53 protein-coding genes and 1 pseudogene (2 of these 54 only partly in view) are annotated in these 56,333 nt (G+C 65.0%); 26 read left to right on the top strand and 28 right to left on the bottom strand.

From position 1 onward, the window contains the following. From BJ6T_RS00820 to ftsZ, 4 genes are all read left to right on the top strand, one after another. A protein-coding gene (locus BJ6T_RS00820) for a DUF2326 domain-containing protein (protein WP_028170097.1) crosses the window boundary here: on the top strand, positions 1-242 show its end. The gene continues 1,411 nt to the left of window position 1, outside the view; 242 of the gene's 1,653 nt are visible here — the last part of the coding sequence; its start codon lies off the left edge, out of view; its stop codon occupies positions 240-242. Between the two features lie 63 nt (positions 243-305). Continuing rightward, positions 306-1,331 (top strand): hypothetical protein, encoded by a 1,026-nt coding sequence (locus BJ6T_RS00825; protein ID WP_014490382.1) that lies wholly within the window; start codon positions 306-308, stop codon positions 1,329-1,331. Positions 1,332-1,626: 295 nt separating this feature from the next. After that, complete coding sequence (locus tag BJ6T_RS00830) at positions 1,627-2,238, top strand: hypothetical protein (protein WP_014490383.1); 612 nt, start codon at positions 1,627-1,629, stop codon at positions 2,236-2,238. Positions 2,239-2,288: 50 nt separating this feature from the next. Continuing rightward, complete coding sequence (gene ftsZ / locus BJ6T_RS00835) at positions 2,289-3,548, top strand: cell division protein FtsZ (protein WP_014490384.1); 1,260 nt, start codon at positions 2,289-2,291, stop codon at positions 3,546-3,548. 260 nt (positions 3,549-3,808) lie between these two features. Here ftsZ and BJ6T_RS00840 read toward each other — a convergent pair whose 3' ends face one another. Next, the gene (locus tag BJ6T_RS00840) at positions 3,809-4,477 is read right to left on the bottom strand and encodes a hypothetical protein (protein WP_028170096.1); all 669 of its coding nucleotides are present in this window, start codon (positions 4,475-4,477) and stop codon (positions 3,809-3,811) included. A 165-nt stretch (positions 4,478-4,642) separates the two neighbouring features. On the opposite strand from BJ6T_RS00840, the gene BJ6T_RS00845 reads away from it, so the two are divergent. Next, complete coding sequence (locus BJ6T_RS00845) at positions 4,643-5,980, top strand: T6SS phospholipase effector Tle1-like catalytic domain-containing protein (RefSeq protein WP_014490386.1); 1,338 nt, start codon at positions 4,643-4,645, stop codon at positions 5,978-5,980. Between the two features lie 176 nt (positions 5,981-6,156). Next, the gene (locus BJ6T_RS00850) at positions 6,157-6,402 is read left to right on the top strand and encodes a PilZ domain-containing protein (protein ID WP_014490387.1); all 246 of its coding nucleotides are present in this window, start codon (positions 6,157-6,159) and stop codon (positions 6,400-6,402) included. A 48-nt stretch (positions 6,403-6,450) separates the two neighbouring features. On the opposite strand, the gene BJ6T_RS00855 is transcribed toward BJ6T_RS00850, so the two are convergent. The 8 genes from BJ6T_RS00855 to cobS all read right to left on the bottom strand — a co-directional run bounded on the left by BJ6T_RS00855 (position 6,451) and on the right by cobS (position 15,776). Further along, positions 6,451-6,858 carry a hypothetical protein gene (locus BJ6T_RS00855; RefSeq protein WP_014490388.1) on the bottom strand — a complete coding sequence of 136 codons (408 nt, stop codon included), beginning with the start codon at positions 6,856-6,858 and terminating at the stop codon, positions 6,451-6,453. 358 nt (positions 6,859-7,216) lie between these two features. Further along, positions 7,217-8,329 carry an NADH:flavin oxidoreductase/NADH oxidase gene (locus BJ6T_RS00860; RefSeq protein ID WP_014490389.1) on the bottom strand — a complete coding sequence of 371 codons (1,113 nt, stop codon included), beginning with the start codon at positions 8,327-8,329 and terminating at the stop codon, positions 7,217-7,219. A gap of 330 nt (positions 8,330-8,659) precedes the next feature. Beyond that, positions 8,660-9,406, bottom strand: a complete 747-nt coding sequence (locus tag BJ6T_RS00865) for a hypothetical protein (RefSeq protein WP_225894920.1) — start codon at positions 9,404-9,406, stop codon at positions 8,660-8,662. A 67-nt stretch (positions 9,407-9,473) separates the two neighbouring features. Next, on the bottom strand, positions 9,474-11,285 hold the full coding sequence (locus BJ6T_RS00870; RefSeq protein ID WP_014490391.1) for a hypothetical protein: 1,812 nt from the start codon (positions 11,283-11,285) through the stop codon (positions 9,474-9,476). A gap of 107 nt (positions 11,286-11,392) precedes the next feature. Beyond that, positions 11,393-12,463: an esterase-like activity of phytase family protein gene (locus BJ6T_RS00875; protein WP_014490392.1), complete on the bottom strand. Its 1,071-nt coding sequence runs from the start codon at positions 12,461-12,463 to the stop codon at positions 11,393-11,395. Further along, the gene (cobT, locus tag BJ6T_RS00880) at positions 12,460-14,367 is read right to left on the bottom strand and encodes a cobaltochelatase subunit CobT (RefSeq protein WP_014490393.1); all 1,908 of its coding nucleotides are present in this window, start codon (positions 14,365-14,367) and stop codon (positions 12,460-12,462) included. The genes BJ6T_RS00875 and cobT overlap by 4 nt, the downstream gene beginning before the upstream one ends. Continuing rightward, entirely contained in the window at positions 14,364-14,774 is a 411-nt protein-coding gene (locus BJ6T_RS00885; RefSeq protein WP_014490394.1) for a GNAT family N-acetyltransferase, read from the bottom strand. The genes cobT and BJ6T_RS00885 overlap by 4 nt, the downstream gene beginning before the upstream one ends. A gap of 3 nt (positions 14,775-14,777) precedes the next feature. After that, a complete protein-coding gene (gene cobS / locus BJ6T_RS00890) occupies positions 14,778-15,776 on the bottom strand; it encodes a cobaltochelatase subunit CobS (protein WP_014490395.1) in 999 nt (332 codons plus the stop codon). Between the two features lie 292 nt (positions 15,777-16,068). Here cobS and BJ6T_RS00895 point away from each other — a divergent pair, with 292 nt between their 5' ends. Further along, positions 16,069-16,728, top strand: a complete 660-nt coding sequence (locus BJ6T_RS00895) for a DedA family protein (protein WP_028170094.1) — start codon at positions 16,069-16,071, stop codon at positions 16,726-16,728. A 30-nt stretch (positions 16,729-16,758) separates the two neighbouring features. On the opposite strand, the gene BJ6T_RS00900 is transcribed toward BJ6T_RS00895, so the two are convergent. Further along, on the bottom strand, positions 16,759-17,970 hold the full coding sequence (locus BJ6T_RS00900; protein ID WP_014490397.1) for a citrate synthase family protein: 1,212 nt from the start codon (positions 17,968-17,970) through the stop codon (positions 16,759-16,761). Between the two features lie 79 nt (positions 17,971-18,049). Here BJ6T_RS00900 and BJ6T_RS00905 point away from each other — a divergent pair, with 79 nt between their 5' ends. Both BJ6T_RS00905 and BJ6T_RS00910 read left to right on the top strand, forming a co-directional pair. Further along, a complete protein-coding gene (locus BJ6T_RS00905; protein ID WP_014490398.1) occupies positions 18,050-19,153 on the top strand; it encodes a citrate synthase/methylcitrate synthase in 1,104 nt (367 codons plus the stop codon). A 185-nt stretch (positions 19,154-19,338) separates the two neighbouring features. Further along, positions 19,339-20,385 (top strand): sensor histidine kinase, encoded by a 1,047-nt coding sequence (locus BJ6T_RS00910; protein WP_014490399.1) that lies wholly within the window; start codon positions 19,339-19,341, stop codon positions 20,383-20,385. Here BJ6T_RS00910 and BJ6T_RS00915 read toward each other — a convergent pair. Then, entirely contained in the window at positions 20,382-21,014 is a 633-nt protein-coding gene (locus BJ6T_RS00915; protein ID WP_014490400.1) for a J domain-containing protein, read from the bottom strand. The two genes, BJ6T_RS00910 and BJ6T_RS00915, sit on opposite strands and share 4 nt — an antisense overlap. Before the next feature lie 158 nt (positions 21,015-21,172). Here BJ6T_RS00915 and BJ6T_RS00920 point away from each other — a divergent pair, with 158 nt between their 5' ends. After that, the gene (locus tag BJ6T_RS00920; RefSeq protein ID WP_028170093.1) at positions 21,173-21,442 is read left to right on the top strand and encodes a BolA family protein; all 270 of its coding nucleotides are present in this window, start codon (positions 21,173-21,175) and stop codon (positions 21,440-21,442) included. Positions 21,443-21,574: 132 nt separating this feature from the next. On the opposite strand, the gene BJ6T_RS00925 is transcribed toward BJ6T_RS00920, so the two are convergent. Genes BJ6T_RS00925 through BJ6T_RS00935 form a run of 3 tightly spaced genes read right to left on the bottom strand, consistent with a single transcriptional unit; the run spans position 21,575 to position 24,680 of the window. Beyond that, positions 21,575-22,879 carry an HlyC/CorC family transporter gene (locus BJ6T_RS00925; protein WP_014490402.1) on the bottom strand — a complete coding sequence of 435 codons (1,305 nt, stop codon included), beginning with the start codon at positions 22,877-22,879 and terminating at the stop codon, positions 21,575-21,577. Between the two features lie 29 nt (positions 22,880-22,908). Beyond that, on the bottom strand, positions 22,909-24,057 hold the full coding sequence (aroB, locus tag BJ6T_RS00930) for a 3-dehydroquinate synthase (protein WP_014490403.1): 1,149 nt from the start codon (positions 24,055-24,057) through the stop codon (positions 22,909-22,911). Then, complete coding sequence (locus BJ6T_RS00935) at positions 24,054-24,680, bottom strand: shikimate kinase (protein WP_014490404.1); 627 nt, start codon at positions 24,678-24,680, stop codon at positions 24,054-24,056. Before BJ6T_RS00935 ends, aroB begins: the two co-directional genes overlap by 4 nt. Before the next feature lie 170 nt (positions 24,681-24,850). On the opposite strand from BJ6T_RS00935, the gene BJ6T_RS00940 reads away from it, so the two are divergent. The 4 genes from BJ6T_RS00940 (at position 24,851) to BJ6T_RS00955 (ending at position 29,193) form a co-directional block, all read left to right on the top strand. After that, positions 24,851-24,997 carry a hypothetical protein gene (locus tag BJ6T_RS00940; RefSeq protein WP_014439243.1) on the top strand — a complete coding sequence of 49 codons (147 nt, stop codon included), beginning with the start codon at positions 24,851-24,853 and terminating at the stop codon, positions 24,995-24,997. A 17-nt stretch (positions 24,998-25,014) separates the two neighbouring features. After that, complete coding sequence (gene xerD / locus BJ6T_RS00945; RefSeq protein ID WP_014490405.1) at positions 25,015-25,971, top strand: site-specific tyrosine recombinase XerD; 957 nt, start codon at positions 25,015-25,017, stop codon at positions 25,969-25,971. Between the two features lie 260 nt (positions 25,972-26,231). Continuing rightward, on the top strand, positions 26,232-27,182 hold the full coding sequence (locus BJ6T_RS00950) for an acetyl-CoA carboxylase carboxyltransferase subunit alpha (RefSeq protein ID WP_014490406.1): 951 nt from the start codon (positions 26,232-26,234) through the stop codon (positions 27,180-27,182). A gap of 463 nt (positions 27,183-27,645) precedes the next feature. Continuing rightward, positions 27,646-29,193: a L,D-transpeptidase family protein gene (locus BJ6T_RS00955; protein ID WP_161170724.1), complete on the top strand. Its 1,548-nt coding sequence runs from the start codon at positions 27,646-27,648 to the stop codon at positions 29,191-29,193. A 101-nt stretch (positions 29,194-29,294) separates the two neighbouring features. Here the strand turns inward: BJ6T_RS00955 and BJ6T_RS00960 are convergent, their stop codons facing one another. The 7 genes from BJ6T_RS00960 to BJ6T_RS00990 all read right to left on the bottom strand — a co-directional run bounded on the left by BJ6T_RS00960 (position 29,295) and on the right by BJ6T_RS00990 (position 36,856). Continuing rightward, the gene (locus tag BJ6T_RS00960) at positions 29,295-29,990 is read right to left on the bottom strand and encodes a branched-chain amino acid ABC transporter ATP-binding protein (protein ID WP_014490408.1); all 696 of its coding nucleotides are present in this window, start codon (positions 29,988-29,990) and stop codon (positions 29,295-29,297) included. After that, positions 29,983-30,717 (bottom strand): ABC transporter ATP-binding protein, encoded by a 735-nt coding sequence (locus BJ6T_RS00965; protein ID WP_014490409.1) that lies wholly within the window; start codon positions 30,715-30,717, stop codon positions 29,983-29,985. Before BJ6T_RS00965 ends, BJ6T_RS00960 begins: the two co-directional genes overlap by 8 nt. After that, positions 30,704-31,825: a branched-chain amino acid ABC transporter permease gene (locus BJ6T_RS00970; RefSeq protein WP_014490410.1), complete on the bottom strand. Its 1,122-nt coding sequence runs from the start codon at positions 31,823-31,825 to the stop codon at positions 30,704-30,706. Before BJ6T_RS00970 ends, BJ6T_RS00965 begins: the two co-directional genes overlap by 14 nt. Before the next feature lie 6 nt (positions 31,826-31,831). Next, entirely contained in the window at positions 31,832-33,049 is a 1,218-nt protein-coding gene (locus tag BJ6T_RS00975; protein WP_014490411.1) for a substrate-binding protein, read from the bottom strand. Between the two features lie 2 nt (positions 33,050-33,051). Beyond that, positions 33,052-33,909: a branched-chain amino acid ABC transporter permease gene (locus BJ6T_RS00980; RefSeq protein ID WP_014490412.1), complete on the bottom strand. Its 858-nt coding sequence runs from the start codon at positions 33,907-33,909 to the stop codon at positions 33,052-33,054. A 96-nt stretch (positions 33,910-34,005) separates the two neighbouring features. After that, positions 34,006-35,520, bottom strand: coding sequence for an amidase (locus BJ6T_RS00985; protein ID WP_014490413.1), 1,515 nt, complete (start codon positions 35,518-35,520; stop codon positions 34,006-34,008). 151 nt (positions 35,521-35,671) lie between these two features. After that, positions 35,672-36,856, bottom strand: a complete 1,185-nt coding sequence (locus tag BJ6T_RS00990) for a substrate-binding domain-containing protein (protein WP_014490414.1) — start codon at positions 36,854-36,856, stop codon at positions 35,672-35,674. Between the two features lie 179 nt (positions 36,857-37,035). Between BJ6T_RS00990 and BJ6T_RS00995 the strand changes: the two genes are divergently transcribed. Beyond that, a complete protein-coding gene (locus BJ6T_RS00995; RefSeq protein WP_014490415.1) occupies positions 37,036-37,470 on the top strand; it encodes a MarR family winged helix-turn-helix transcriptional regulator in 435 nt (144 codons plus the stop codon). 222 nt (positions 37,471-37,692) lie between these two features. Here the strand turns inward: BJ6T_RS00995 and secA are convergent, their stop codons facing one another. Beyond that, positions 37,693-40,533 (bottom strand): preprotein translocase subunit SecA, encoded by a 2,841-nt coding sequence (gene secA, locus BJ6T_RS01000; RefSeq protein WP_014490416.1) that lies wholly within the window; start codon positions 40,531-40,533, stop codon positions 37,693-37,695. A gap of 353 nt (positions 40,534-40,886) precedes the next feature. Here secA and BJ6T_RS01005 point away from each other — a divergent pair, with 353 nt between their 5' ends. From BJ6T_RS01005 to BJ6T_RS01015, 3 genes are all read left to right on the top strand, one after another. Further along, positions 40,887-41,807 (top strand): peptidylprolyl isomerase, encoded by a 921-nt coding sequence (locus BJ6T_RS01005; RefSeq protein ID WP_014490417.1) that lies wholly within the window; start codon positions 40,887-40,889, stop codon positions 41,805-41,807. 100 nt (positions 41,808-41,907) lie between these two features. Beyond that, positions 41,908-43,149, top strand: a complete 1,242-nt coding sequence (argJ, locus tag BJ6T_RS01010; RefSeq protein ID WP_014490418.1) for a bifunctional glutamate N-acetyltransferase/amino-acid acetyltransferase ArgJ — start codon at positions 41,908-41,910, stop codon at positions 43,147-43,149. Between the two features lie 11 nt (positions 43,150-43,160). After that, entirely contained in the window at positions 43,161-43,571 is a 411-nt protein-coding gene (locus tag BJ6T_RS01015; protein ID WP_014490419.1) for a (deoxy)nucleoside triphosphate pyrophosphohydrolase, read from the top strand. Positions 43,572-43,703: 132 nt separating this feature from the next. On the opposite strand, the gene BJ6T_RS01020 is transcribed toward BJ6T_RS01015, so the two are convergent. Then, positions 43,704-44,540: a methyltransferase domain-containing protein gene (locus BJ6T_RS01020; protein WP_014490420.1), complete on the bottom strand. Its 837-nt coding sequence runs from the start codon at positions 44,538-44,540 to the stop codon at positions 43,704-43,706. A 151-nt stretch (positions 44,541-44,691) separates the two neighbouring features. Between BJ6T_RS01020 and BJ6T_RS01025 the strand changes: the two genes are divergently transcribed. The 4 genes from BJ6T_RS01025 to BJ6T_RS01040 are packed head-to-tail and all read left to right on the top strand — an operon-like array spanning position 44,692 to position 47,166. After that, on the top strand, positions 44,692-45,501 hold the full coding sequence (locus tag BJ6T_RS01025) for a ComF family protein (RefSeq protein ID WP_014490421.1): 810 nt from the start codon (positions 44,692-44,694) through the stop codon (positions 45,499-45,501). A gap of 35 nt (positions 45,502-45,536) precedes the next feature. Beyond that, a complete protein-coding gene (gene grxC, locus BJ6T_RS01030) occupies positions 45,537-45,812 on the top strand; it encodes a glutaredoxin 3 (RefSeq protein WP_014490422.1) in 276 nt (91 codons plus the stop codon). Next, positions 45,809-46,687: a carbon-nitrogen hydrolase family protein gene (locus BJ6T_RS01035; RefSeq protein ID WP_014490423.1), complete on the top strand. Its 879-nt coding sequence runs from the start codon at positions 45,809-45,811 to the stop codon at positions 46,685-46,687. Before grxC ends, BJ6T_RS01035 begins: the two co-directional genes overlap by 4 nt. Next, the gene (locus BJ6T_RS01040; protein WP_014490424.1) at positions 46,684-47,166 is read left to right on the top strand and encodes a DUF1178 family protein; all 483 of its coding nucleotides are present in this window, start codon (positions 46,684-46,686) and stop codon (positions 47,164-47,166) included. Before BJ6T_RS01035 ends, BJ6T_RS01040 begins: the two co-directional genes overlap by 4 nt. On the opposite strand, the gene BJ6T_RS01045 is transcribed toward BJ6T_RS01040, so the two are convergent. From BJ6T_RS01045 to BJ6T_RS01055, 3 genes are all read right to left on the bottom strand, one after another. After that, a complete protein-coding gene (locus BJ6T_RS01045) occupies positions 47,163-48,062 on the bottom strand; it encodes an EamA family transporter (protein ID WP_014490425.1) in 900 nt (299 codons plus the stop codon). The two genes, BJ6T_RS01040 and BJ6T_RS01045, sit on opposite strands and share 4 nt — an antisense overlap. Positions 48,063-48,170: 108 nt before the next feature. Next, on the bottom strand, positions 48,171-48,944 hold the full coding sequence (gene ubiG, locus BJ6T_RS01050; RefSeq protein WP_014490426.1) for a bifunctional 2-polyprenyl-6-hydroxyphenol methylase/3-demethylubiquinol 3-O-methyltransferase UbiG: 774 nt from the start codon (positions 48,942-48,944) through the stop codon (positions 48,171-48,173). A gap of 14 nt (positions 48,945-48,958) precedes the next feature. After that, positions 48,959-49,426: a PH domain-containing protein gene (locus tag BJ6T_RS01055; protein WP_014490427.1), complete on the bottom strand. Its 468-nt coding sequence runs from the start codon at positions 49,424-49,426 to the stop codon at positions 48,959-48,961. Between the two features lie 173 nt (positions 49,427-49,599). On the opposite strand from BJ6T_RS01055, the gene BJ6T_RS01060 reads away from it, so the two are divergent. From BJ6T_RS01060 to prfA, 3 genes are all read left to right on the top strand, one after another. Continuing rightward, a complete protein-coding gene (locus BJ6T_RS01060; RefSeq protein ID WP_014490428.1) occupies positions 49,600-50,856 on the top strand; it encodes an aspartate kinase in 1,257 nt (418 codons plus the stop codon). Positions 50,857-51,144: 288 nt separating this feature from the next. Then, positions 51,145-53,412, top strand: coding sequence for a phosphoenolpyruvate--protein phosphotransferase (gene ptsP, locus BJ6T_RS01065; RefSeq protein WP_014490429.1), 2,268 nt, complete (start codon positions 51,145-51,147; stop codon positions 53,410-53,412). A gap of 57 nt (positions 53,413-53,469) precedes the next feature. After that, positions 53,470-54,555, top strand: a complete 1,086-nt coding sequence (gene prfA, locus BJ6T_RS01070; protein WP_014490430.1) for a peptide chain release factor 1 — start codon at positions 53,470-53,472, stop codon at positions 54,553-54,555. Positions 54,556-54,563: 8 nt separating this feature from the next. Here the strand turns inward: prfA and BJ6T_RS01075 are convergent, their stop codons facing one another. Then, the gene (locus BJ6T_RS01075) at positions 54,564-55,034 is read right to left on the bottom strand and encodes a MarR family winged helix-turn-helix transcriptional regulator (protein WP_014490431.1); all 471 of its coding nucleotides are present in this window, start codon (positions 55,032-55,034) and stop codon (positions 54,564-54,566) included. A 111-nt stretch (positions 55,035-55,145) separates the two neighbouring features. Further along, positions 55,146-55,763, bottom strand: a complete 618-nt coding sequence (locus BJ6T_RS01080; RefSeq protein WP_014490432.1) for a hypothetical protein — start codon at positions 55,761-55,763, stop codon at positions 55,146-55,148. A 249-nt stretch (positions 55,764-56,012) separates the two neighbouring features. On the opposite strand from BJ6T_RS01080, the pseudogene BJ6T_RS01085 reads away from it, so the two are divergent. Then, positions 56,013-56,333: pseudogene (locus tag BJ6T_RS01085) on the top strand (substrate-binding protein) (it continues 1,015 nt past the right edge of the window).

The raw sequence follows: 56,333 nt of genomic DNA on the forward strand, positions 1-56,333 counted from the left end.
ATTTCGTGTATCACGACGGGATATTCGAGGGGCTAGACAACAGAGTTAAACTACGCCTGCTTGACTTGATTCATGAGGTCGTCTCCGAAGGGCGGATCCAGTATGTTTTCTCCATCATAGATGCCGATCTCCCGCGCAATCCTGAAACACAGGAGCAAATCCGGTTCCCGCCCGAAGAAGTTGTGCTCACTCTCAATGACCAAGGGGACAGTGGCAGACTGTTCAAGATGCCGCCGTTCTAATCTACTCTCTCTGTACTGTACCAACCGCTAGCCACACTTTCGATTGGACGCTCACGCGCGATCATGAAACCTGTCAGACGATCACTCGCACTGAACAAGATCTCAGAGCTCGCGAACCGCCGAACGGGGGCAAGCTATCACGATGCCGCAGCAGCAGCGATCGATAGGCTATTGGCGCTCACGCAAGAATACGAGACCACGCCTCCATCGTACCGAGGATATTTAGCCGTCGGAATATGCAGCTGCCTTGAAAGCCATATCAAGTATCTTTATGCCGCCGCGGCCGAGGGCTATGACGACCATCCAGAAGCACTAAGAGAACTATTCAAGGACCTACAAGTCGACATAGACACACTCATATCAACGACTACCCGGACCTTTGGTCTGGCGGACGTTGTTGCCGCCAATATCAAGGTGTCAACTTTTTCTGCTTATCGAGAACGGGCTGGCCATCTACTCAGTAGCTTTAGCGGCAAGCCGCACGACTTCCCATGGGACTTCGTGAAAGTGTTTGTTACCGGCGGCTCGCCGGAACTCGATAAGGAGTACGCGCAAAGACTCGAACGGCTTGAGCGTGTTTTCGAAGCACGCAATCGATTTGTGCATGAAACCGACGTATTGCCGCAAAAGGACACTGACCTCTCCGGCAGCGATTTGCTTAAATGCGCAGAAGACGCGATCTCGTTAATGGAGCAGCTAGAGAGGCAATATGGGGAGATCGGGATGAGTCCTCGTTTTGCTGTCATAAAAGAAGACGAAAATCTTGCTGCTGCAGCGACGAGAATTGAAGAAGAGATAGATCAATTGTTCGCTTGGATAAAGTCCCTTTGCGACGAACGCCAACACGTGAGTCTAGAGAGGTTCAGAGCGGCTTTCTCCGAGTACATTTGGGCAAGATGTGACTTTCAGACGTCGGTATTCATCACAGAGCGGAGCGAATGGACTATTGGTCAATTTTTGGATTTGGCTCCTGAATATCAGAGGCTGCTTCGAGAAATAGGATCAAAACAGAAATATATGCTCTCGCAGCATCCAATATCTGAACAGATCGCCGAAATCCTAGGGGAGACGGCGCGGCCCAATGCCTAGGTGACTACAGATCCCATCGACGACCAGCGTTCCGCAAGCCTACCTTATGAAGCTGGCGGCGGAAGGCAACCTTAGCCGCCATCCCTCCTTTCTAACTTGCCACTATACTCGCCCCTCACCGGGAGCGGCATACCGTCGAGCCCGAGCCCTAAAACCTCGTCATCTGCCGCGACGGCACCCGTAAACACCCCCTCGCGCGTTAACCGTCCGTTAACCAACGCAGCCTAGCCTGCGGTAATCGTCCAGCCATCATTAGCTCGAAATGCCTTCCCGGTTCGCTCCAGGAGAAGTGCCGATGTGCGTTGCGTTGTTGACGTATGCCGATCTCAGTACCCGCCTTGGTATCTCGCGCGAGGCCGCTCGTGCGCTGGCGCGACGCCGCCGGTTGCCGCGCTCGCGGTCCGATGACGGCAAAGCCCTGGTGAGCGTCGATCTCACCGAACTCCGCTACACGCCCCGCCCGCGGCGGGCCCGCCGGGCGGACCACATCGATGCCTCCCTGGCAAAGGTCGAGGCATCAGAGCCATTTCCGCTCCGGCGGAATCGGAACGGGACCCTGGATTCCTATTTTGAAGCGTTTTCCTTGCCCGAACCGGTATCCACTTCGCCCGAAAGCGCTCTGGAGATCGAAACATTGAAGGCCGAGGTCGCGCGGCTCGAAGCCGTCGCGGCCGCCTACAGGGCGGTGTTCGATCGCGAGCATGAGCGCGCCGATCGCCTGGCCGTCGAGCTGACGCAGGCGGCCGCCGAGGCGACGGCGGCCAATGCGTGGGCGGCACGACTGGAAGACGAAGTGGCTGACTTACGGGCCGGTCGCCGGGATGACGGCGCGGTCGCGGGAGCCGCGCGTCGATTAGGGCATCTGGCCGCCTCGATCGTGCAAGCAGACCGCGCGGCCCGCAGGTAGCACGCGATGCTCATCCCACCCCCAGCCGCCGAAACAACCGCGAGGACAGAATGACTGGCATGACCGATATTCGCGAGATGAAGGCGCGCATCGTCGTATTCGGGGTCGGCGGCGCCGGCGGCAACGCCGTCAACAACATGATCACCGCCGGGCTGCAGGGGGTCGACTTCGTCGTCGCCAATACCGACGCGCAGGCGCTGGCCATGTCGAAGGCGCCGCGCCTGATCCAGCTGGGCACGCAGGTGACCGCAGGCCTCGGCGCCGGCTCGCAGCCGGAACTCGGACGCGCCGCGGCCGAGGAGGTCATCGATACGATCCGCGATCACCTGACCGGCGCCCACATGGTGTTCGTGACGGCCGGCATGGGCGGCGGCACCGGCACCGGGGCCGCCCCCATCATCGCCAGGACCGCGCGCGAGCTCGGCATCCTCACGATCGGCGTGGTCACCAAGCCGTTCTATTTCGAGGGCCAGCGCCGCATGCGCTTTGCCGAAGCCGGCATCGAGGAGCTGCTGAAGACGGTCGACACCCTCCTGATCATCCCGAACCAGAACCTGTTCCGGGTGGCCAGCGCGAAGACCACGTTCGCCGATGCCTTTGCCCTTGCCGACCAGGTGCTTTATTCGGGCGTGGCCTGCATCAGCGACCTCATCGTCAAGGAAGGCCTGATCAATCTCGATTTCGCCGACGTCCTCTCCGTGATGCGCGAGAAGGGCAAGGCCATGATGGGACGGGGCGAGGCTTCCGGCGAGAAACGCGTGCTCGCCGCCGCCGTGGCGGCCATTTCCAATCCGTTGATCGAGAACCCCTCGATCAAGCGCGCCAGCGGCCTCATCATCTCCATCACCGGCGGCAAGGATCTCATGCTGTACGAGGTCGACGAAGCCGCGACCCGGATTCGCGACGAGGCCGACCCGGACGCCAACATCATCGTCGGCGCCTCGTTCGACGAAAGCCTCGAAGGCATCGTCCGCGTCTCCGTGGTGGCGACCGGGATCGACAATGTCGACCCGGCGCTCCTGGCGCGACCGGCGGAAACCCCACTCACGCAGCTCGCCGGCCGCTTGCGCGACGACAGCCGCCGCATCGCCGATCGCATCGAGCGCAGTGCGCCGCTTCCGCAGGTGGAGAGCCCGCCGCTCCGCCCGCAGCCGCACAACCCCGTGCGGCCACCGGCAAGGCCGCATCAGGACTATGCGCGCCAGGCGGCGTCTCAGCCGCTCGATCCTTACGGCCGCACCTCTCCGCGCAATATCGCCGACGAAGACCTTCTCGACATCCCGGCCTTCCTGCGCCGCTCCGCCAATTGAGCGGTCGCAACAATAGGTTGTCATCCCGGGGCGCGACGAAGTCGCGAACTATGATGCGCAATTGCGCATCTGAGGATCCATTTAGCCGCAGTGACTGTTGAGCGATGGATTCTCAGGTGCGCAATTGCGCACCGTAGCTCGCGCCAAGAGGCGCGCCCCGGAATGACGGAGCCGTCTCGCCGCAAAACGCGACCTCATCCTGAGGGCCCGCCGTAGGCGGGCGTCTCGAAGGATGGCCGCAAGGAAGCCAACCGCCGCGTTCACGCTGCCGTGCTGCGCGGGGTCTCCGCTGGTTCCTTTTTCTCCGGCTCCTTGTCGCGAGACAGCCATGCCGGGAAGCGAAGCAGGCGATCGATGCTGTCTTTTGATGGCTCGATGGGCGGCACGATGGGCGCTTCACTGGCCGGACGCGGGAGGTCCAGCACGGCCTGTCCTGCCCGCACCGCATCGGCGCGCTGATCCAGTTCGCGCAACAGGGGATCGAGCACGCTGTCGATTTCGGTCGCCACCGACACGACAAAACTATTGAGCTCGCGCGCCTCCGGCACGACGGCCGAGGCCGACTCGATCGCCCTGGAGAGACCATCGACGACGGGTGCGAACGCGCCGGCAGCCTGTTTGATTCGCGTTCTGATCGCTTCGATCTCGGCCAGGACGCGTTCACGCTCCCGCCTGGTCTTCTCTTCCGAAAGGCGGGCTTCGATTTCGGCGATCTGAGCCGTGAGAGTCGTGGCTTCGGATGCGAGTGCATCGCGTCGCAGGCGCGCACGATCGAGATCGCGGCTGAGATTGTCCACTAGATCGTCCTTCCCGAACATGGCTTTGCTCCGTAGGACAGCCGTGACGCGAACCGCCAGCCGGTCAAGCGAACCAAAGGCTGGATCGGCCGAAAAAGGCATCAATTTCGGTCGCGTCATATGGGCCGACATGGTGACCCCCACCGTCCTCATTAGGCGACGACATGGTTAACAGGTGGTTAATGTCAACAGACGATGGGGCAATGAGGCACCATGCCGCCGACGCCGACTTCGTCTCCTCGCTGCCATCCATTTTCGCTATACTCGCCCCGGTAGCATCACCGGGAGGGGCATACCGTGGGGCACGACGACCAGCACAAACCCAAAACCGAGCCGAAAAACCTCGTCATCTGCTGTGACGGGACCGGCAACGAGATCTCGGAGAACATCTCCAACGTCCTGAAGCTCTATCGCTGCCTGCGCAAGACCGACAAGACGCAGCCGCGGCAGATGGTGTTTTACGATCCCGGCGTCGGCACGGTGACGGAGCCTTCGACGTGGCACCGGCTCAAGGCCAACGTCAATCTGGTGCTGGGGCTCGCCACCGGCTACGGGCTCGATGACAACGTGCTCTCGGCCTATTGCTTCCTGGTCGAGCATTATGCGCCGGGCGACCGCATCTACCTGTTCGGCTTCTCGCGCGGCGCCTATACCGTGCGGGTGCTGGCGGGGCTGATCCACAAGATCGGCCTGATCTCGCCGGAGCAGGCGAACCTCGCGGGCTCGGGCCTCGTCGCCTACAAGCAATATTCCGGCACCGGGCGCGGCAACGACATCGAGGACCTCAGGGACGTCGAATTCGACGAGAGCGGGCCGCTGCCGAAGGACGAATTCGACCTCGCCGCCCAGTTCGCGCGCATCACCTCGACGCGCTGGCCGACCATCCACTTCATCGGCGTCTGGGACACGGTGGCGAGCGTGATCGTGCCGCGACGCGACAATTTCTTCTTCGTGTTCAGCCTGGAGGAGCTCGCCTTCACGCTGCGCAATCCGAGCGTAAAAATCTTCCGGCAGGCGATCGCGATCGACGAGCGGCGCTGCATGTTCCGCCTGAAGGAGTATGAGGAGCCGCAGGACTATTGGCGCAACCGCTATGTGCCCGACGAGAAGAAGGAGCCGCAGGACATTCTGCAGGTGTGGTTCGCCGGCGTGCATTGCGACGTCGGCGGCGGCTATCCGGAGGCCGAGAGCGGCGAATCCAAATATCCGCTGATCTGGATGATCGAGGAGGCCGCCAAGGCCGGGCTGAACTTCAACCCGCGCACCGTGAACCAGCTCGCCTGGGGCATCCAGCGCAAGAACTCGCCGTTCAGGTATGTCGAGCCTGCCTATACCGGCGAGGTGGGCGAGCTGCACGATTCGATGACCGCGCTCTGGCGCGTGCTGGAATATCTGCCGAAGAGCGCGAAGTACCGGGAATGGCCGGAGCGGAAGGTTTTTCTGGGCTTCTACATCCCCGATTGCGAGCCGCGCGTGATCCCCGAAGGCGCCCATGTGCACGAGAGCGTGCTGAAGCGCATGGCGGTGGAGTCGGGCTACCGGCCGGTGAACTTGCCGAAGGACTATGTGACGGTGCCGATGCCGGTGCGACCGCATGCGGAGGCAGCGGAGACGACGGAGGCAGAGCCAGCGTGAGGGCACTTACCCTCCCCCTCCAGGGGAGGGTGGGCATCCCGCTACCGGCGTTTTCTCCGTTCGCTGCTACTTTTCATTAAAATTCTCGGGCCGCCCTTAGTCGGATCGCATCAACTCTTTTCCATCATGCCGCTCAAGACCACCCGCGCCGTCCGCGGAATTGGAGGAGAGTGCCAATGCATCCGCGCCGACATGCCCGCGTGAAGCCTTCCGGGCTGGTGTCCCGCCAGGCCAAGATCATCACCGACCCGCGCGCGCCGGTGATCCCCTGCACGCTGATCGACTATTCGCCCGGCGGCGCCTGCGTCGATCTCGGCGGGCAGGTGAATATCCCCGACAGGTTCGAGCTGCTCCACGTCAACACCAAGAAGCGCTGCCGCATCGCCTGGAAGCGCGGCTCGCGGGTCGGCGTGGTGTTTTAGGCAGACGGCTTGCTGACCCTCCCCTCCAGGGGAGGGTAAGAAAGAAAGCTACGCCCGCATCCTGGCTTTCGTGCCCGCGACGATCTGCATGGCGACGCCGGCGATCCAGCCGAACAAAGCGAGCCAGGTCCATGCCAGGTGCGGCTCGAGGCGGAGCACGATGACGGCGACGGAGGCGAGCGCGGTGAGCGTGGCGCAGAGCGTGCCGGCGGCGCTGAGGAATTCCGCGGCGTCGATCGTGCTGTGCGCGTCGTCGAAGGGCAGTTGCGGCGTGTCGATGCCGAGATAGAAGCCGACGATGCCGAGCATCATCATCAGCAGCAGGAAGCCCTGCGTGGTGAGCGGGGCGATCGCAGATCCCACATAGGCGCCGACGAACAGCCCGCACGCCGCACCTGCCATCGCGAGACCCACGCGCTCGAACACGTGGGCAGTCTTGCGAACACGAAACCGCATGGCGGGCCTCCCTGAGGAGTTGGGTGCGCGCGAGGGTAGGCCAGTTTTGCGGTACGTGGAAGGTGAGGAGAGTTACGGATGCGTGAGGGCGCGGGATAGTGAGGGGACGATGGCCCGCGCGGCACCCACCATCGTCGTCCCGGACAAGCGAAGCGCAGATCCGGGACCCCCGCGCGAGCGCTTGCGCTCGTCGCGAAACCACAGGGAGAAATCTGGCGAAGACTCGAAGTCCAAGTTGTGCAGCGGCAACTCATACCGCGCGCGATCGTGAGATCTCGCGGTATGGGTCCCTGCGTCCCGTGCGCAATTGCGCACCAGGCAGGGACGACAGTTGTGAGCGCAGCGCCTCCGTCGCGCCCTACCTTGCCCCGAACGTGGTCTTGCCGAACAGCGCCTTTTGCGTCGACGGCTGCGAGCGCCAGTATTGCGGCGGGGCCTCGACCTCGCCGCCGATCTCGGCCGCGGCGTGCCAGCCCCAACGGGGGTCGTAGAGCAGGCCGCGGGCGAGCGCGACCATGTCGGCCTTGCCGGATGCCACGATCTCCTCGGCGTGCCTGGCTTCGGTGATCAGGCCGACGGCCATGGTGGGCAAGCCGGTCTCGCGCTTGATGGCGTCGGCAAACTGCACCTGATAGCCGGGGCCGAGCGGAATCTTCTGCAGCGGCGAGACCCCGCCGGAGGAGGCATCGATCCAGTCGACGCCGCGCGCCTTCAGCGCGTTTGCGAATTGGATGGTCTGCGCCAGATCCCAGCCGCCCTCGACCCAGTCGGTCGACGACACCCGCATGCCGACCGGCTTGTCGTGCGGGAAGACGGCGCGCACCGCGTCGTAGATTTCGAGCGGAAAGCGCATGCGGTTCTCGAGCGAGCCGCCATACTCGTCGGTGCGCCTGTTGGAGATCGGCGACAGGAACTGATGCATGAGATAGCCGTGCGCGCCGTGCAGCTCGATCGCGTCGATGCCGAGCCGGGCAGCGCGCTTCGCGCTGTCGACGAAGGCGTCGCGGATGCGCTTCAGGCCCGCGGCATCGAGCGCCAGCGGCGCGGCCTCGCCTTCCTTGTGCGGCAACGCCGACGGCGCCACCGTCTGCCAGCCGCCTTCACTCTGCGGAATGAGCTGGCCGCCGTCCCAGGGCCGCGCGCTGGAGGCCTTGCGGCCGGCATGGGCGAGCTGCATCGCGATGGCGGTGGAGGAATGCTTGCGCACGGAAGAGAGGATCGGCTTCAGCGCGGCTTCGCAGGCGTCGCTGTAGAGCCCGAGACAGCCCGGCGTGATGCGCCCGATCGCCTCCACATGGGTCGCCTCGATGCAGAACATCGACGCGCCCGACAGCGCGAGGTTGTTGATGTGGGTGAAGTGCCAGTCGGTGGCGACGCCGTTGTCGGCCGAATACTGGCACATCGGCGACACGACGACGCGGTTCTTCAGCGTCAGGCCGCGCAGCTTGATCGGGGAAAACAGGGCGCTCATGCGGGGAGTTCCGGGGGATGGAGGAATGGAAGCGATTGCATGAAGTTTAGTGGCCCTACGGCGAATTGCCAGCTGCGCGGCGGACATGCCCGCCCGCGGCGCCATGCATTGCGCGCGTCATATGATCACAAGGCCGAGACGCCCCTCGGCCGCTTGCCAGGAACTCCGCTGTCATCCCGGGGCACGCGAAGCGTGAGCCCGGGATCCATAACCACGGGATTGGGTTTTGCGAAGATCAACAACCACGAGTCTTCGCCAAACGTCTCCCTGTGGCTATGGGTCTCGGGCTCGCGCGTTGCGCGCCCCGGGACGACGATCGAATTTGAGGCCCTACTCCAGCTCCTCGAACCTGCCCGGCACGGGCTTGCCCATGCGGATGCGGCCGTCGGGCAGCAGCTCGCCGTCGGCTTCGGCCGAGAACTGGATCGTGTTGCCGCCGCCGTCGCGCTTGCTGGCCTTGCCGAGCGGGCCGAGCTTGTCGGCGAGCGCGGTGTCGTCGAGCACGAACACGCGGTACTCGGTGAGGTGAAAGCGGCGCGGCGCCTGCCATGTCAGCGCGGGCACGGATGTGCGCATGTCGCCGTCGGTCTTGATGTCGACGCTGCGGCCGGTCACGTCGCGGAACAGGTCGGGACCATCGAGCAGCTTCGCCTGGGTACCGTCGACGGCGTAGATGTTGAGCGTGACGATATGGCGCTCGCTGCGGAACGAGACCGCGACGGTGCGCGAGTCCTGCGACCAGGCGGCGTGGAAGGCATCCGGCGCCGAGTCCAGAATGTTGTCGTCGTTGACATTGTTGAGCGTCGTCAGGCGGCGATGGCCGGGCTCAGCCATCAGGTAGATGCGAAAGCCTTCGCTCCCGGACTCGCCGCCGCCATGGGCTGCGACGGACAGCTTCCCGTTCGGCGCGCGGCCGCCCTGGATGATGGCGTATTCGTTCTTTCCATACCGATGCTCGGCCGTGGCGAAGGCCGGCGAGGATGCAGCGAGCGTAAGGGCAAGGGCGAGGATGGCGCGACGGCGGGGCATGATGCTGTGTCGCGGCAAGCCGGACGCATGTTCAACCCGCGGGCTCATCGGTCGCTCCATCAGCATGGATTGCAGCAGCGCTGGCGGCGGGAAGCACAGCTTCCACGGCACCTTCTCAGAACGTCGTCAAAAGGCCGAGCAGCACAACCACAAAGCCCAGCAACCCGAGCCAGCCGGCGAGGTGGAGGAATATTGCGCCTATCACTACGATTCCAACAAGGCCTCCTCCCCAGATCAGCCAGCTCAGATTCGAGGCGCGCTCCAGGCCCCTCGGCTCCGGCCTGTCCTGGGGACGCCAGCGCGCGACAAAATCAATCGCGGGATTCTGGCTGACATAGGTTGCGATGGGATCAACCATCGCCGGCTCGAAGGCAGCGCCATGATCGCCGGAAATGTATTTCAGATTTCTCAGTATCCCGGCGGTCGCGACGTTCTCGCGAAAACCGCGAAAGCCGGCCGAGCCGATGTCCAGCAGCCCCGGCCGGGATTTCTCGATCCCCAGCCAGTCAGAAATTTGCTGGAAGAACTGCGGGAAGATCGCCACGACCCAGTCGAAGTCGGCACAGACGTTCCAGATACGACCCGTCACCTGCTTGTCCGCGATCCGCCCGGCCCAGTCGTAATGCACCGGAACGACGCTGCCGGCGAAGAAGATATTGCGCACCTTCAGCACGGGATAGCGCTGCAGCGCGCTGGCAAGGATGTAGGTGCCGTTGCTGTGGCCGATGAAGTCCACGTGCTCCAGCTTCGGATACATCGCCCTCGCCTGGGTATACTGGTCCATGAACCAGCGCACATTGTGCTGGCGATCCCAGTAGAGCAGGAACGGCAGCATGGCAAAGCGCCGGTACAACGGCGGGATGATCTTGACGTGCGCCGCGGCATCACCGATCTGGGCTTCGATCGATCGCTTCACCTCGGCCGGCCACGTGCCCTCGTCGCGAATGCCGTGCATGATGAAGATGAGCTGCGTGATCTGGTCGTCGGTCTGGAGCGCGCCGACCCGGTCGGCCCAGTAAGCCGGAAACGCTCCGGGCTGCGTTACGAGGGCCATACGAATGGCTTCGCCGGTGGGGTTCAGCGCGGAGGCGTTGTCCCGGTAGAGGTTCTCCGATATCTCCGCGTGCGTGAGCCTCTCCAGCGTCTTGATCATGACGTTGGCGCCTGTCCCCGCCTCGAGGTCAATGCTGTCGTCGCGGTCGACCAGCTCATCCTTGTCGCCGACGAGGTGGATGATCAGCGGCTTGCGGTCGCCGAGCGCGGCCGCGCCGTCGCGAAACAGATCGATCCACTGCACCCGCATGTTGGAGACGAAGGGCGAGCCTTGCACCAGACTCTCGATGAACCTGCCCGTCCCGGTCAGGCGGCCGAAACGCTGGAGTACATAGGCGATCACGTAGCGGAAAATGTCGAGATGCTCCGGCTTGTCGCTCGGCCAGCCGCGGTTCGGCGCAGATAGCGACACCAGGCGGTCAAGCCGCTCGACCCAGGGATGCCGCTCGTGCCGGACGCTGCGGTCGTCATCAAGCCCGTGCCCCCAAAGATAGGCCTTGCGCAACAACAGGCCGCCGGTCGAGTAGCCGAACAGCACGATCTTCTCGTATTGGTGTGCACCGCCGATCTTGTTCCGATCGTCGGCTTCCCGGATCGCGGTCTCAATCTGGCTCGTGAGCTCGAACGCATCGACGTTCGACATCCAGCGATGCCAGTAAGTCGGGACGAGAATGTCGGCGTCGGGATAGGCCTCGCGCACCAATTTTTCGAGACCGGGCCGCGACGTCCTGCCGCCGAGCGGCGGGCCGTACACGACGAGCGTCTTGCGGCCCGGCGTCTCGGGCATGCCCTCGACGCCGCCGATGGCGCCAAACTTCAGATATCTCAAGACAAACAGCAGAACGAAAACAACGATCAAGAGAACCAGCACCATCTGCCGCCCCGTCAATCACCGCGCTAACAATCGATCAAATACACGCCGATCATGTCTTGATCGAATTGCCGGGGTCAAGCCGAAACGTCGTCGCGTGCGGGACGAGCCTACTCCACCAGCGTGAACTGCAGCAGCAGCGTGCGCTGGAGCATCGAGAAATTGTCGTCCGACACCAGCGTCAGCACGGTCTCGCCCTCGGGCGTGACGTGGGCGTCGATGCCTTCCATGTTGTCGACCTCGTGGCCGAGATCGGCGGCGAACAGCGCAGGCCCGTCGACCAGCGCATTGGGAGCGATCGATTTCAGGGGGATCGACCGGATGCGGATGTTGATGCCGGTGAACCAGGAGAATTTGCGTTCGAGGATGAGAAGCTCGCCGGACGGCAGCAGCACGGCATCGCTAATGTCGAATTTTTCGGTGCGGCGGACGCTGAACTGGCCGGGCGACGGACCGCCGATCAGGAACGCGACCAGATTGCCGTCGGCGTCGAGCCCGCGCTCGGAGAAGGCGATCAGGGTGCCTGCCAGGGGCTGGCCTTTCGGCACGACGACCATCGCTTCGAGCCCCTTGTTGGAGGGCAGCTTGCGCACGGCGGGCGGCGTCGGCAACACCTCGCCGCGGGCGCGCGTGCCGCCTTTGGCAAAATCGAAGCGCAGGATCTGGTTGACGCGTTCGAGCCCGACATAAACGACATTGCCGTCGCGCGTGAGCGACTCGGTGTCGTACCAGAACCGCTTCTCCGTGATCGGCCGGCCCTCGGAATTGAGCATCGGGGACGCCTCGACACCGTCGAGCCCGATCATCGTGTCGCCGGAATAGCGGATGCTGCCGGTGAACCAGCCGCCCTGGTCGGAGATCGCGAGGAAGCGCTCGCCCTTCGCATCGAGCCGGATCCCGGACAGGCCGCCGAAGCCGCGATAGGGCGAGGTCAGCACCAGGCCGCTGCGATATTGCAGCTGACCGAAGCGCACGCGCGAGCGGTCGCGCGGCTCGAAATTGGGAATCGGTCGCGCGTTCACCTCGACGCTGACAGCCTCGGTGACGGCGTGCTCGATCTGCGCGGCGCGCGGCGGCGGCTCGGTCGTGGGCTGCGCCTGCGCCAGTCGGGAGAGTGCGAGAGTGGAAAATCCCGCCGCCGCGTGGCCAAGAAAGCTGCGGCGGGACGATTGCTTGCTCACGAATGCAATTTGCGTCGCGGGCGACCGGCCTGATGCGTGGGCGCGGTGTTGGTCTCGCTGAACAGCTCGGCGAGCTTCTCGGTGATGGCACCGCCGAGCTCTTCGGCATCCACGATCGTCACCGCGCGGCGATAGTAACGCGTCACGTCATGGCCGATGCCGATCGCGATCAGCTCGACCGGCGAGCGGGTCTCGATCTCCTCGATGATGTGGCGCAGATGCCGCTCGAGATAGTTGCCGGGATTGACCGACAGCGTGGAATCGTCGACCGGCGCACCGTCGGAGATCATCATCAGGATCTTGCGCTGCTCGGGGCGGCCGAGCAGGCGCTTGTGCGCCCAGTCCAGCGCCTCGCCGTCGATGTTCTCCTTCAGCAGACCCTCGCGCATCATCAGGCCGAGATTCTTCCGCGCACGCCGCCAGGGGGCGTCGGCGGACTTGTAGATGATGTGGCGGAGATCGTTGAGGCGGCCGGGATTGGCCGGCTTGCCGGCGGCAAGCCACGCCTCGCGCGATTGCCCGCCCTTCCAGGCGCGCGTGGTGAAGCCGAGGATCTCGACCTTGACGCCGCAACGCTCCAGCGTTCGCGCCAGGATGTCGGCGCAGGTCGCGGCGACCGTGATCGGGCGGCCGCGCATCGAGCCGGAATTGTCGAGCAGCAGCGTCACCACGGTGTCGCGGAACGTCGCCTCCTTCTCGTGCATGAAGGACAGCGGGTGATAGGGATCGGTCACCACGCGCGACAGCCGCGCCGGATCCAGAATGCCCTCTTCGAGGTCGAAGTCCCAGGCGCGGTTCTGCTGCGCCATCAAGCGCCTCTGAAGGCGGTTGGCGAGGCGGGCGACGATGCCCTGCAGATGCGCGAGCTGCTTGTCGAGATAGGCGCGCAGGCGCTCCAGCTCGTCATGGTCGCAGAGGTCTTCGGCGGCGATGACCTCGTCGAATTTCGGCGCGAAGGCATGATATTCCGGCCCTCGCGGCTCGTTCTTGCCGTGCGCGTTCGGACGCGTCGCCTCGCCCGGCGTCTCGTCGTCGCCGAGCTCGCCGTCGTCGAACGTGTCGGAGGTCGAGGCCTGCGCGCTTTCCATCGCGCTCTCGCTCATCTCCTCGCTGGAGGCCTGCGCCTGGTCGGCACTCATCTCCTGCGCGGCGTCGGAATCGGGCGAACCTTCGGCGCCGGACTGGTCGTTGTCGCCGTCGCGGTTTTCCTCGTCGTCGTCGTTGTCTTCGCTGTCGGCGCTGCGCTCGTCGCCGAGCTCGAGCGCGGTCAACAGGTCATGCACGGCGTCGCCGAACCTGGTCTGGTCCTCGACCAGGCCATCGAGCCGGTCGAGCCGTTTGCCGATCTTGTCCTCGAGAATGGGCCGCCAGAGATCGACCATCTTCTTCGCCGCCGTCGGCGGCGCCATGCCGGTCAGGCGCTCGCGCACCAGCATCGCCAGCGCATCCGCCAGCGGCGCGTCGGCACGGTCGGTGATTTCGTCGAACTTGCCGCGATGGAAATGATCGTCGAGCATCGCGCTGAGATTTTTCGCAACGCCCGCCATGCGGCGCGCACCAATCGCCTCGACGCGGGCCTGCTCGACCGCCTCGAACACGCCGCGCGCCTGCGGATTGCCGGGCATCAGCTTGCGATGCAGCTTTGCATCGTGACAGGCGATCTTGAGCGCGATGGAGTCGGCGTGGCCGCGCACGATCGCGGCATCACGCTTGGTCATCTTTCGCGCGGGTTCGGGCAAGCGCGCCTTGCCCGGCGCGAGCCCGGGACGCTCGGCCGCAAAACTGACCTCGAGCTCGGGCGACTTCGCGATCGCCTTCAGGCAGGAGGCCACCGAGCGCTTGAACGGCTCGGTCGGGGCTTCCTTGGTGTTACGGAATTTGGAGTTGGATGATGATGTGCTCATAGCGACTTCGTAAACGAATGGCGCGTCACGCCGCCGGGATAGCCCTTGAGGGTGCCGAACTCCTCGTACCCGCAGGAACGATAGAAGCCCGGCGCCTGAAAACTCATCGTGTCGACATGGGCCTGGATCGCGCCCTGCCGTCTTGCCTCGTCCTCGATCGCGGCGATCAGCTTCGTGCCAAGCCCCTTGCCGCGCTGCTTCTGGTCGATCCAGAAATACTGGATGAACAGAACCGTGCCCCAGAGGTGCCCGACGATGCCGCCGGCGATCTTGCGGCCGTCCTTCAACGAGACCGCGATGCTCTTGACCTTCTGTTTGCCAAACTTCTCGTCGTTGTAGGCGCCGAGCCCGGCGAGCACAGCCTTCTTGGTGGTCCCAATGGTGCGCTCGACGGTGATGGTTGGCATGGATCAGCTAAGCGCCACGTTGACTGCCGATTCCGGCAGCTCCGCGTTGAAGCAGCGCTGATAGAACTCGGCGACCAGAGGACGCTCGAGCTCGTCGCACTTGTTGAGGAAGGTGACCCGGAACGCGAAGCCGATATCGCCGAAGATGTCGGAGTTTTCCGCCCAGGTGATCACCGTGCGCGGGCTCATCACCGTCGACAGATCGCCATTGGCGAAGGCGTTGCGGGTGAGATCGGCGAGGCGAACCATCTTGTTGACGATGTCGCGGCCCTCCTGGGTGCGATAGTGCTTGGCCTTGGCCAGCACGATCTCCACTTCCTCGTCATGGCTGAGATAGTTCAGCGTCGTGACGATCGACCAGCGGTCCATCTGGCCCTGGTTGATCTGCTGGGTGCCGTGATAGAGGCCCGAGGTGTCGCCGAGGCCGACCGTGTTGGCGGTCGAAAACAGGCGGAACGCCGGGTGCGGCTTGATCACCTTGTTCTGGTCGAGCAGCGTCAGGCGGCCGGAGACCTCCAGCACGCGCTGGATCACGAACATCACGTCGGGGCGGCCGGCGTCGTATTCGTCGAACACCAGCGCGACGTTATTCTGGAGCGCCCAGGGCAGGATGCCGTCGCGGAATTCGGTGACCTGCTTGCCGTCGCGGACCACGATCGAGTCCTTGCCGACGAGGTCGATACGGCTGATGTGGCTGTCGAGATTGACGCGCACGCAGGGCCAGTTCAGGCGCGCGGCGACCTGCTCGATATGGGTGGATTTACCGGTGCCGTGATAGCCGGTGACCATCACGCGGCGATTGCGGGCAAAGCCGGCGAGAATGGCGAGTGTGGTGGCGCGGTCGAAGCGGTAGTCGGAATCGACTTCGGGCACATGAGGATCGACTTCGGAATAGGCCGGGACTTCGAGATCGCTGTCGATCCCGAACACCTGGCGCACCGACACCTTCATGTCGGGCAGACCGGAAACTTCCTCAACTTTGGACAGGGCGGCGGTCGTCATCAATCCTCCGAGGCCCCGGGCGGTCCCGAGACCAGTTATTTGCACGTTGGCTGCGGCTGGGTGCGGTTGCGAACCTATCAGAGACAACGTGCCGGCAGAAGCCCGCGCCTCAATCAAAGTTCCATTGTCTTTTCATTTAGATAGGCAAGGAACGCGATTTTTGGAGGGCTGCCTTGCGAATCACGCTCGAATTTCGGGCGGGAGGCGTGGCCTGCCTACGCGAATGGCACTTTTACCGCGTGCACCTACTTATGTAGGGTCCGAACCCCGGTGCTCCAGCCCCCAAGAAAACGTGACGTCCTTTCTCGATCCCCTCATATCCTTCGTTTCGGCCCATGCGTGGCTGGCCTATCTGACCCTGTTCCTGGCCGCGCTGCTCGAAGCCGTTCCGGTGGTGGGGTCGGTGATCCCCGGCTCGACCATCATTCTGGCGCTGAGCGCGCTGGTTCCGGGCGGGGAATTGAAGCTGCAATGGGTGCTGCTGGCGGCGGCGATCGGCGCCGTGCTGGGGGACGGCTCGGCCTACTGGATCGGGCACCGGCGGCAGCGCGAGATCCTCAATACCTGGCCGCTGACCAACTATCCGCGCGTGGTTGCCGAGAGCGAAAGCTTCTTCGACCGCTTCGGCACCTGGGCCGTGTTCTTCGCCCGTTTCGTGCCGCCGATCCGCGCCTTCGTGCCCGTCACCGCCGGCGCGCTGGGGATGACCCCCGCAAAGTTTTATGCCGTGAATATCCCGGCGATCCTGCTCTGGGCTCCCGCGCATGTGCTGCCGGGCGTCCTGGCGGTATCGGCCCTCCACCAATATTTCGGCGTGCCGCACCATGGGCATCCGTTCAAGCACATCTGGATCTTGATGGTGGTGGCCGTGGCGATCATCGGCGGCCTTGGCATCTGGTACTACCGCCGCCGGCAGAACGGCCTCGTCGCGACGTCCAAGCCGCGGGGTTAGTGCGGAGGACGGCGCACTCGCAGAGAGATTCTAACTAGCCCGCCGCCCCGGTGCCGGCCCCACATACCTTGCCCGCGGCCTGATCAGCTTGCCGAACTGCAATTGCTCGCTGGCGTGCGCGATCCAGCCGACGCTGCGGGCCATCGCGAACAGCGCGAGCTCGCTGCCCAAGGGCAGGCGCAGCGCGTGCACGAGGACGGCGAGCGCATAGTCGATGTTGACGAGCTCGCCGGTGGCTTCGATGATCCGCTCCGGCACTTCGCGCGTGAATTTTCGTGGCGCGCCGGCACGCGCCAGCGCGTTCAGCAGCGACTGCGCGCGGGGATCGCCGCGCTTGTAGACACCGTGGCCGAAGCCGGCAAAGCGCTCACCTAGGGCGACGCGCTCGCGAACCATCGGGGCGACATCGCGATCGATCAGCGTCTTGACGAGCTGCGAGGCCAGCACGCCGGCGCCGCCATGCTTCGGCCCTTTCAACGCGGCGAGGCCGGCGATGACGGAGTCATAGAGGTTGAGGCCGGTCGATGCCGCGCAGCGCGCGGTGAAGGTCGAGGCGTTCAATTCGTGATCGGCGAGCAGCACCAGAGCGCGGCGGATGAGGTCGGGCGCGTGCTTGTTGTCGGGCGCCCAGGCCTTCGCGATCTGCTGGTGCAGCGGCTCGGATGACGGCTCGGCGTTGAGCATGGTCGCGACCAGGAGGCGGACAATGCGCCCGCCGACCATCGCCCGGCCATCGGGCGCGCGGGTGTAGGCACGCGCGTCCGCGCTGGTCGCAAGCGCCAGCACTGCGATGGCACGGTCGATCGGCGCGGCGCGGCGGGCGGCCTCCGCGATTGCGCGCATCTCGTCGGAGATCTGGGGCTGATTGTCCGGCGTGAAGGGATCGACGTCGGAGACGTCCCACAGCAGCGTCGCCGTGTGCTCCAGCGTGTCGTTCTCGGCGAGATCGACGCAATTGACGCCGCGGTAGATCGCGCCCTCCTCGGTGATGGTCGAGATCTCCGTGTCCATGACAGGCAGGTCGGCATCGAAGCTGCGCAAGCCACGCGGCTCCGGCGACGGCACCCGGCGCTCCTTGAGGGCGCGCACGTCCTCGGCCCGATAGCGGTTCTTGCGCGAATCCGGCGTCGGCTCGGAGCGGATCAGGCCACGGCTGACATAGGCGTAGAGCGTGGCCGGCGAGATCGCGAGCTCGGCGGCAGCTTCCCGGGCCGACAGATAGAGTTCCTCGGAATTATTCATATTGATTTATGTAATCAAGATTGATCAATCTGTCGAGAGGACCGATTTTCTCCTGGTGCAGTGCAAAGGAGATTGGGTCATGAACATCCACCTCACCAAAAGCCAGATCGGGCTGGACGGCGTTCCCGCGGCCGAGACCGTGCTGAGCCATGTCGATGGCGAGCGCGGCGAGCTGATCATCGCCGGCGAGCATGTCGGCACCCTCGCAAGCCAGTCGAGCTTCGAGGGCGTCACCGCCCGGCTCTGGAACGGCGCGAGCAAGACCAGCTTAAGCGAAGCCAATGTGCGGGCGAGCCTGGGCGCAGCGCGCGAGCGAGCGTTCGCGCGGTTGCCGGAGCTGTTGCCGGCGACACGCGGCATGGGCATCGTCGACGGGTTCCGAGCGGCAGTCGCGGGCCTGCGCGCGGAGAACGGGCTGGAACATGAGGCGACGATCGTCGGCGCGTTTCCGGTGATCGCAGGCGCGCTGGTCCTTCGTGCCAAGGGATTGGAGCCGGTCGCGCCCGATCCAAATGCGAGCCACGCCGCCGATACGCTGCGGATGCTGCGCGGCGCCTCAACGGAGCCGCGTGAGGTCGCGGCGCTGGACGCCTATTTCGTCACGGTCTGCGACCACGGCATGAACGCTTCGACCTTCGCGACGCGCGTGGTGGCCTCGACGCAGGCCGACCTGTTCGCCGCCATCACCGCCGGATACTGCGCGCTGACCGGTCCCTTGCACGGCGGCGCGCCGGAGCCGGTGCTGGAAATGCTCGATGCGATCGGCTCCAGCGAACGCGTCAAGCCATGGGTCGATGCGGCCCTCGCCCGCGGCGAGCGGCTGATGGGCTTTGGCCATCGCGTCTATCGCGTGCGCGATCCGCGCGCCGACGTGCTCAAGGCCGCGATCGAGCGGCTTTCGGCGGATGGCGCTGACCTGCCCTTTGCCGGCGAGGTCGAGGCCTATATCCGCAGCGCGCTGCGCAAGAAGAATCCGGACCGGCCGCTGGAGACGAATGTGGAGTTCTTCACGGCGATTCTGCTCGATGCTCTCGCCATTCCACGCCAAGCCTTCACGCCGATCTTCGCCGCGGCGCGTGCAGCGGGATGGACCGCCCATGCGCGCGAGCAACAGCGGACGGGGCGTTTGATCCGGCCGAGCTCGTCATATGTGGGTGAAATGCCGAAGGCTTCCGGCGAATAGAGCAGAAGGCGCACGACAGCCGGGCCGTTCGCCGCGCTGTCGTGCCTCGCCCGGACGCACGATGACACGGCAGGGCCGTCGCGCGAGATCGTAATTGCGAGAACGCGCGCACGGTCCGGGCGACGACCTTGGAACATCTTTGAGTCTGGGGACTTAACCGTGAGCCCCCTCGGATCAAGATTCCAATGCTGGACCTGTTTGGACATTCGGACGAGGCCAGGATTGGCGAGATCGCCGCCGGCTATGCCGCCAACCGGACCGAGGCCGGCACGGATTCTGAAAGACGATTCCGCGACTTGCTGCAGGCTCTGCCGGTCGCGATCTACACAACCGATGCGGAAGGCTGCATCACCTTCTTCAATCGGGCCTGCATCGATTTTGCCGGACGCACGCCGAAGATCGGCGAGATGTGGTGCGTGACCTGGAAGCTCTATATGCCCGACGGCACGGCGCTTCCCCACGCTGAATGCCCGATGGCGATCGCGCTCAAGCAGAACCGGCCAGTGCGCGACGTCGAGGCCGTGGCCGAGCGGCCGGACGGCTCCCGGATCTGCTTCATGCCATATCCGACGCCGCTGCGCGACGAACGCGGCCGGTTGGTCGGCGCGGTGAACATGCTGGTCGACATCACGGCTCGCAAGCAGGCCGAGCAGAGGATGATGCTCCTCACCTCCGAGGTCGATCATCGTTCCAACAACCTGCTCGCAGTCGCTCAGGCGATGCTGCGGCTGACGAAGGCGGATACCGCGGAAGAGTTCCAGACCGTGTTTGCAGGCCGGCTCAGCGCGCTTGCCAACGTGCAGAGGCTGTTTTCGGCTTCGCGCTGGACCGGCGCGAATCTGAAGACCATCGTCGAGGAGGAACTCCGGCCGTACGCAAGCCGGGACGGCGAGCGGATCACGATCGTGGGAGACGACGTCCGCCTGCCGCCTACGCTGGCCCAGTCGATCGCAGTCGCGCTGCATGAGCTCGCCACCAACGCCGCCAAATATGGCGCGCTGTCGGGGCCTTCGGGCAGGCTGGAGATCAGCTGGGAGACCAATGGCGCAGAGCCTCTCGTGCTGCACTGGTCGGAGAGCGGCGGTCCCCGGGTCAACGAGGCGCCGACGCGCAAGGGCTTTGGAATCGGTGCGGTCGACGGCATCATCCGGACCTTGCGCGGAACCATTACCCGACAGTGGAGGCCGGAAGGACTGGTTTGCGAACTGTCCTTCCCAGAAGGCGTAGCCTAGGCCTCGCGGACCACCGTCTTCAGATAATTGTAGGCCTTGATGATCTCGATCAGGCGGTCTTCGGTCGACCGGTCGCCGCCGTTGGCGTCGGGGTGGTGCTGCTTGACCAGCGCCTTGTACTTGCTCTTGACGTCGGCGAGCGTGGAATCGGGGCCGAGGCCCATGACCTGGAGCGCCTTGCGCTCGGCGTTCATCACCTTGCGCGTCTCAGCCTTGGGCTCGGCCTGCGGACCCTTCCGCCAGCCTGCGCGGCCGTTGATCTCACTGAACATGCTGAACGGATCGGACGCCATGTCGATCTCGGCTTCCGCACCCTTCTTGCCGCCATTGGCGCCCATCTTCCAGGTCGGGCGGTGGCCGGTCAGCGCATCCTTCTGGTAGCGCGCGACGGCATCGGCATTCATGCCGGAGAAGAAATTGTAGTTCTGGTTGTACTCGCGCACGTGGTTCAAGCAGAAGTGCCAGTACTCGCGCTGGTTCTCGCGGCCCTTCGGCGCACGGTGCGCGCCCTTGTTCTGACACCCGGCCCATTCGCAATTGACCACGGCGTCGCGCGGCTTCACTTCCGGCTGCTTGCCTTTCGGCTTGACCCGGATGGAGTCGAAGAACTTTGATGAATCGATCGGCATGACTGACTTTGACTACGCAATGCAAAAACCTTCAAGTCTTGACATTGCAATTAGCTGGGAACCCGCAGCCGAAGTTTCACTCCGGCGTCTTCGAGGTACGGCCGCCGCAGGCGGCCTATGCAATTGACGGAGTGCGGCTGCGCGCTTTAATGGCACTCATGGTTATGAAAGACACTATCAGCAACAAGTTGCGGGAAGCTTTCACGCCGGAAAGCCTGCAGGTCGTCGACGAGTCACATTTGCATGAGGGCCACGCCGGCCATCGACCGAGCGGCGAGACACACTTTCGCGTTTATATTGTGTCTCAGGCCTTCAAAGGGAAGAGCCGGGTCGATCGCCACCGCATGATAAATTCGGCGCTGGCTGCGGAACTCTCAGGCAGCGTGCACGCGCTCGCGATCCACGCGCAGGCGCCGGGGGAAGGATAACGGTCGTCATGCCCCGCGAAGGCGGGGCATCCAGTACTCCACGGCGGCGCGGCTAGAATCGAGCTGCCGCGGCGTACTGGATCGTCCGCCCCAGTGCGCAACTGCGCACAAGGCGGACGATGACAATGTGCGTCAAAACGACGTCCCGGCCCGCCTGGGCTTGGCCTCTTCCATCTCCGCCTCACGCGGCACCGGTGAAATACGGAGCGCGGTGATGCGGTTGCGTTCGCGGCGGAGAACGCGGAAACGGAAGCCGTGGAACGTGAAACTCTGGCCGCGGTCGGGGATCGAGCGCGCCTCGTGAATGACGAGACCGGCGACCGTCGTCGCCTCTTCATCGGGCAGGTGCCAGTCCATGGCGCGGTTGAGATCGCGGATCGGCACCGAGCCGTCGACCACGACCGAGCCGTCCGGCTGGGCGCGCACGCCGGCGACCACGACATCGTGCTCGTCGGAGATGTCGCCGACGATCTCTTCCAGAATGTCTTCCAGCGTCACGAGACCTTCAACTTCGCCGTACTCGTCGACGACGAGGGCGAAATGGGTTTTTCGCCGCCGAAACGCCTTGAGCTGCTCGGAGACCGGGCGCATCTCCGGCACGAACCAGGGCGGCAATGCGATGGTGGAGACGTCGATGCGCGAGGTATCGCCGTCGGACGCGCGGATTGCGCGCAACAAATCCTTGGCGTGAAGCACGCCGATGATGTTTTCCGGCTTCTCGCGCCACAGCGGAATGCGGGTGTACTCGGTCGCCAGCACCTCGCGCACCAGTTCCTCCGGCGGCAGGTCGGCATTGATCATCATCATCTCGGTGCGATGGATCATGACGTCGGAGACCTGCAGCTCGCGCAGATCGAGCAGGCCGCCGAGCATGTCGCGGTCCTGCTTCTCGACCTTGCCCTCGTGGTGCAACAGGTCGACCGCGCCGCGCAGCCGCTCGGTCGGCGACAGGATCGCCTGGTGCTCGCCGGCCAGACCAAACAAGCGCATCAGCACACGGACGATGACCTCGACGATCCGCAGCAACGGTCCCAGCACATACATCGTCAGCCGCATCGGGCGCGCGACCGCAAGCGCCATGCGGTCGGGCGCGTTGATGGCGATGGTCTTCGGCAGCACCTCTGCGAAGATCACGACGAGTGCCGTCATCACGCCGGTGGCATAGAGCACGCCGACATCGCCGAACCAGGCCGTGAAGATGCTGGTGGCGAGCGCGGACGCGCTGATATTGGCGATGTTGTTGCCGAGCAGCAGAGCGCCGATCAGGCGCTCGCGCATGTCGAGCAGCTGCGAGACGACATCGGCGTCGTGGTTACCCTGCTTGGAGAGCCGCAGCATGCTGGCGCGCGAGGCGCCGGTCAGCGCGGTCTCGCTCGCGGCGAAGAAGCCTGAGACGAGCAGACAGAGAATGACGATGGTGAATCCGAGCCAGTCCATGCACCACTCAAAAACCGGTTAGCCGCGCATCAAGCCTTCTGCGCGAGCTTCTCTTTGAGGAAATCGCGCACCGGCGCCGGCTCGACGTCCTTCGCGATCACGGCCCGCCCGACCGCCTCCAGCAGGATGAAGGTGAGCTTGCCGCGCTTGACCTTCTTGTCCTGCGCCATCAGCGCCATCAGCGCGTCGGCGTCGGCAAGCCCTTCCTGCGCGAAACCGGCGATGTCCTGCAGGCGGGTCGGCAGGCCGGCCTCGATGAGGTGACGCTCGACGCGCGCGGCATCGGCCTCGCCGATCATGCCAAGCTTCGCCGAGAACTGCGCCGCCAGCGTCATGCCGATCGAAACACCCTCGCCATGGAAAAGGCGATCGGAGAAACCGGTCGCGGCCTCCAGCGCGTGGCCAAAGGTATGGCCGAGATTGAGCAGCGCGCGCTCGCCGGTCTCGCGCTCATCGCGCGAGACCACGCCGGCCTTGGCGCGGCAGGAGGTCGCGATCGCGTGCTCGCGTGCCGAACCGCCCTTGAAAATGTCGGAGTGGTTCTTCTCCAGCCAGGTGAAGAAGGCTTCGTCGCCGAGCACGCCGTATTTGGCGACCTCGGCATAGCCGGCGCGGAACTGCCGCGGCGACAGCGTGTCGAGCACGGCGGTGTCGGCGATGACCAGCACGGGCTGGTGGAAGGCCCCGAGCAGATTCTTGCCCTGCGGCGAATTGATGCCGGTCTTGCCGCCGACGGAGGAATCGACCTGCGCCAGCAGCGAGGTCGGCACCTGCACGAAATCGACGCCGCGCCGCAGGATCGCGGCCGCAAAGCCGGCGAGATCGCCGACCACGCCGCCGCCGAGCGCGATGACGAGATCGTTGCGTTCGATCTTCGCGGCGATCAGGGCCTCGCTGACCTTTTCGAGGCCGGCATAGGTTTTGGAGATCTCGCCTTCCTCGACCACGATGCGCGAGGTCGGAATGCCGGCAGAAGCGAGCGACGCTTCGGTCGGCTCGAGCCAGTGTTTTGCGACGGTGCGATCGGTGACGATTGCCGTACGCACGCCGGGTCGCAAGCGCGCGACCCGCTCGCCGAGCGAGGCCAGCACGCCGCGGCCGATGACGATGTCATAGGCGCGATCGCCGAGTGCGACATCGACGTTGACAGGATCGGAATGTTTCAACGGCGCAGTCATCGTACGGCACTCGCAACGTCGGCAGGTGATTGGGCGGCCTGTTCGCCGCGGAGATGGGCGCGCAGCGTCTCGATGCATTCCTCGACGATCTTGTCGTGCGGCACGTCGCGCGAGGCGATGGTGAGGTCGGCACGGCCATAGATCGGCTCGCGCTCGGTGAGCAGGCGCGTCACGGTTCCTTCGGGATCGGCGGTCTGGAGCAGCGGGCGATCGGCGCGGCGGCGCACCCGGCGCATGATGACGTCGGGGTCGGCCTTGAGCCAGATCGAGACCGCCTTGGCCGCAATGCGGTTGCGCGTCTCCTCGCGCATGAAGGCACCGCCGCCGGTCGCCAGCACGATCGGCTCGCCGTCAAGCAGGCGCGCGATCACCCGCGCCTCGCCATCCCGGAAATACGGCTCGCCATGGCGCTCGAAAATCTCCGGTATGGTCATGCCGGCATGAGCGATCTCGATCTCGGTGTCGGCGTCAACGAAGGGCAGCTTGAGCCGGGCCGCCATGCGGCGGCCGATGGTGGATTTGCCCACCCCCATCATGCCGACGAGCACGATCGAGCGCGTCCCGAGCGCCGACAGGATGTCGGCCTCAGGGGCGGCTTGTATCGGCAACGCGGCGTCGGGCATAAATCTCGCTCTGGGTCTCGCTCGATCTGCCGCCGGAGGCGGCATGCTTGGGCCACCTATACGACCCCCTCGGGGCCCTCGCCAGAGGACTCTTGCCACGAAACGGCGAACATGTTGGATGATTTCATTGGTTAATTTGGACGCCTGAGACCTTCCCGAGACCTTGCCCGATGCCCAGCCTGTTCCGCTTCCTGACGGTCGTCGCCGTGATCGCCGGCATCGTCTATGGCGTGGTCTTCGCGCTGGCGAACTTCGTGAGCCCGAAGTCACGAGAAATGACGGTGACGATCCCACCGGATAAATTTCTCAAGAAATAGGAGCTAGCTTCCAGGGCATGCGCGTACAGCCCTCAGACAGCAAGCTCACCGGCCTGTTCCTCGACATGCTCGCGGCGGAACAGGGCGCCGGCCCCAATACGCTCGACGCCTACCGCCGCGACCTCACCGATTTCTCGGAATTTCTGGGCCGCGTCGGGCACAGCTTTGCCGACGCCGAGACGCAAATCCTGCGCGATTACCTCGCCGATCTCGACAGCCGCGGCTTCAAGTCCACCAGCGTCGCGCGGCGGCTGTCGGCGATGCGGCATCTCTACCGCTTTCTCCTGAACGAGCGCATCCGCACCGAAGATCCCGCGGCGATCCTGTCCGGCCCCAAGCGCGGCCGCGGCCTGCCGAAGGTGCTGTCGATCGCGGATGTCGACCGCATGCTCCGCCGCGCCAAGGAATTGAGCGAGGCGGAGGACGCTTCGCCCTCGAAACGGCTGCGCGCGTTGCGGCTCTATTGCCTGCTCGAGGTGCTCTACGCCACCGGCCTGCGCGTCTCCGAGCTGGTGGCGCTGCCGCGCTCCGCGGCCAAACGCGACGCCCGCATGATCGTGGTGCGCGGCAAGGGCAACAAGGAACGCCTGGTGCCGCTCAACGAGGCCTCACGGCAGGCGATGGCCGATTATCTCGCGGCGACGGAAGCAGCAAAGGCCGACAAGAAGAACAGCGTGGCCGCCTCGAAATGGCTATTCCCATCGTTCGGCGAGAGCGGGCATCTGACGCGGCAGCATTTCGCCCGCGACCTGAAGGAGCTTGCTGTCGCCTCGGGGCTGCAGGCCCGGCTGGTCTCCCCGCACGTGCTGCGCCATGCCTTTGCCAGCCACCTCCTGCACAACGGCGCGGATCTGCGCATCGTGCAGACCCTGCTCGGCCACACCGACATCTCCACGACCCAGATCTACACCCATGTGGTCGAGGAACGCCTGAAGAGCCTGGTGCGCGACCTGCACCCGCTGGCGGAGAAATAGGTCTCGTGCCCCGGCTCTGCGCAGCAGCGCTATAGAAGCGCTGCAGCGCGTCCGGGACACGAGAGTTGAGCCAAGGCGCCAAACCGCCTTGACTTCGGCCACATCTCCGCAGAAAGAGCCGTGGCCTCACGCATGATTTGGCGGGCTGCTCCAGAGCACACAAGCCAACTCATTGAAGAAGCTACATTTCTTTCCGCCGATCCAAACCCGCTTCGACGCCTCGCCCCGTCCTCGCTATATTGAGTTGATGCCAGAATCACATGCGCAGCTATCTCGACTTCGAAAAGCCGGTCGCCGAGCTCGACTCCAAGGTCGACGAGCTGCGGACGCTTGCGGCCTCGGGCACCGATATCTCCGAGGAAATCGGGAAGATCGAGGACAAGGCGGCGCAGGCGCTGGCCGACCTCTATCTGAACCTGACGCCGTGGCAGAAGACGCTGGTCGCGCGGCATCCGCAGCGGCCGCATTTCAACGACTTCATCAAGGGCCTGATCACCGAATTCACCCCGCTCGCCGGCGACCGCAAATTCGGTGAGGACGAGGCGCTGGTTGCCGGCTTCGGCCGCTTCCGCGGTGAAGCCATCTGCGTGATGGGCCAGGAAAAGGGCGATTCCACCGAGAGTCGCATCCGGCACAATTTCGGCATGGCGCGGCCCGAGGGCTATCGCAAATGCGTGCGGCTGATGGAAATGGCCGAGCGGTTCGGCCTGCCCGTGCTGTCGCTCGCCGATTCCGCTGGCGCCTATCCCGGCATCGGCGCCGAGGAGCGCGGCCAGGCTGAGGCGATCGCGCGCTCGACCGATGCCTGCATGGCGCTGACCGTGCCCAACGTCGCCATCATTACCGGTGAAGGCATGTCGGGCGGCGCCATCGCCATCACCACCGCCAACAAGGTCTTGATGCTGGAGCACGCGATCTACAGCGTGATCTCGCCTGAGGCCGCCTCCTCGATCCTGTGGCGCGACGGCTCCAAGGCGCAGGAAGCCGCCAACAACATGAAGATCACCGCGCAGGACATGCTGCGCTTCGGGGTGATCGACAGCATTCTGAAGGAGCCGGTCGGCGGCGCCCACCGCGACCCCGCCGCCATGATCGCCACCACGGGCGATGCCATCGCCAAGGCCTTTGACGAGCTCCGCGGCCTGGATGGTGACGCCATCCGCAGGCAGCGGCGCCAGAAATTCCTCGATATCGGCCGGAAACTGGGCTGATTCGGGTCAGATTCCGGTCCCGTAGGGTGAGCAAAGGCGCAAAGCACCGTGCCCACCAGCCGGTCTGACGGCGGAGAATGGTGGGCACGCTTCCGCCTTCGCTCTTCGAGCTACGGCGGACAAGTCGCTTTGCCCACCCTACGAGACCTCCGGTAACTCCCCGTTAACCCTTTTTTTGCCCAAATCAGCGATCTCTGTCCGGATTGGGCCGAAAAGCCCAAGTACGGCCCAAAGTCGCGTCCATTTAGTCTTCGTTGACCATGCCACTGGGCCAACGGGCTCGTGATCCCAGCTCGGGTTGCGACCACATGACCCAGAGGTTAGAATTTTAATCAATGGCTTCAGGGCACAAGCGCTGGAGCGTGGTTCGAAAAAGCCCGTCACGACGGGTCCGGATCTCCGGTCGGATCATGCTTCGAGATTGGGGTTCGCGCTGCTTGCCCGGCACGGTGTGGGGTCCATCTTGATTTCTCGTTCGCTTGCTCGCGCGCTTTTGGCTTCGGTTGCGCTGCTGACGGCCAGTGTTCTGCTGACCGGCTGCGACACCGACCAGGTCTCGCTCGCGACCAACGCCAAGGCCAACCAGCCGGTGCCGCCAAAGCTTCTCGCCGCGATGGTCGAGAAGAACATGGATCTGCAATCGCCGATCCTGGTCCGGCTGTTCAAGCAGGAGGCCGAGCTCGAGGTCTGGAAGCAGGCCCGCAACGGCCAGTTCGCGCTGCTCAAGACCTATCCGATCTGCCGCTGGTCGGGCGATCTGGGTCCGAAGGTGCGCGAAGGCGACCGCCAGGCGCCGGAAGGATTCTACTCGATCAATCCGGGCCAGATGAATCCGCAGTCGGCCTATTACCTGTCGTTCAACACGGGCTATCCGAATGCGTTCGACAAGGCCTTGGGCCGCACCGGATCGCAGCTGATGGTCCACGGCGATTGTTCGTCGCGCGGCTGCTACGCGATGACGGACGAGCAGATCGCGGAGATCTATTCGCTTGGCCGCGAGTCGTTCTTCGGCGGCCAGAAGGCGTTCCAGCTCCAGGCCTATCCGTTCAAGATGACGCCGGTGAACATGGCCAAGCACCGGAACAACCCGAACATGCCGTTCTGGAAGATGATCAAGGAAGGCTATGACCATTTCGAGGTGACGCGGCAGGAGCCGAAGGTCGATTTCTGCGAGAAGAAGTACGTCTTCGACGCAGCCAAGACGCCCGACGCCAAGCGCGATCCGGTGTTCGACGCCTCGGCAAAGTGCCCGGCCTATGTGATCCCCGAGGAGATCGCCAGCGCCGTGCGCGACAAGGATGCGCGCGACCAGGCCGAATACAACAAGCTCGTCGCCAAGGGCACGCCGATGGCGCGCATGAACACCGGCATCGACGGCGGCATGAACAAGATCTTTGCCTCAAAGATTCCGGAGGGATCGACCGGACTCTCGGAGAACGCCGAAGGCTCGACCCTGGAGATGCTGGCGATGGCGAAGGCGCCGGGCACGATCCCCGGACACGTCAATCCGCCCAAGCCCAATCTCGATGCGGTCGCCACCGCTCCCGCGAACCAGGAGCCGGTCGTCGCCGTCAGCGCGCCCGCTGCCACCACCCGCGTCGCCGCGGCCGCGCCGGCTAGCGAGAAATCGTCAGGCGGCTTCTTCTCCAACCTCGGCCGCAAGATGGGCCTCGGCACCGCCGACACCACGGCGACCACGCCTCCCCCTCAGGCGACCGCCTCCGTGGCTCCGGTCGCCGCGCCCGCGACGCCGCCCACCGCGACGTCGAGGCTGAAGGCCGCGGTGACGAGGTTCGTGCCCGGCCGCGACACGACCAAGGACGCGCCCAAGCCAGCCGTCGCCGCCGCCAAGCCCGCCGAACCGGTGAAGCCGGACACGCGCCTCGCCGCGACGCGTCCGGCGCTGAAGCCGTCGGTGAGCGATGGCGCGAGTGAAGCGACGCAGATCATGGGCGCTGCCCCGGTGGTGTCGTCGAACTCGTTCGACAGCCGCTTTGGGGCGGTGAAGTAAGGGCCGCGTTCCGCTCAATCTCTCCGATCCATCTCAGCTGGACGCCGTCAGTCGAGCCACGGTGAGAGCGGTGCGCCTCACTTAAAGGCGGGCAGCGCACCCTACGGCGCCAGGTACCGCATCAGTTCCGGATTGCCGCGCACGTCATTCGCCTGCCCCTGCAACGCGACCCTGCCGCGGTCCAGCACATAGGCGTAATCGGCGACGCGCAGCGCGAGGTCGAGGTGCTGCTCGACGATGATGACGGCGATGCTCTTCGCGAGCTCGATCAGGCGCTCGGTGATCTCCTCGATCACGCCGATCCAGACGCCTTCGGTCGGCTCGTCCAGCAACAACAGCTTCGGATCGCCCAGCATCGCGCGGCCGATGGCGAGCATCTTGCGCTCGCCGCCGGAGAGGGTGCCGGCGGGCTGGTCGAGGCGCTGGCCGAGTTTCGGGAAGATGGTCAGCACATGGTCGACCGCGTCGGCCTTCTTGCTGGCGAGCGAGCCGACCGCGAGATTGTCGCGCACCGACAGGCGCGCGAACACCGAATGCTCCTGCGGCACGTAGCCGATGCCGGCGCGCACGCGCTCCTGGGTCGCGCGGCGGCTGATGTCGCGTCCGTCGAACGCGACCTCGCCCTTCCATGCCGGCAGCTCGCCGACGATGGTCTTCATCAGCGTGGTCTTGCCGGCGCCGTTGCGGCCGAGCACGGCGACGCCGCCGCGCCAGGGAATGCCGAGGGTGACGTCGAACAGGACCTGGCTGCGGCCATAGCCCGCGTCGAGATGCTTGATGTCCAAAAATTCAGGCACGGCGCAGATAGATCTCCTGAACGGATTTGTTGGCCTGGATCTCGGACACGGTGCCCGATGCCAGCACCTTGCCCTGGTCGAGCACGGTGAGACGGTCACAGATGTCGCGGATGAAATCGAGGTCGTGCTCGACGATGACGAGCGAGCAATGCTGCTTGATCGGCTGAAGCAGTTCACCGGTGACGCGGCGCTCCTCCAGGCTCATGCCGCCGGTCGGCTCGTCCAGCAGCAGCAGCTTCGGCTTGCCCGCGAGCGCCATCGCGATCTCCAGCCATTGCTGCTGGCCGTGCGACAGTGCGGCCGCCGCGTCGAAGGCACGATCGGCGAGGCGGAACTGCGTCAGCATGGTCATGACCTGGTCGTGCAGCGCGCCCCGCGTGCGCGAGAATACGAGATCGAACAGCGAGGATTGCGCCTGCAGCGCGAGCAGGATGTTGTCGTAGAGCGTCAGCGTCGGAAGCACGCTGGTGATCTGGAATTTCAGGCTCATGCCGGCCCGGGCCCGTTCGGTCGGCGTGAACGCGGTGATGTCGGTGTTGATGAAGCTCACTTTGCCTTGGGTCGGCACCTCGGCCCCCGCAATGCACTTCATCAGCGTGCTCTTGCCGGACCCGTTCGGTCCGATCAGGCCGTGAAACTCGTTCTCGCCGACGGTGAGCGCGGCGCCGTCGAGCGCGGTGAGCTTGCCAAAGATCTTCCTGATGCCGGCGGCTTCAAGGAGCGGCATTGCGCTTCTCCTTGTCGGTCTCCTTCTCGGTCCCCTTGGGCCTGGCACCAAAGCTGCCGACACGTTCGCGCTCGCCGAGCACAAAACTGATCAGGCCGAGCGGCCGGAACAGGATCACGAGCAGCAGCAGCAGACCGAGGATGATCGGCCAGATGTCGCGGTAGTTGTCGGAGAGCCAGAAGCTGACGCCCTCGACGATCACCGTGCCGATGACGGCGCCGATCAACGTGCCGGAACCGCCGAACAGCACATAGAGCACCACCTGCGTCGAGACCACGACGCCGACCATGTTGGGCCAGACGAAACCCTCGTGGAAGGCATAAAGGCTGCCGGCAAGGCCTGCGATGGCGCCGCCGATCGCGAAGATGATCGCCTTGAGATGCTGCGCCTTGTAGCCGAAGAAGGCGATGCGCTGCTCGTTCTCGCGCAGGCCTGCGAGCGCCAGCCCGAATTGCGAGCGCACCAGGAAGCGGCAGAGCAGGTAGACGACGACGAGGATGCCGAGCACGAGATAGTAGAAAGCCGGGCCTTCAGTAAACTCGTAGCCGCCGAGCGACATCGGCGCGATCGAGGGGATGCCGTTCTGGCCGCCGAGATAGTACCAGCCGCGCGCGAGGCGATCGGCGGCGTAGGAGCCGGTCAGCGTGCCCAGCGACACGAAGATCACGCTGGAGGGATGCCGTCCGAGCAGCAGGAAGCCGCCGAGCAGCAGCGCGAAGGTGAGGCCGATCAGCGTTCCCGCCGGCAGCACCAGGAAGATGTTGGTGATGTCGAGGTCGCGCGCGAGCAGCGCGACGCCATAGCCGGCCGAGCCGAAGAACAGGGCCTGGCCGAAGCTCATGATGCCGGCATAGCCCCAGACCAGGTCGAATGACAACGCGAACAGCGCGAGGATGATCACGCGCGTCGCGAACACCGTGAGGTAGTCCTGCAGCACCAGCGGCGCGAGCAGCGCCGCGACGAGCACGACGCCCTCCACGATCGGCAGGACCTTTCGTCCTGCCTTGACCTGTTCCTTGGCCTGTCCCGCGGCCACGCGTTCAGCCATCGCATCGTCCGCTTCGTCGCCGGCGATGGCTTCTCTTACCACACTCATCGACTTAGGCATTCCGCCTCAGCATTCCTTGGGATCGACGAGCCCGTCGCTGCGTCCGACGATTTCGTAGTTCCCACCCTTGGCGACGGCGGTGTACATCTTCATCTTGCAGTGCCGCTTGCCCGGCACCATCTCGGCCGGCCCACCCGGGCCTTCGGCGATCTTGGCGTGATCGAGCGCGGCGGCAACCGAATCGCGGTCGACCTTGCCGGCCTCCTTCACGGCGGCTTCCCACAGCTTGAGGCCGCGATAGGTGCCGGTCGCGGCACTGCCGGCCGCGAACAGGAAGTTGCCGGGAAAGTCCTTCTCATACGCCGCCTGGATTTTCGCGTCGAAAGGGTTCTCCTTGGTCAGCACCTTGAAATAGTCGAGACAGCTTGCGAGCCCCTCGATCTCGGCGGCCTGGTTGATGTTGAGCGTGTTCTCGTCATAGTAGACGCAGGCCAGGCGCCCGCCGTTCTTGAGGAAGCCCGCTTCATAGAGCTGCTTGAAGAACGGGCCGACGCCCGGCGGAATGACGGTGTTGAAGACGACGTCGACCTTGTTGGAGATGATCCGGTTGACGGTCGCGGAGAAATCGACCTGGTCGAGCGGGTAATATTCCTCGAACACGACCTCGCCGCCGTTCTGCTCGATCACCTTGCGGGCGTAGACGTTGAGCGTGTGCGGCCAGACATAGTTGGCGCTCGGCAGCGCGAACTTCTTCCCGCCGTTCTTGATCAGCCAGGGGATGAACTCGTCGCACTGCTGCGCCGGCGTCGGCCCGGTGCAGAACAGATAGGGCGTGCACTCCTTGCCTTCGTAGAGCTGCGGATAGATGTAGAGCGTCTTGCCGCGCGCCACGATCGGGTCCTTGATCGCGTTGCGCATCGACGAGGTGATGCCGCCCAGCACCATGTCGACCTTGTCGCGCTGGATCAGTTTCCGGACGTTGCCGACGGCGACGGATTCGTTCGAGGCGGTGTCCTCGATATAGAGCTCGAGCGGACGGCCGAGCAGACCACCGGCCGTATTGATCTCCTTGATCACCATCTTGGCGACATTGGCATCGGCATTGCCGGCATAGGCGATCGGGCCGGTGAGATCGGTCGCGATGCCGACCTTGATCGGGCCTTCCGCAGCGTTCGCCCAGGGCGCCGGGATCACCCAGCTGCCGACGCCGGTCGCGACCGCGCCGGTGGTAAAGGCAAGATTGGAGAGGAAGCGGCGGCGCGAAAGCTGAGTACGATCGAACATGACTAAACCCCTTTTCCAGCGATGAGGCCCTGCGGCCGAAATTTGATGAAGACAATGGCGAGCACGAAGACGAGGACGTCGGCGACGACGGGCGCCATCACCCATGGCAGCGCGGCGCTGAGGGTGCCGATGACGCCGGCGCCCGCCACCGGCCCGATGAAGGAGCCGACGCCGCCGACCATCACCGCGACAAAACCCTGGATCAGGAAACGCAGGCCGAGATCGGCGTACAGGCTGAACACCGGCACGATCAGCGCACCGGCAAGGCCGGCGAGCGCGGAGCCGAACGCGAACGTGGCGCCGTACATCAGCGGCGTGGAAATGCCCGAGGCCCGCGCCAGCGAGGGATTTTCCAGGGTGGCGCGCATGCGCAGGCCAAAACTCGTGCGCGACAGCAGGAGGTAGCAGGCCGCCATCACCAGGAGCGTGATGATGATGATGGTGAAGCGCCAGGCCGAGATGTGCATGGCGCCGATATCGATCGAGCCGCCGATCGGCTCGGGCACGGTGAGATAGAAGCCGCCGATCAGGCCGCGCACCGATTCGCGGATGATCAGGCCGAGCGCATAGGTGCCGAGCATCGCCACGATCGGCGCGGCGTAGAAGCGGCGGATGATCAGCGCCTCCAGCAGGAAGCCGAGCGCACCAACCACAAAGGGCGCCGCGACCATGCCGGCCCAGATCGGCAGGCCCTTGGCGTAAGCAAGATAGGTGATGTAGGCCCCGAGCAGGACGAACTCTCCTTGCGCGAAGTTGAAGATGCCCATCATGCTGGCGATGATCCCGAGCCCCAGCACGATCAGGACGATGATCGCGCCGAAGCTCAGGATCTCGAACGCCGCGACGAACGCGTTAGCCATGCGATGGATTCTTGCTTTGATGAGTTTTCTCGACGCGAACCGGTATCCACTTCGCGTGAAAACGCTCTGCTCCGTCCGTCTGCATCAATTCCCCTCTCACATCTTCTTCCAGTCGCCGATCTGCTCGAAGGCATGGGCGGCGCGATAGATGGTGGATTCCTCGAACATGCGGCCGACCAGCATCAGGCCGACCGGCAGGCCGTCGACCATGCCGCAGGGCAGCGATATCGCTGGATGATGGGTGATGTCGAACGGCGCGGTGTTGGCGATCATCTCGAGCGCGCGGGCAACGTAATCTTCGCGGCTGGCGGTGGGCTCCGGCAGCTTCGTCGCCTTCATTGGCGTCGTCGGCAGCAGCAGCAGGTCGTATTCGCCGAACGCCTTGTCATAGGCCGCGGTCAGGCGACGCGAGATGTTGAGTGCCTTGCCGTAATAGCGGGGACCGAAGCTGTTGTTGATGTAGGTCCCGAGCAGCAGGAACAGTTTTGTCGTCTCCGACAGCGAATCCGCCTGCCGGCGCCAGCCGCGATGGAAGTCCATCAGCGAGGTCGAGTAGAGGTCGGAACGGCTCAGGCCATAGCCATCGCCATACATCATGGTCTGGGTCATGCCCTCGGTGCCGATCGGCGTCCAGATCGCGGGACCGACCATGTGCATGGGGATCGAGACGGTCTCGACGGTGGCGCCGAGATCCTTGAAGCGCTTGGCCGCCTCGCGGACGCTTTCATTCACCGCGGCTTCCGCGGTCGGCTGCTCAAAACCTTCCTTGAGGATACCGATCTTCATGCCCTTGACGCCCTGGCCGAGCGCCTTGGTGTACTCCTCGACCTTCGGCGCCTTGATGCGGGGATCGTAGCCGTCGTCGCCGGCGAGCACTTCGAGCAGCAGCGCATTGTCGGCGACGGTCGCCGTCATCGGACCGGTGTGATCGACGAAGATCTCGATCGGCATGATGCCGGTGTAGGGGACGAGGCCCCAGGTCGGCTTCATGCCGTAGGTGCCGCAGAACGAAGACGGCATGCGGATCGAGCCGCCCTGGTCGCCGCCGATCGCCATGTCGACCTCGCCGAGCGCGACGACGACGCCGGAGCCGGAGGACGAGCCGCCGGCCGAATAGCCCATCTTGTGCGGATTGTGCACGGCACCGACCGCACCGGTGTGGCTGCCGCCGGACATGCAGAAGGATTCGCAATGCACCTTGCCGGCGATCTCGGCGCCGGCATCGAGCATGCGCGTGACGATGGTGGCGTCGAAATCGGGGACGTAGCCTTCGAGCGTCGCCGAGCCGTTCATCATGGGCACGCCGGCGAGCATGATGTTGTCCTTCAGCGCGACGGTCTTGCCCTTGAGCTTGCCGCTCGCCGCACCCTTCACGGTCGACTTGCGGTACCAGGCGTTGCGCGGGTTCTCTTCGGGCGAGGGCCGGTAGCCCGGGGTGCGGGGATATTTGACCTCCGGCAGCTCGTCCGGCATCGCGCCAACGAGATTGTAGGCGTCGATCGAGCCCTGCATCAGGCCGCGGAACGAGGCGACATCGGCATCGGTCAGCGAAAGGCCGCACTGCTTGGCGACGTCAAGAAGTTGGGCAGGCGTGGGAAGGACAACTGTCACGGCGCTCTCCTGAAGTTTCTTGGTACGGTCCCTGCGCGCGGCCGCGATTGGCGCGACGCGCGCAGCGGCCCTGCTGAAACATTCAAAGCGGAAATATTTTCCTTTTCAAGTATTATTTTGAAATGCGGCCGTCCGGATTGCCGCAGCAGGCTCAGACCGGCTTGATCAGCTTGAAGTCGAGGCCGTCGGCCTCCGCGAGATACATCTGCATGCGGGCGTGGCCGTTGCGAACGACGACCGGGCCGCGCGCGCCGCCGTAAACGATGTTGCGGCCCGCCGCGAGCATGGGCGCCATCGACAGCGAACCTGCCTTTTTCGCCACGGCTTCGAGGAAACGCAGGCCTTCATAGCTGGACTGGCCAAGCGAGCCGATCGGCGGGGCATTCGGCCCGAACATCGCGCGATAGCGGATCTGGAAGTCGTCATTGGCCCGCGAGCCGATACCGGAGAAATAGCCGGATGCGCAGAACATGTTCTCGCTGTTGTCAGCGCCGATGCCGAGCAGCACCGTCTCGTCCATGGCCCCCGCCAGCCGCAGCGTCGTGGCGCCGAGGCCGCATTCGCCGAAGGCACGATTGAAGGTGACGCTGTCGGTGCCGATCAGCGAGATCAGCACGACGTCGGGCCTGGCGGCGCGGATGCGCGCCAGATGCGGCTCGTGATTGTCCTCGCCGAGGGGGACGAACTCCTCGCCGACGACGTGGCCGCCGGTTTCCCTGATGTAATTCTTCACGGCGCGGTGCGACTGCCAGGGCCAGACGTAATCGCTGCCGATCAGGTACCAGCGCGATGCCTTCTTGACGTCGGCAAGCCAGTGGATCGACGGCCGGCTCTGCCAGCGCGGCGTCTCGCCGATCGCCATCACGCCGGGCGTGCGCTCGCCGCCTTCGTAGACCGGCGTATAGATGTAGGGGATGCGGTGACGCGTGGTGACGTCGCGCAAGCCGACGCGGACCGCGCTGGTGTGCAGCCCGACGATGAGATCGACCTCGTCGAACGCGATCGCCTGCTCGGCGCGATTCAGCACCTCGTCGAGCGGCCCGCCGGCGTCGTAGATCGACAGCTCGATCTCGCGGCCGAGGATGCCGCCGCGTTTGTTGATCTCGGCGACGGCGAGCTGCGCGCTGTTGGTGGCGCACGGGCCCCACACACCCGGCGATCCCGTGCAGCAGATGAAGCCGCCGATGCGCAGCTTGTTCGCGCCACGCCGCCTGAGGAAGGCATGATCGCCCGGCGACAGCGAGCTATCGGCTCCCGACGACGACAGATTCCTCAGCAGCAAGGACGGCGGCATCGCCGGACTGCCGTGAGCCGGGAAGTTTACCGTCGCGTGCACGCCAACTCCTGTCTGGCACCAGACCTGAAAGCACAATGAGCAGGCGGCCGCGGCATCCGCCCTTTTGTTAGGCAAACATCCTATTTTGAAAATATTGAATATTCAACAATTGAAGTGCATATAGATGCAGCATTGATTGCAAGACATTCACTCATTTGGGTCAAGACGAAGTCTTAGCCGTGGCAAAACCGAACTCCCCGATCACCGAACACCTCGCCTACCTGCTCGCGCAAGCCAACCGGGAGATCAACCGGCAGCTGGAACTGCGGCTGAGCAAGGAAGGCGTTCCCGTCGAGCAGTGGCGCATCCTTAAGGTGCTGTCGGACGGCGATGGCCACTCGATGGGCGAACTCGCGGACGCGGTGCTGCTCAATCATCCGACACTGACCAAGATGATCGACCGCATGGTCTCCGACACGCTGGTCTATCGCGTGCAGGACCCGAACGACCGCCGCAAGGTTCTGATGTTCATCTCCGACCGCGGCAAGGTGCTGTGCAAGAAGCTGAACTCGCTCGCGGTCGACCAGGAGGAGCACATCCTGGAGAGCTATGGCGACAAGTCGACGAGCGAATTGAAGCGGCTGCTGGAGAGCTTGATCGACAGCTCGAATTGAGCGTTGGCCTGGCGCGCTCTCGCAACACTTCATCTCGTGAGGGCGTGGCGCAAATCACCACACACACTCAGCCGTCATCGCCCGCGAAAGCGCGCGATCCATTATTCCAGAGACGTCAGTGATTCAACCGAGAGGCGCGGCGTACTGGGTCGCCCGGTCGAGCCGGGCGAGCGTGAGGCACGAACATCGCGTCTCACGCGCGCATGACAGCGGAGCTGGCGGCTAAGCGTACCGCCCGTGGCAGTGCTTGTACTTCTTGCCTGAGCCGCAGGGGCAATCCTCGTTGCGGCCGACCTTGCCCCAGCTTGCCGGGTTCTTCGGATCGCGAAGAGCTGCGTCGGAAGCCTGCGCACCGAGCGTGACGCTGGCGAGCGCCATTTCGTCCTCGCCGGTGTTCGGGTCGAACTTGTGCGCTTCCATCTGCGGCAGGACAGGAGCTTCCTGCTCTGGCGGGACGATCTCGACGCGCATCAGCTGCGCCGTGACGGCCTCGCGCAGATGCGCGCTCATCTCCTGGAAGAGATTGAAGGCCTCGGTCTTGTACTCCTGCAACGGATCGCGCTGGCCGTAGCCACGCAGGCCGATGACCTGGCGCAGATGGTCGAGCATGATCAGATGCTCGCGCCAGAGATGGTCGAGCGTCTGGAGCAGAATGGTCTTCTCGACGTAACGCATCACGTCGGGACCCCACTGCGCGACCTTGGCCGCCATGTGCTCGTCGGCTTTGGTCTCGATGCGCGTGAGCAGCTCCTCGTCGGCGATGCCCTCTTCCTTGGCCCAGTCGTCGACCGGCAGGTCGAGATCGAGCACGCGCTTCAGCTCGTCCTTCAGGCCGGCCACGTCCCACTGCTCGGCATAGGCATGCTCGGGCACGTGCTTGGCGACGAGATCGTCGATGAAGGCGTGCCGCATGTCGGAGATCGTCTCGGCGACGCTCTCATCCTTCATCAGGTCGACGCGCTGGTCGAAGATCACCTTGCGCTGGTCGTTCTGGACGTTGTCGAACTTGAGCAGGTTCTTGCGGATGTCGAAGTTGCGCGCCTCGACTTTCTGCTGCGCCTTCTCGAGCGCCTTGTTGATCCAGGGATGGATGATCGCCTCGCCTTCCTTGAGGCCGAGACGCTGGAGCATGCTGTCGAGGCGATCCGAACCGAAGATGCGCATCAGATCGTCTTCCAGCGACAGGAAGAACTTCGAGCGGCCGGGGTCGCCCTGACGGCCGGAACGGCCGCGCAGCTGGTTGTCGATGCGGCGGGATTCGTGACGCTCGGATCCCATGATGTAGAGGCCGCCCGGCTTCTTCACGGTCTTGGCAGGCTTGCTACCCTTCGCCGGCTCGATCTCGACCTCTTCCTCGGCCTTCAGCACGATGTCGCGGAAGTGCTCGATGTCGGCCTTGATCTGCTCGATCTTCTTCGCCTTCTCGGCCTCGTCCTCGATGCCGGCAGTCTCCTGCTGGATCCGCATTTCGAGTGAGCCGCCGAGCTTGATGTCGGTACCGCGGCCGGCCATGTTGGTGGCGATCGTGATCGCGCCGGGCACGCCGGCTTCCGCGACGATATAGGCTTCCTGCTCGTGGAAGCGCGCGTTCAGCACCGCGAACAGCTTTGCCGGCTTGCCGGCGCGGGCCGCGGCGTACAGCTTCTGCATCGAGTTCTCGTTGCCGAAATCGATCTGCCGGTAGCCGTGCTTCTTGAGGTATTCGGCGATCACTTCCGATTTTTCGATCGAGGCGGTGCCGACCAGCACCGGCTGCAGCCGCGCATTGGCGCGCTCGATCTCGGCCAGGATCGCGGCGTATTTCTCGTTCTGGGTGCGATAGACCTCGTCGTCCTCGTCCAGACGGGCGACTGCGAGGTTGGTCGGGATTTCCACGACCTCGAGCTTGTAGATGTCGAACAATTCGTCGGCTTCGGTCAGCGCCGTGCCGGTCATGCCGGCGAGCTTTTCGTACATCCGGAAATAGTTCTGGAAGGTGATCGAGGCCAGCGTCTGGTTTTCCGGCTGGACCTGGACATGCTCCTTGGCTTCAAGCGCCTGGTGCAGGCCTTCCGAATAGCGCCGGCCGGCCATCATGCGTCCGGTGAACTCGTCGATGATGACGACCTCGCCCTCGCGGACGATGTAGTCCTTGTCGCGCGTGAACAGCGTGTGGGCGCGCAGCGCCTGGTTGATGTGGTGCACGACGGAAACGTTCTCGACGTCGTAGAGCGACTCGCCCTTGAGCTGGCCGGCGTCGCGCAGCAAGGTCTCGATCTTCTCCATGCCGCCTTCGGTCAGCGTCACCGTACGCTGCTTCTCGTCGACCTCGTAATCGGTCTTGTCGAGCTTGGGCAGGAAGCCGTCGATGGTGTTGTAGAAATCGGAGCGGTCGTCGAGCGGGCCGGAGATGATCAGCGGCGTGCGCGCCTCGTCGATCAGGATGGAGTCGACTTCGTCGACGATGGCATAGAAGTGCGGCCGCTGGACCATGTCCTCGAGCCGGTACTTCATGTTGTCGCGCAGATAGTCGAAGCCGTATTCGTTGTTGGTGCCGTAGGTGATGTCGCAGGCATAGGCCGCCTTGCGCTCGGCATCGTCCAGGCCGTGCACGATCACACCGGTGGTCATGCCGAGGAAGCCGTAGATCTGGCCCATCCAGCCGGAGTCGCGGCGGGCGAGGTAGTCGTTGACGGTGACGACGTGGACGCCCTTGCCCGCGAGCGCGTTGAGGTACACCGCGAGCGTTGCGACCAGCGTCTTGCCTTCGCCGGTCTTCATCTCGGCGATGTCGCCCTCATGCAGCACGATGCCGCCGATCAGCTGCACGTCGAAATGCCGCTGGCCGAGCGTGCGCTTGGCGGCTTCGCGCACGGTGGCGAAGGCCGGCACCAGCAGATCGTCGAGCGTCTTGCCCTCGGCGAGCTGCTTCTTGAACTCGGCGGTGCGGGCCTTCAGCGCCTCATCGGAGAGTTTCGAAACCTCCGGGTCCAGCGCGTTGATCGCGTTGACGCGGGACTGGTATCCCTTCACCCGCCGGTCGTTGGCGGAGCCGAAAAACTTGCGGGCGAGCGCGCCGATCATGCCTAGTTCCTGTGTTCGCGATTCAACCGCGTTGCAGCCAAGAAGTTGTCACCCCCCTGCCTATCAACTCACCGTGACGCCTGATGGCGGCAGAGCCCGGACTGCGGGGGTCATCCGCCATATGGGTGGGAATTGGGCAAGTCTGGGTTCAACGGCCAAAAACGCAGCAAAATAAACGCCATCGCCATGGTCGCGACCGGGCAGAGATATGGCCCGGTCAGGGCCTTGTCAACGGCGGGCGCATTGCGGCTAATTCATCATTTTGACAGACTTTTCGCGTTGCCAAGGCCCCCTGAATTAGGCGAGTGTCCGCCCGCTTCGAGCAGCCCCCTGCTTCAACAAAAGGATTTTCCATGACCACCTCGTTCCCGGTAACCAAAACCGGCCTGCGCTTCGGCCTCGCCACCGCCCTCGTGGGCTGCCTTGCGCTGGCGCTGATCGCGGGTCCCGGCCGGGCTGCCGACGATCCGGTGCTGGCGAAGGTCAATGGCGCGGAAATCAAGAAGAGCGACGTCGCCATGGCCGAGGAGGAACTCGGACCGAGCCTCGCCCAGATGGACCCGGCGACCAAGGACGAGAACGTGCTGTCCTTCCTGATCGACATGAAAATCGTCAGCAAGGCTGCCGAGGACAAGAAGGTTGCCGACAGCGAGGAGTTCAAGAAGCGCCTGGCGTTCGCCAGGAACCGCCTGCTGATGGACAGCCTGCTCGCCAACGAGGGCAAGGCCGCCACCACCCCCGACGCCATGAAGAAGGTCTATGAGGAGGCCTCCAAGCAGATCACCGGCGAACAGGAGGTGCGCGCCCGCCACATCCTGGTCGAGACCGAGGACGAGGCCAAGGCGGTGAAGGCCGAGCTCGACAAGGGCGCCGATTTCGCCGAGCTCGCCAAGAAGAAGTCCAAGGATCCGGGCTCCGCCGATGGCGGCGACCTCGGCTTCTTCACCAAGGAGCAGATGGTGCCGGAATTCTCGGCCGTGGCCTTTACGCTGGAGCCGGGCAAGATCTCCGATCCCGTGAAGTCGCAGTTCGGCTGGCACATCATCAAGGTCGAGGAAAAGCGCAACCGCAAGGCGCCGGACTTCGAGCAGGTCAAGGCCCAGATCGAGAACTACGTCACCCGCAAGGCCCAGGCCGACTTTGTCGCCAAGCTCCGCACTGAAGCCAAGGTCGAGCGGCTGGACCAGCCGGCGGCGGATGCCAAGCCGGATGCTAAGCCGGCCGACCCTGCCAAGCCGGCCGACAGCAAGATGGCGCCCCCCGCGAAGAAGTAAGAATTCGCTGTCACTTCGCGGACGCCAATAGTATCTAACGTCGCAATGGCCGGGCAAATGCCCGGCCATCTGCATATCCAGACCTCACCAAGGCGCCCCGATGTCCTCCTCCGTCTCCCCGCTCGCCCCTAAAACTGTCCCCGACATGCCCGTGATCGCGGGCGTCCGTCTTGCGACGGCCGAAGCCGGCATCCGCTACAAGAACCGTACCGACGTGCTGCTGGCGGTGATGGACAAGGGCACCGCGGTCGCGGGCGTCTTCACCAGGTCGAAATGCCCCTCCGCGCCGGTGGAATGGTGCCGCGCCAAGCTGAAGGGCGGCAAGGCGCGCGCGCTGGTGGTGAATTCGGGCAACGCCAATGCCTTCACCGGCAAGACCGGCCGCAGCTCCACCGCGCTGACCGCGAAGATCGCGGCCAAGGCGGTCGGATGCAGCGAGGGTGAGATCTTCCTGGCCTCGACCGGCGTGATCGGCGAGCCGCTGGACGCGACCAAGTTCGACGGTGTGCTCGGCCGGCTGGCCGAGACTGCCGAGCCCGGCGACTATCTCGCCGCGGCCAAGGCGATCATGACCACCGACACCTTCCCCAAGGTCGCGACCGCGACCGTCAAGCTCGGCAAGGCCAAGGTCACGATCAACGGCATGGCCAAGGGCGCCGGCATGATCGCCCCCGACATGGCGACGATGCTGTCCTTCATCTTCACCGACGCGCCGATCGCGCCGGCCGCCCTGCAAGCCCTGCTCAAGAGCGGCGTCGAGGACACCTTCAACGCGGTGACGATCGACGGCGACACCTCGACCTCGGACACGCTGCTGGCCTTCGCCACCGGCGCCGCCGCCGAGCACGGCGCGCCGAAGATCAGCCGCGCCAGCGACCCCCGCCTGAAGGCCTTCGTGAAGGCCTTCAACCAGGTGCTCGCCAATCTCTCCGAGCAGGTCGCCCGCGACGGCGAGGGCGCGCGCAAGCTGGTCGAGATCACCGTGGAGGGCGCCAAGACCAAGGCCTCGGCGCGCAAGATCGCGATGTCGATCGCCAACTCGCCACTGGTCAAGACCGCAATCGCCGGCGAGGACGCCAATTGGGGCCGCGTGGTGATGGCGGTCGGCAAGGCCGGCGAGCCGGCCGATCGCGACAAGCTCTCGATCTCCTTCAATGGCATCCGCGTCGCCAAGAGCGGCGCGCGCGATCCGTCCTATGACGAGGCGCAGGTGTCGGAAGCGATGAAGGCCCCGGAAATCGCCATCAAGGTCTCGCTCGGCCTCGGCAAGGGTCGCGACCGCGTGCTGACCTGCGACCTGACGAAGGAGTATGTCGCGATCAACGGGGATTACAGGTCCTAAACCGAACGCCGATGGCCGATCTCAAACTGACATTGGTGGTGGCCTGCGCGCTCGTCGACGCCGACAAGCGCGTCCTGATCGCGCAGCGCCCGGAAGGCAAGACGCTTGCGGGCCTCTGGGAATTCCCCGGCGGCAAGCTTGAGCCGGGCGAGCGGCCGGAGCAGAGCCTGATCCGCGAACTGCATGAAGAGCTCGGCATCACCGTCGCTGAACCCTGCCTGGCGCCGTTGACCTTTGCGAGCTACGGCTACGAGACGTTTCACCTGCTGATGCCGCTCTACATCTGCCGGCGCTGGGAGGGGCTGGTCACCCCGCGCGAAGGCCAGACCCTGGCCTGGGTCCGCGCCAACAAGCTGCGCGACTACCCGATGCCGCCCGCGGACGTCCCGCTGATCCCGCATCTGATCGACTTGCTGATGTGAGCTGAGTCGTGCCCCGGACGCAGCGCAGCGCTTCTTCAGCGGTGCGCTGCAGAGCCGGGGCCCATGCTTGGCGCAAACTGCGTCCCGGCTCTGCGCAGCAGCGTAAGGACGCTGCAGCGCGTCTGGGACACGTCAGTCTTTCCCCGCCTTCCTTACCGCCTCCGCCAGACTCGCTTTCGCCGACCCCGGCTTGAGCGGCTGCTGCTGGCTCGCATGCGGGGCCCAGCCGGAGAGCCAGATGATGTCGAAGGTCGCGCGGATGCGGCCGTCGGCATCCGCAAAGCGTTCGGCGTAGATTTCGGCCATGCGCAGCAGCGTCGCGCGGGGCGTCGGAGTGCGCCGCCGCTCGATCAGCACATTGGCCGCGCCCATGCGGCGGAGATCTTGCATCAGCGCAAACGCATTGGCGTAGCGCACCACGACACGGTCGACATCGGTGACTGGAAGCGCAAAGCCCGCCCGCTGCAACAGCGCGCCGATGTCGCGCAAATCCGCGAACGGGGCCACGCGCGGCGACACGCCGCCCTCGCATTCGGCCTCCGCCGCGGCAAAGGCCTGCCGCAACTCGATCAGGCTGTCGCCGCCGATCATCGCTGCGAGCAGCAATCCGTCCGGCTTCAACGCACGCCGCACCTGAGCAAGCACCCCCGGCAGGTCGTTGACGAATTGCAGCGCCAGCGCGGAGACAACGAGATCGAGGCTTTCGGGCGCGAAGGGCAGTTTTTCCGCGCCCGCTTCGTCGAGCGCGATCCGCTGAAGTGATGGCGGCCCCGTGAGCCCCTCACCAGGCGTCCAGAGATCGGCCGCGGCGTGAAACTCCCGCATCACGGCGGCCAGCCGATCGGTCATGTCCTCTGCAACCCGATCGAGCAGGAATGTCACCTCGCCCTGCGCATGTGCGCGCCGCTGCCGTACATGCAGCAATGCGCGATCGAACAGAGCGGGCGGGGTTTGCGGGGTCTGGGCCATGCCGCTGGTTACGCTGATCGCCGTGGTTCTGGCAACGCTCTCGTGTCCCGGACGCGCTGCCGCGCATCGCATCGCCAGGAGCGCTGCGCGGCGTCCGGGGCACGAGACTGAGTCGCTTGAGCCCCCGCAAGCAGAACGCTAGCCTCTCCCCATGGAAGCCGACACCGCCCCCACCCGCTCCATCGCCGCGCCGTTGCGTGCCGCATGGACGGCCGGCCGCCACGTGCTGTCGCGCGCCGCACGGCTCGCGCTCGACATTGCGCTGCCGACGCTGTGCGTGTCCTGCCGCGAGCCGGTCGATGGCGAGGGCGTCTGCGCGGCCTGCTGGGCGCGGCTGTCGTTCATCGAACGGCCCTATTGCCCGCGCCTCGGCATTCCCTTCGTCTATGATCCCGGCCCCGAGATGCTGTCGATGGAGGCAATCGCGAGCCCGCCCGCCTACCAGCGTGCACGCGCGGCCGTGCGCTATGACGACGTCGCGCGCACGCTGGTGCATGCGCTGAAATACCAGGACCGTACCGATCTGGCGCCGGCGATGGGCCGCTGGATGGCGCGCGCGGGCGGCGAGCTACTGGCCGAGGCCGACATGCTGGTGCCCGTTCCCCTGCATTGGCGCCGGGCGTGGCGCCGCCGCTACAACCAGTCCGGGGCGCTGGCGCGCATCATCGCGCGGCAGAGCGGTGTCAGGGTGCGCGGCGAAGTGCTGCGCCGGGTGCGCGCGACCGAGCAGCAGATCGGCCTGTCGCGGACCCAGCGCGCCACCAATGTGCAGGGCGCATTCCAGGTATCCCCCGATCGCCAGGCGGAAATCCAGGGCCGCCGCATCGTCCTGATCGACGATGTCCTGACCTCGGGGGCGACGCTGGACGCCTGTGCGCGGGCCCTGCTCCGTGCCAAGGCGGCCCAGGTGGACGTGCTGGTGTTCGCCCGGGTTGTCGAGAGCGGCCCCCGTCCCATATAATTCAATGACTTCATGACATGAGAGCGCCACACGACATGACCGACGCTGTCGAAATCTACACCAGGCCGGGCTGTGGCTATTGTTCCGCCGCCAAATCGCTGCTGACCCGCAAGAAGGCAACCTTCACGGAGTTCGACATCGCCAAGAACCCGTCCTGGCGCGAGGAGATGTACGACCGCGCCGGCGGGGGCTCGACTTTCCCGCAGATCTGGATCGGCGGAACCCACGTCGGCGGTTGCGACGAGCTCTATGCGCTCGACCGCGAGGGCAAGCTCGACGGCATGCTGGGCAGCGTGAAGGCCACGTCATGAGCGAGGATCGCACCTTCACCGCCGCGATGATCCAGATGCGCACCGGCCTGATGCCCGAGCCGAGCCTCGCGCAGGCCACTAGGCTGATCCGGCAGGCTGCCGCCGATGGCGCCGACTACGTGCAGACGCCCGAAGTCAGCAACATGATGCAGCTCAACCGCAAGGCGCTGTTCGAGCACCTCCAGAGCGAGGAGGACGACACCTCGCTAAGGGCCTATCGCGCGCTCGCGGCCGAGCTGAAGATCCACATCCATGTCGGATCGCTGGCGCTGCGCTTCTCGCCGGAGAAGGCGGTCAATCGGTCCTTCCTGATCGGCCCCGAGGGCAATGTGCTCGCGAGCTACGACAAGATCCACATGTTCGACATCGAGTTGCCGGACGGCGAGAGCTATCGCGAATCCGCCAATTACCAGCCGGGCGAGACCGCCGTGATCTCCGACCTGCCCTGGGGCCGCGTCGGGCTGACGATCTGCTACGACGTGCGCTTCCCCGCGCTCTACCGCGCGCTGGCCGAGAGCGGCGCGTATTTCATCACCGTGCCCTCGGCCTTCACCCGCAAGACCGGCGAGGCGCACTGGCACATCCTGCTGCGCTCGCGCGCGATCGAGACCGGCTGCTTCATCTTCGCCGCCGCGCAGGCCGGCCTGCATGAGAACAAGCGCGAGACCTATGGCCACTCGCTGATCATCGACCCCTGGGGCGAGATCCTCGCCGAGGGCGACGTCGAGCCCGGGATCATCATGGCCAAGATCGACCCGGCCAAGGTCGAGACCGCACGCCGCGCGATCCCCTCGCTCCAGCACGGCCGCCGCTTCGGCGTCGCCGATCCCAAGGCCGGGCCGGACCATCTGCACCTCGTGCGAGGATCGGCATGATCCGCTACGCGCTCCACTGCGACCGAAGCCACGCGTTCGAAAGCTGGTTCCAGAGCTCGTCGGCTTATGATGCGCAGGTGAAGCGCAAGCTCGTGACTTGCCCGATCTGCGGCTCGGCCAAGGTCGAGAAGGCGATCATGGCCCCGCGGATCATCGGCAAGAAGGGCCGCGGACGGGCGACGCCACCGCCGGAGCCTGGCTCAACGCCTGCGCCCGAGGCCGCGTCTTCGGGACCGACCTCGCTGATGATGGCGCAGGAGCGCGAGTTGCGCGCCAAGCTCAAGGAGCTGCGCGATCACATCGTCAAGCACGCCGACAATGTCGGCGAGCGCTTTGCGAACGAAGCCCGCGCGATGCATTACGGCGACAAGGAGCACCGTCCGATCTATGGCGAGGCTTCGCCCGACGAGGCCAAGTCGCTGATCGACGAAGGCATCGAGGTGTCGCCGCTGCCGACGCTCCCGGAAGATAGGAACTAGGCCCCCACCAGCACCGCAACGCCGACGACGATCAGCGCGATGCCAAAAATCTCGCGCGGCGCGATCGGCTGCTTGAACGAGTAATACGCCACGCCTTGCGCGAACAGCACCTCGATCAAGGCGAGCGTGCGGACATTGGCGGCGGCCGTCAGCGCGAATGCCAGGAACCAGAACTGCGAGGCGAAGGCACCCATGAAGCCGGCGAGCAGCGACGGCTTCCACAATCCCAGGATCGACTGGAGCACCTTTGGCGCGCGCCAGAGCAGAAAGATCGTCAGCACCAGCGTCTGCACGAACAGACCGAGCACCAGCGTGAACGACGCCGCCGTCACGAAGGAGACGTCAGGCACGTTGATGATCGCGCCGCGAAAACCGACCGCTGACAACGCGAACGCCGCAGCCGCGACGAGACCGGTGATGGTCGGCTTCAGCTCGGCAAAGCTCTTCTCGCCGCCGGGCCGCAGCGCCGTGATGACGACGCCGACGGTCGCGATCACGATCGCCAGCACCTTCAGCCAGGTGAGATGATCGCCAAGGAACACGAACCCGAAAATCGCGGTCTGGATCGCCTCGGTCTTCAGGTACGCCGTCGTCACCACGAAGGAGCGATCGTTCATTGCGAGCAGCATCAGCCCGGTCGCAACGATCTGGCTGAGCGCCCCGAGCAGCAGCCACGGCCAGAACACGGTCGGCGGCATGCCGAGGTGATCGCCGGTCGCGACCAGCACCACGCCCAGAAACAGCAGCGAGAACGGGAAGCCGAACAGGAAGCGGATATTGGTCGCGCCCCAGGTCCCCAGCGGCTTCGTCAACGACCGCTGCATCGCATTGCGCGCGACCTGCCCGAGCGCAGCGATGACGGTGAAGGGAATCCAGAGGCTGGCGATGGTGAGCATGCGGGTGGGAGCGGTAGGAGGAGAAGCCGTGGCCAACCTGCCGCTAGCGGCGAGGCAGGTCAATCACGCCCAGATCATAGGAGCGATGCTCACGCCTCGCGTACCCCCTCACACCATCCCTTCCGCCACGACCATGTAGTTCACGTCCATATCCGACGAGAGGGCCCATTTGTCGGCAAAGGGTGAGTAGACGACGCCGGTCTGCTCGGTGATGACGAGGCGGTTGTCCAAAAGATATTTCGTCAGCTCGTCGGGGGTGACGAACTTGTTCCATTCGTGGGTGCCGCGCGGCAGCCAGCGCAGGACGTATTCGGCGCCGACGATGGCGAGCGCGAAGCTCTTCCAGTTCCGGTTCAGCGTCGAGACCACCATCAGCCCGTTCGGCTTCAGCATCGCCGCGCAGCGCTTCAGGAAAACGCCGACATCGACGACGTGCTCGACCACTTCCATTGCCAGCACGATGTCGAAGCGCTCGCGCGGGTCGATCTCCTCGACCGTGGTGCAGCGGTAGTCGATCGACAGATGGCTCTTGTCGGCATGCAGCTTCGCGGCGGCGATGTTGCTCACCGAGGGATCGACGCCGATGACCTGGGCACCGAGGCGCGACAGCGGCTCGCACAACAGGCCGGCGCCGCAGCCGATGTCGAGCACGCGCAGGCCGCCGAGGCAGTTGAGGCTGCGCACGTTGCGCTCGAACTTGCGGCAGGCGGCGTCGCGGATGTAGCCGAGCCGCAGCGGGTTGATCCGGTGCAGCGGCGCCATCTTGCCGTTGGGGTCCCACCACTCGGCCGAAAGTTTCGAGAATTTCGCGATCTCGGCGGCATCGACGGTCGAGCCCGGCTGCGGGCTTGGGGTTGCGGAAGTATTTTGCTGCATGCTCATGATTGGGCGCGGTCCTACCGCGTGGTGATCGAACTACGGAAGGCGAGCGGCGAGTCGACGGTGGTGATCTTTTCGATCCCCTCGCCAACGCCGCGAATCGTCACGTCGCCGTAGTTGAGAATACGTCCAAGAATCGACTGGTCGACGTCGACACTCTCGACCTTATCCAGCGCCATTTCAAAGGTCCGGCGCTTGATGAACCCCGTCTTGTGCACAACCCGCAAGTTGGTGACGTCGGTCTCGGTCGTGAAGCGATGGAACCAGCCCTTGATGGTCCAGTAAAGGGCGGCCAGAGCCACGACGCCGGCGGCTATGAGGGACAGCACCCTGAGGCCATCGGCCGTGGCCTGCGGCATCAGGACGAGAAAGGCGAGAGCCACGATCCAGGCCACGATGGCCGGAAAATAGAAGATCCAGTGCGCATTGGTCGAATACAGCACCCGCTCGCCCGGTTGCAGGATCTCGTCGATATAACGCGCCATGATCTCGGTTAACCCATACCCCCAAGCCAGACCTTAGGCCGGACCTTACCCTGCCCCCGCAGGAACCCGCTTGCCCCCGGCCCCGCCGCTATGTATACGCGCGGTCGGTGTCCGCAGGCATTGCCTCGAGCGGGTCACCATACTGATCCTTATGAGGGAATGCACGCGTCGTCATGAGCCGCCTCGTGATGAAATTCGGCGGCACGTCCGTCGCCAATATCGAACGTATCCGCAACGTCGCACGCCATGTGAAGCGTGAGGTCGACGCCGGCCACGAAGTGGCTGTGGTCGTCTCGGCGATGTCCGGCAAAACCAACGAGCTGGTGGCCTGGTGCACCGAGGCCTCGCCGATGCACGACGCGCGCGAATACGATGCCGTCGTCGCCTCCGGCGAACAGGTAACGTCGGGCCTGCTCGCCATCGTGCTTCAGGGCATGGGCATCCAGGCCCGCTCCTGGCAGGGCTGGCAGATCCCGATCAAGACCAGCGACGCCCATGCCTCGGCCCGGATCGAGGACATCGACGGCAGCGAGATCATCAAGCGCTTCCAGGAGCGCAAGGAGGTCGCGGTCATCGCCGGCTTCCAGGGCATCAATCCCGAGACCAATCGCATCACCACGCTCGGCCGCGGCGGCTCCGATACCTCGGCCGTGGCGATCGCCGCCGCCGTCAAGGCCGACCGCTGCGACATCTACACCGATGTCGACGGCGTCTACACCACCGACCCGCGAATCGTGCCGAAGGCCCGCCGCCTCGACAAGATCGCGTTCGAAGACATGCTGGAACTGGCCTCCCAGGGCGCAAAAGTGCTCCAGGTCCGCTCGGTGGAACTCGGCATGGTCCACAACATGCCGATCTTCGTCCGCTCAAGCTTCGACAAGCCCGAGGATATCGACCCGCATGCCAACCAGCCGCCCGGCACGCTGATCTGCAGCGAGGAGGAGATCATGGAAAGCCACGTCGTCACCGGCATCGCCTTCTCGAAGGACGAGGCCCAGATCTCGGTACGCCAGATCGAGGACAAGCCCGGCGTGGCAGCGTCGATCTTCGGCCCGCTGGCGGATGCCAACATCAACGTCGACATGATCGTGCAGAACGTCTCCGAGGACGGCAAGACCACCGATCTCACCTTCACGGTGCCGGCGGCCGACTACACCCGCGCCAAGGACACGATCACGGCCGCCAAGGGCAAGATCGGCTATGCCCGGCTCGATACCGCCACCGACGTCGCCAAGATATCGGTAATCGGCAGCGGCATGCGCAGCCATGCCGGCGTCGCCGCCCAGGCGTTCTCGGCCCTCGCCGGACGGAATATCAACATCCGGGCCATCACAACCTCCGAGATCAAATTCTCGGTTTTGATCGACACCGCCTATACCGAGCTTGCGGTGCGCACCCTGCACACGCTCTACGGTCTCGATCAGGCCTAGACGAATTTTCTCTTAGCGGTCGCAGCAAACGCGAAGGTGTACACACCTTCGCGTTTGGCAGGCGTTTTGCTTGGCAAAACAAGCCTCAATTCGCTATACGGCGAACAGGGTGGGCTGCCGCAGACTGTGTCCCAGTTCAGGCGGCGCTGATTCGGTGCAAGCGCTAAATCTTGAGTAGATTTGTGTTTGTGCCTGCGCCGGACGAACAATTTGGTTGTTTTTCTGGAATTTTGGGCCAGCCGCCGGCCGATACCGCCGGGCCAGGCAGACGGAGGAGATTGACGGTTCATGCGGAGCGCGTCGGGAGGTCCCCGCGTCTTGTTGAGACGGCTCCGCGAAACCATGGCGGAGCAGGTCTCGGCCCAGGAGCGGCTGGACAAGATCGTGGTGCTGATCGCCGCCAACATGGTGGCCGAGGTGTGCTCGGTCTATGTGCTGCGCATCGACAACACGCTCGAGCTCTACGCCACCGAAGGCCTCAACCGCGAGGCGGTTCACCACACCGTGCTGAGCGCCCATGAGGGCCTGGTCGGCCTCGTCGCCAGCGAGGCGACCCCGCTCAACCTCAGCGACGCGCAAAGCCACCCGGCCTTCTCGTTCCGCCCGGAGACCGGCGAAGAAATCTATCACTCCTTCCTCGGCGTGCCGATCCTGCGCGCCGGCAACACGCTCGGCGTGCTGGTGGTGCAGAACCGCGCCAAGCGCAATTATGTCGAGGAGGAGCTCGAGGCGCTCCAGACCACCGCGATGGTGCTGGCGGAGCTGATCGCCTCCGGCGAATTGTCTGCGCTGGCCCAGCCGGGCCAGGAGCCGGCCGCACGCCATTCGGCGCAGAAGGTCGGCGCCATCCTCTCGGAAGGCATCGCGCTCGGCCATGTCGTGCTGCACGAGCCGCGCGTCGTCATCAAGGACTACATCGCCGAGGATCTGCCGAAGGAGATCAAGCGGCTCGACACCGCGCTCGCCAAGCTGCGCGCCGATCTCGACCGCATGCTGGAACGTGGCGACGTTGCCGAGGGCGGCGAGCACCGCGAGGTGCTGGAAGCCTATCGCATGTTCGCCAACGACCAGGGCTGGTCGCACAAGCTGCATGAGGCGGTCGCCACCGGCCTCACGGCGGAAGCCGCCGTCGAGCGCGTGCAGTCCGACACCCGCGCGCGCATGCTGCGCTCCACCGATCCCTATCTGCGCGACCGGCTGCACGATCTCGAGGATCTCGGCTACCGCCTGATGCGGCAGCTGGTCGGCCAGGACCACGCGCCCTCGCGCGAGCAATTGCCCGACAATGCCATCGTCATCGCGCGCGCGATGGGCCCGGCGGCGCTGCTCGATTACGACCGCAAGCGCCTGCGCGGCATCGTGCTGGAGGAAGGCACCGCCAACTCGCACGTCTCGATCGTGGCCCGCGCGCTCGGCATTCCCGCGGTCGGCGAAGTCCCGAACGCGCCCGGCATCGCCGATCCCGGCGACGCCATCATCGTCGACGGCACCTCGGGCTCGATCTATGTGCGCCCGTCGCAGGAGGTCGAAGCCGCCTTCGCCGAGCGCGTGCGCTTCCGGGCCCGCCGCCAGGCGCAGTACCTCGCGCTGCGCGACCTGCCCTGCGTCACCAGGGACGGCCAGAAGGTCGAGCTGATGATCAACGCAGGTCTTGCGATCGACCTGCCGCATATCGAGGACACCGGCAGCGCCGGCATCGGCCTGTTCCGCACCGAGCTGCAGTTCATGGTGGGACAGAGCCTGCCGCGCACCAGCGACCAGCTCGCGCTCTATCGCACGGTGCTCGATGCCGCCGGCACCAAGCCCGTCACCTTCCGCACCCTCGACATCGGCGGCGACAAGGCGCTGCCCTATATGGAAGCCGTGATCGAGGAAAATCCCGCGCTCGGCTGGCGCGCGATCCGGCTCGGCCTCGATCGCCCCGGCCTGCTGCGCGGCCAGATCCGAGCGCTCTTGCGCGCCGGCGGCGGCCGCGCGCTGCGCATCATGTTCCCGATGATCTCGGAGGTCGCGGAGTTCGACTCGGCGAAAGCGCTGGTCGAGCGCGAGCTGACCTATCTGCGCCAGCACGGCCACACCCTGCCGGAGCGCATCGACATCGGCACCATGGTCGAGGTGCCCGCCCTGCTCTACCAGCTCGACGAGCTCCTCAAGAAGGTCGACTTCATCTCGGTCGGCTCCAACGATCTGTTCCAGTTCCTGTTCGCGGTCGACCGCGGCAATGCCAAGGTCTCCGAGCGCTTCGACACCATGTCGGCGCCGATCCTGCGCGTGCTGCGCGAGATCGCGCGGAAGTCGAACGATGCGAAGAAGTCGCTGTCGCTGTGCGGCGAGATGGCTTCCAAGCCGATCGGCGCGCTGGCGCTGATCGCGATGGGTTATCGTTCGCTGTCGCTCTCGGCGACCGCGCTCGGCCCGGTCAAGGCGATGGTGATCGACCTCGATGCCAAGAAGGCCGAAGCGGTGCTCGGCCCCTTGCTGGACGCGCCCGCCGGCAGCGTCTCGATCCGGCAGAAGCTGACGGAATTTGCCGAGGCCGAAGGTCTGGCGTTGTAGCGGGCCTGTCGCCCCTTCTCGCCGCCTCGCCCTCTTCCGCCATTTGAGACTGAACCGATGTCGTCACTCCCCGAAGCCAAACTGGACGTTCTGCTCGCGCATCACGCCTCGCTCGAGGCCGAATCGCTCGGCCAGCTCGCCTCCGAACGCTATGTGCAGATCACCCGGGAGCTCGCCGAGCTCGCCCCGCTGATCGAGGCGGTGAAGGCTTATCGCTCCGCCGTGAAAGAGCTCGCCGACACCGCGGCGCTGATCGGCGATCCTGCGACGGATGCCGAGATGCGCGGCATGGCGGAAGCCGAGCGCGACGAGCTGACGCCCAAGATCGAAGAGCTGGTCCAGAAGATTCGCGTCGCGCTGCTGCCCAAGGACGCCATGGACGACCGCAACGTGGTGCTGGAAATCCGCGCCGGCACCGGCGGCGACGAGGCCTCGCTGTTCGCCGGCGATCTGTTCCGGATGTATGAGCGCTTCGCCAGCTTGCAGGGCTGGAAGGTCGAGGTGATCTCGGCCAGCGAAGGCACGGTCGGCGGCTACAAGGAAATCATCGCGGAGATCCAGGGCCGCGGCGCGTTCTCGAAACTGAAATTCGAATCCGGCGTGCATCGCGTGCAGCGCGTGCCCGACACCGAGACGCAGGGACGCATCCACACCTCCGCGGCGACGGTCGCCGTGCTGCCGGAGGTCGAGGATGTCGACGTCGAGATCAAGAACGACGATCTGCGGATCGAGACCATGCGTGCGCAAGGCGCCGGCGGCCAGCACGTCAACAAGACCGAATCGGCGATCCGTATCACCCACATCCCGACCGGTATCGTGGTGATGATGCAGGACAGCCGCTCGCAGCACAAGAACCGCGCCTCCGCCATGAACATCCTGCGCTCGCGCATCTACGATGCCGAGCGCCAGCGCGTCGATGCCGCCCGCTCGGCCGAGCGCAAGGAGAAGGTCGGCTCCGGCGACCGCAGCGAGCGCATCCGCACCTATAATTTCCCGCAAGGACGCGTCACCGATCATCGCATCAATCTGACGCTCTACAAGCTGCCGCAGGTGATCGCCGGCGAAGCGCTCGGCGAATTGACCGACGCGCTGACCACCGAGCATCAGGCAGCACAGCTCGCCGCGCAAGGCGCAGCCGCCTGAACCGCGCCTCAGCGCGCTTTGGCCCGGAACGATCGCAGGATCTTGGCCAGGGCGGGTGCCCCGGCACCCAGCTCGTCCAGGTGAATGCGCGAGAGCGATCGCAGCTTCTGCTCGCCCTTGGCCGTCAGCCTGACCAGGACGCGTCTTGCGTCCTGCGGATCGGCTTCCCGTCCGATCAGCTTCAGCTTCGCCATGCGATCCACCAGCTCCACCGCGGTATGGTGCCGGATCAGGAGGAAACGCGCGATGTCGCCGACGCTTGCGCCGTCAGGGGCGGCCAGGCCCTTGATCGCCAGCAGCGCCTGATGCTGCTGCGGCGTCAATCCGGCGTTCTGGGCCGCCGTCTCGCTGAAGGCTAGGAAGGTCCGGAGCTGATAGCGGAACTGCGCAAGCGCCGCATAGTCGGCCTCGCGCATCGCGCCGCCCTTTGAGGGCGCCGCGGACGCGGGGCGCGTCGTCTTCCGCTTCGATTGAGCCATTCCTGCCTGCGACGTCGAGCCCGCCGGTGAAGCGGGCGGTCGCTGCCGAGACTAGCAAGGAAGGACGGGCGGAACCAACCGAGCGGCGCCGCGGATGCACAAATATCGGGGCTATTCGAAACTGGAGAGCAGGATCTTCACCAGGATGACCTGAAACGCGATCGGGATGCGAACGCTCTTCCGCCTGATCGAGCGCTGGAGCGCGCTGGCGATCTCGGCGCTGGTCAAGGCGCCGGCCGACGCATTGGCAATCAACTCCGCCCACATCTGCGACAGCGAGCCGCCGGGCGGGATCACCGGCTTGATGGTCACGCCGCAGCCCTGTGCCCAATCCAGGATCTCCCGCATCGTGTGAGGTCCGCAGTTGCGCGCGGTCGCAAGGCGCTCGGCCGTCAGCGCGAGCAGCAACTCGCGCGACGGCAGCCAATTCCCCTTCGGCGGCTGTTCGCCGGCGAGCTCCACCGCAAGCTCCTTCAGAACATTCTGCGCGCGCACGCTCAGTCTCTTCATCGGTGCCGGTGCGCGCTTCGCCTGAACGGAGCCGACGGCCGGTCCCCGCTCGCCGGTCGGGCGATTGCGCGGCTCGGACACGCGGGAGGCGTCGCCCGACTGCGGCGCCGCACGCTGGTCGCTGCCCTCCCCCGCGGGCCACGCGGTCTCCGGCCGCTCCGCCTCCTGCGGCCAGGATCGTCGCTTCCGGGCACCCGCCACTGTCGTCTGCCGCGCCATTTCTCTCGCCGAACCCGCCAGCCTCGTACTCACAAAGACTAATATATATCGTGATCCGATATGTTTTCACGTGATAATTTCCGTGGTTCGACCAAAGACGAAATTGACAGAAGGGCTTCACAAGCAATGCTTAGGGCCAAGAGCTACACGCGGATGTGACGTGCCCGGCGCAGCAGGCCAGCGAGGCCGGCTGGCCGGACAGGTCGTGCTTGCGCCTACAAACAAGAACGATGTTCGGAGGAAACGACCATGAATGACGATCTCATCCGCCGCGGCCTCTCGCGCCGTGGCCTGCTCCAGACCACAGCTAGCCTCATCGGCGGCTCGATGCTGCCCGCGATGCCGGCCTTTGCCGAGGACAAGCCGGCGATCGGCTCGTATCCCGCCGGCGTTTCGGGTTCCACCGCCTTCATCGGAATCTCGGTCCCGCGCACCGGAACCTATGCCGTGCAGGGCGAGGACGAACTCAAGGGCTACCAGCTCGCGATCGAGCACATCAACAGCGGCCATGACCTGATCAAGAAGATCTCGCCGAAGACCAGCAAGGGCGTGCTCGGCAAGGAGCTGAAG

The organism is Bradyrhizobium japonicum USDA 6 (genome assembly GCF_000284375.1).
In the GTDB taxonomy this organism is placed as follows: Bacteria; Pseudomonadota; Alphaproteobacteria; order Rhizobiales; family Xanthobacteraceae; genus Bradyrhizobium; species Bradyrhizobium japonicum.

Coding starts and splice junctions, on each gene's coding strand:
- BJ6T_RS01005 (WP_014490417.1), top strand. CDS start 40,887: ATGACCACCTCGTTCCCGGTAACCAAAACCGGCCTGCGCTTCGGCCTC.
- BJ6T_RS00865 (WP_225894920.1), bottom strand. CDS start 9,406: ATGAGCCCGCGGGTTGAACATGCGTCCGGCTTGCCGCGACACAGCATC.
- cobT (WP_014490393.1), bottom strand. CDS start 14,367: ATGAGCACATCATCATCCAACTCCAAATTCCGTAACACCAAGGAAGCC.
- BJ6T_RS01045 (WP_014490425.1), bottom strand. CDS start 48,062: ATGCTCACCATCGCCAGCCTCTGGATTCCCTTCACCGTCATCGCTGCG.
- prfA (WP_014490430.1), top strand. CDS start 53,470: ATGTCGTCACTCCCCGAAGCCAAACTGGACGTTCTGCTCGCGCATCAC.
- grxC (WP_014490422.1), top strand. CDS start 45,537: ATGACCGACGCTGTCGAAATCTACACCAGGCCGGGCTGTGGCTATTGT.
- BJ6T_RS01020 (WP_014490420.1), bottom strand. CDS start 44,540: ATGGCCCAGACCCCGCAAACCCCGCCCGCTCTGTTCGATCGCGCATTG.
- BJ6T_RS00855 (WP_014490388.1), bottom strand. CDS start 6,858: ATGCGGTTTCGTGTTCGCAAGACTGCCCACGTGTTCGAGCGCGTGGGT.
- BJ6T_RS00970 (WP_014490410.1), bottom strand. CDS start 31,825: ATGCCTAAGTCGATGAGTGTGGTAAGAGAAGCCATCGCCGGCGACGAA.
- BJ6T_RS00950 (WP_014490406.1), top strand. CDS start 26,232: ATGCGCAGCTATCTCGACTTCGAAAAGCCGGTCGCCGAGCTCGACTCC.
- BJ6T_RS00885 (WP_014490394.1), bottom strand. CDS start 14,774: ATGCCAACCATCACCGTCGAGCGCACCATTGGGACCACCAAGAAGGCT.
- BJ6T_RS00900 (WP_014490397.1), bottom strand. CDS start 17,970: ATGAATAATTCCGAGGAACTCTATCTGTCGGCCCGGGAAGCTGCCGCC.
- BJ6T_RS01040 (WP_014490424.1), top strand. CDS start 46,684: ATGATCCGCTACGCGCTCCACTGCGACCGAAGCCACGCGTTCGAAAGC.
- BJ6T_RS00905 (WP_014490398.1), top strand. CDS start 18,050: ATGAACATCCACCTCACCAAAAGCCAGATCGGGCTGGACGGCGTTCCC.
- BJ6T_RS00860 (WP_014490389.1), bottom strand. CDS start 8,329: ATGAGCGCCCTGTTTTCCCCGATCAAGCTGCGCGGCCTGACGCTGAAG.
- argJ (WP_014490418.1), top strand. CDS start 41,908: ATGTCCTCCTCCGTCTCCCCGCTCGCCCCTAAAACTGTCCCCGACATG.
- BJ6T_RS00935 (WP_014490404.1), bottom strand. CDS start 24,680: ATGCCCGACGCCGCGTTGCCGATACAAGCCGCCCCTGAGGCCGACATC.
- ubiG (WP_014490426.1), bottom strand. CDS start 48,944: ATGAGCATGCAGCAAAATACTTCCGCAACCCCAAGCCCGCAGCCGGGC.
- ftsZ (WP_014490384.1), top strand. CDS start 2,289: ATGACTGGCATGACCGATATTCGCGAGATGAAGGCGCGCATCGTCGTA.
- BJ6T_RS01025 (WP_014490421.1), top strand. CDS start 44,692: ATGGAAGCCGACACCGCCCCCACCCGCTCCATCGCCGCGCCGTTGCGT.
- BJ6T_RS00915 (WP_014490400.1), bottom strand. CDS start 21,014: ATGCCGATCGATTCATCAAAGTTCTTCGACTCCATCCGGGTCAAGCCG.
- BJ6T_RS01075 (WP_014490431.1), bottom strand. CDS start 55,034: ATGGCTCAATCGAAGCGGAAGACGACGCGCCCCGCGTCCGCGGCGCCC.
- BJ6T_RS01060 (WP_014490428.1), top strand. CDS start 49,600: ATGAGCCGCCTCGTGATGAAATTCGGCGGCACGTCCGTCGCCAATATC.
- BJ6T_RS00825 (WP_014490382.1), top strand. CDS start 306: ATGAAACCTGTCAGACGATCACTCGCACTGAACAAGATCTCAGAGCTC.
- aroB (WP_014490403.1), bottom strand. CDS start 24,057: ATGACTGCGCCGTTGAAACATTCCGATCCTGTCAACGTCGATGTCGCA.
- BJ6T_RS00975 (WP_014490411.1), bottom strand. CDS start 33,049: ATGTTCGATCGTACTCAGCTTTCGCGCCGCCGCTTCCTCTCCAATCTT.
- BJ6T_RS00840 (WP_028170096.1), bottom strand. CDS start 4,477: ATGTCGGCCCATATGACGCGACCGAAATTGATGCCTTTTTCGGCCGAT.
- cobS (WP_014490395.1), bottom strand. CDS start 15,776: ATGACGACCGCCGCCCTGTCCAAAGTTGAGGAAGTTTCCGGTCTGCCC.
- BJ6T_RS00910 (WP_014490399.1), top strand. CDS start 19,339: ATGCTGGACCTGTTTGGACATTCGGACGAGGCCAGGATTGGCGAGATC.
- BJ6T_RS00965 (WP_014490409.1), bottom strand. CDS start 30,717: ATGCCGCTCCTTGAAGCCGCCGGCATCAGGAAGATCTTTGGCAAGCTC.
- BJ6T_RS01015 (WP_014490419.1), top strand. CDS start 43,161: ATGGCCGATCTCAAACTGACATTGGTGGTGGCCTGCGCGCTCGTCGAC.
- secA (WP_014490416.1), bottom strand. CDS start 40,533: ATGATCGGCGCGCTCGCCCGCAAGTTTTTCGGCTCCGCCAACGACCGG.
- xerD (WP_014490405.1), top strand. CDS start 25,015: ATGCGCGTACAGCCCTCAGACAGCAAGCTCACCGGCCTGTTCCTCGAC.
- BJ6T_RS00850 (WP_014490387.1), top strand. CDS start 6,157: ATGCATCCGCGCCGACATGCCCGCGTGAAGCCTTCCGGGCTGGTGTCC.
- BJ6T_RS00830 (WP_014490383.1), top strand. CDS start 1,627: ATGTGCGTTGCGTTGTTGACGTATGCCGATCTCAGTACCCGCCTTGGT.
- BJ6T_RS00940 (WP_014439243.1), top strand. CDS start 24,851: ATGCCCAGCCTGTTCCGCTTCCTGACGGTCGTCGCCGTGATCGCCGGC.
- BJ6T_RS00870 (WP_014490391.1), bottom strand. CDS start 11,285: ATGGTGCTGGTTCTCTTGATCGTTGTTTTCGTTCTGCTGTTTGTCTTG.
- BJ6T_RS01080 (WP_014490432.1), bottom strand. CDS start 55,763: ATGGCGCGGCAGACGACAGTGGCGGGTGCCCGGAAGCGACGATCCTGG.
- BJ6T_RS00925 (WP_014490402.1), bottom strand. CDS start 22,879: ATGGACTGGCTCGGATTCACCATCGTCATTCTCTGTCTGCTCGTCTCA.
- BJ6T_RS00920 (WP_028170093.1), top strand. CDS start 21,173: ATGGTTATGAAAGACACTATCAGCAACAAGTTGCGGGAAGCTTTCACG.
- BJ6T_RS01035 (WP_014490423.1), top strand. CDS start 45,809: ATGAGCGAGGATCGCACCTTCACCGCCGCGATGATCCAGATGCGCACC.
- BJ6T_RS00980 (WP_014490412.1), bottom strand. CDS start 33,909: ATGGCTAACGCGTTCGTCGCGGCGTTCGAGATCCTGAGCTTCGGCGCG.
- BJ6T_RS01055 (WP_014490427.1), bottom strand. CDS start 49,426: ATGGCGCGTTATATCGACGAGATCCTGCAACCGGGCGAGCGGGTGCTG.
- ptsP (WP_014490429.1), top strand. CDS start 51,145: ATGCGGAGCGCGTCGGGAGGTCCCCGCGTCTTGTTGAGACGGCTCCGC.